The sequence below is a fragment of the Salmonella sp. 2020_1395 genome, assembly GCF_043848115.1.
Lineage (GTDB): Bacteria > Pseudomonadota > Gammaproteobacteria > Enterobacterales > Enterobacteriaceae > Salmonella > Salmonella enterica.
The window spans coordinates 1-57,671 of record NZ_JBCMFH010000010.1 but is presented as its reverse complement, the minus strand read 5'-3'; the positions used below and the strand labels follow the sequence as shown (position 1 = coordinate 57,671).

The window sequence follows — 57,671 nt, the reverse complement described above, 5'->3', positions numbered from 1 at the left end:
AAAAGCCGAGCAGTATTTACTGGAAAATGAAACGACGAAAAACTATCTCGGCATTGACGGGATTCCAGAATTTGCTCGCTGCACTCAGGAACTGCTGTTCGGCAAAGGCAGCGCGCTGATTAACGATAAGCGCGCACGCACGGCGCAAACGCCGGGCGGTACCGGCGCGTTACGCATTGCCGCCGACTTTTTGGCAAAAAATACTCCGGTAAAACGGGTGTGGGTGAGCAATCCCAGCTGGCCGAACCACAAAAGCGTGTTTAACGCTGCCGGTCTGGAAGTTCGGGAGTACGCTTACTACGATGCGGAAAATCACACGCTGGATTTTGAAGCGCTACAAGCCAGCCTGAGCGAAGCACAGGCCGGCGATGTGGTTCTGTTCCACGGTTGCTGTCATAACCCAACCGGCATTGACCCTACTCTGGAACAGTGGCAGGTTCTGGCTGAGCTTTCCGTTGAAAAAGGGTGGCTGCCGCTATTCGATTTCGCCTACCAGGGCTTTGCCCGCGGCCTGGAAGAAGATGCGGAAGGTCTGCGCGCCTTTGCCGCGCTGCATAAAGAGCTCATTGTCGCCAGCTCCTACTCCAAAAACTTCGGCTTATATAATGAGCGCGTCGGCGCCTGCACCCTCGTGGCTGCCGATGCGGAAACCGTGGATCGCGCTTTTAGCCAGATGAAATCCGCCATTCGCGCTAACTACTCCAACCCACCAGCGCACGGCGCGTCCATCGTCGCGACTATCCTGAGTAATGACGCCCTGCGCGCTATCTGGGAACAGGAACTGACGGACATGCGCCAGCGTATTCAGCGTATGCGTCAACTGTTCGTGAATACCTTGCAGGAAAAAGGCGCGAACCGTGACTTCAGCTTTATTATCAAGCAGAACGGGATGTTCTCATTCAGCGGTCTGACCAAAGATCAGGTGCTGCGTCTGCGTGAAGAGTTTGGCGTTTATGCCGTGGCTTCTGGTCGCGTGAACGTGGCGGGCATGACCCCGGATAATATGGCGCCGCTGTGCGAAGCCATTGTCGCGGTACTATAAAAAGCTGCCGACTGGCGTGACCGATAAAAAAGCCTGCACATTGCAGGCTTTTTCATTCTGCTTACCAGACCGGCATCTCATCTTGCAGGAAGGGATTATGCAGACGCTCGTATCCGAGCGTAGAGAGCGGGCCGTGGCCAGGAATAAAGGTCACATCATCGCCAAGCGGCAATAATTTACGCTTAATGGCGTCAATCAACTGGGTGTGATCGCCGCGAGGAAAATCGCTGCGCCCGACGCCACCTTTGAAAATCACATCGCCGGAGATCAGCAGTTGCGACTGTTCATCAAAGAAAACCACGTGTCCCGGCGTGTGTCCCGGACAATGTAACACCTGTAACGTCACATTCCCCACGCTGACGCGATCGCCGTCGTTCAGCCAGCGATCAGGCGTCAGCGGCTGACACTCATCCAGACCAAACATGCGGCTTTGCGCCGGCAGTCCTTGCAGCCAGAACTCATCTTCTTTTTCCGGACCGATAACAGGAACGCCGTAATGCTGCGCCAGTTCACTCGCCGCGCCGACATGATCGAGATGCCCATGCGTGAGTAAAATTTGCATCAACGTCACGCCGCTGGCGTCCACTTCCTGTTTAATTTTTTCCGCGTCGCCGCCCGGATCGACCAGCGCCGCCAGCCGGGTTTGTTCGCACCAGATTAATGAACAGTTCTGGGAGAACGCGGTGACCGGAATAATACGATAGTTCATACTGCTCCTTTGATTAAGCCTCGCTGATTACCAGTGCCGCGCCGGCCCGGTATCAATATGCACAAAGTTACTACGTGGGTAATATCCTACACCACCTGCGCGCATAGATAACGCCGCTTTGCGAATATTGCTCAGCGCCACGCCTTCAATATGAAAATCCATCGCCTGCCCTTTTGTATGGTAGCTTTTTTTCGCTACGCCGCTGCTACGGGCGCGTAATTCATTATTGGTATCAAGAGAACGGTAGCCTGAGATGAGCTGCACAGGTTTACGCGTCCCTAACAGCCCCTGAAGTCGGTAAAGTTGGTCAAACAGGCGGGGATCGATTGATCGGACTTTATTCGCGCGATAGTCACGGAAAAAATGGTTTAACTTTGCTAATTCATCCTGAATGTAGGCTCTTCCATCGAAAAACTCCGCCTTGATTGACTCTCCGGTATGGAGATTGTTTAACGTCAAAATGCGCGGGCGTGGGGTCGAGAGTGTGGCAAACGCTGGCGCGGGCAGGATGGCGGCACCGAGAGCGACACCACCAAGCGCCAGCAGCTTGCGGCGATTAGCGTCAAATTTGTCCATGATAATCAGGTCTACAGGTCAATGTTATCGTTAATACACTTCTACCTTTAAGCAGACATGATACCGGCTGGCACAGACTTCTGAACGGCCCGGTCGACTTAAAGGTTGTTGTATATGCACTTCTGGCGCACGAAAGGCACCTTAACTGCCGATAAAGCCCGCGTCAAGATGGCCCTCCCCCAGCCACAACGGGGGTCTACAGCGAAACGCCCCGTTGAAGCCAAACATTAGGACAACATATTTACCAGAACTTCTTCATTTACCTGATTAATTGTTCAACCTTTGGCACAATTTGTGCGCTGGATCGCGCTGTGAGATCGTAATTGTAAATATCTGTACGATATTGCATACGTCCATCTGCGCCGACAAACGCGGTCAGATAGTAAAGATTTACTGGAATGTTCTGCCGGATATTGACATACCGCGTGTCGCCTTGCTTCAGGGCGCCTGAGATCCGCGCATCGTTCCAGCCAGCATCCTGCAAGAGCATATTCGCCAGCTCAGAGGCCTTATTGACCCGCACGCAGCCGGAACTTAACGCCCTGGCGTCACGCTGAAAGAGAGTATGGTTAGGCGTATCGTGCAGATAGATCGCATCTGAGCTCGGCATATTAAATTTATAACGCCCCAGCGAATTGTGCGCGCCTGGCGCCTGCTGGAAACGGAACGGAAGATTCGATGGCGTAATGGTGGTCCAGTCAACCTGCCACGGATCGATCGCTTCTTTGCTGTTCCAGCCGCGCATCACGGTGTAGCCATGGCGCTCCAGATAGCCTGGGTCATTCCACACCTTCGGTAAAATGTCTTTACGCGCAAGCGTGGGCGGAACGTTCCACGGCGGGTTCACCACCACATTATTCAGCGCGCTGCTCATCATCGGCGTTTTACGATCGGGACGCCCGACGATCACCCTCGAAGCCAGCACCTGGTTGCCATTCTGATAGTAGACCAGCGAATAAGCGGGAATGTTTACCATAATACCGGTAGAGAGTTCCGCCGGCAGCAGGCGTAAACGTTGGATATTCAGTGCCAGTACGCCTGCGCGTTGCGCGGGGGTCATATTAAGCCAGTTACGCGTCGCCGGGCCAATAACGCCATCCGCCCCCAGCCCTTGCCATGCCTGAAAACGCTTTACCGCCTCGACCAGTTCACGATCGTAGGCGCGTGCCGCCGGAGCCGGCTTACTACGGCGGGCCGTTTGTTCGTCGACCGGCTGCGCCACCGATGTTTCGTCGACCACGGCGGAGGGGCTGACGACGGCGCTATCAGCAGTGTTATCGCCCGGTAAGGCTATCTTTGGACCGCCATCCAGCATCCCCGTACGCTGTAATATTTCGCGCAGCGCAGGCACATCGTTACTCCATTGCCCCGGGCGCAGCGTCGCGGTATTGGCCAACTGCGGCCACGGGCGAGAGTCCGCCACCAGCTTCAGCAACGCGTCATGCATGGGCGCATACTGTGGATGCTGCGGCGCCAGGCTGGCGACAAACATCGGCAACTGGCCCTCTTCCAGCGCGATTTGCCACTGGTTAATCACCGAGACTGGCGGCGTCGCCAATGCGTAAGGTTTGTTGCTATATAACCAGCGCTGGCCTTTGACGGGGATATTCGCAATGAAATGGAGATAGCCCATCATGGCGTCTGACAACACAACATCGCGCGCCATACCGTTTACGGCGGGATCGGTCAACAATGCCACCCAGGCGGTAAACTGCGGCTGGAATCCGGCAATCGCCACCTCCGCCAACTGTTGCTGGAAGGCTTTCACCGCATCGCGATTATCCCACATGGGCTTCATGTCGCGCGCGGCATACAGCAATGTCAGTTGGCTCATATAAACCGGCGTATAGCCGGAAGGAAGCTGCGACTGTAAATCAGCCCGGACTTTCTCGGCTGAAACGCCCTCCGGCAGCGGCTGAATCCCGGCCATAATCGCCGTCGCGGCGGATTGCTTCTGCGGCCCAGCCTGATCCGTCGCGGCAACGGCGCTATCGCCAGGTATCATTTCAGGCTCATCGGCCTGCGCATTGAACAGTGGAGCGAATGTTACGGCCAGGCATAAACTGATTGCCGACAGACAACGACCACACATCTTATTAAGCAACATCCCTTGCCCCCTGTTTTCGTTATCATACTCCGCATGACTGCGCTGCCCGCAGCGCGGGTCAACCGCAACCAATGCTTTTGTTTAGTATGACGAGTCAGCCTGCTCACTCGTCAGGCTTAACTCCAGTATATAAAGTTCGTTACGTTTTTGCCTAACCTAATGTAAAGAAGTTTAAAGAAAATGCACTACCCGGAGAGATTTTTCAGATAAAGAAAAAGGCGGCTTTCGCCGCCCCAGGCTAATGATAAAACAGAACTTGTTGTGCCGGATGGCGGCGTAACCGACTTATCCGGCCTTGCCTGATAAGCGAGGCGCCATCAGGCACGTCATCGTTTCTGCCGTGTTTAACTCGCTTCTGAAGGCGTATCTTCCGTCTGCGTACCGGGAAGCGTTTCCGGAAGCTGCGGCGCAAAGCCACGCAGCCCGACAACATGAACATGCTCAGTATTCTGAAACACTTTACGCACCAGTTTATACGTCGTGCCCTTCTCCGGACTGATGTTTTCCGGCGCAGCGATGATGAGCTGCATCTGCAAACGTTCACATAGTTCAAACAGCGTGGCGATAGAACGCGCATCCAGACGCGCCGCTTCATCGAGGAACAGCAGGCGACATGGCGAAATATCTTTCCCGCGCAGTCTGCGCGCTTCGTCTTCCCAGCTTTGCACCACCATCACCAGAATTGACATCCCGGTCCCGATAGCTTCCCCCGTTGATAGCGCGCCGGATTCCGCACGCAGCCAGCCGTCGGACCCACGGTTAACTTCAACTTCCATTTCCAGATAGTTACGGTAGTCCAGCAGCTCCTCGCCGATGGTCTGCGGCGTGCGTTGCCCCATATCGATCTGCGGATTCAGACGCTGGTACAGTTTCGCCAGCGCTTCGGAGAAGGTCAGACGATTGCTGTTAAACAGATCCTGGTGCTGCTCCTGCTGTTCTGAAAGCACATCCAGCAAGGTGGCATGCGTTTCACGCACGTTGACGTTTAACCGCACGCTATTCACCTGGCCAAACGAGACGCTTTGCAACCCCTGGTTCAGCATACGGATACGGTTCTGCTCACGCTGGATAGTCTTGCGGATAATGTTTGCCACGCTGCGGGAACTGATCGCTAGCTTTTGCTCACGCGATGTCAGCTCTTCCGTCAGACGGCTCAGCTCAATCTCCATTTGTTCAATGGCTTCAACCGGATCGTCGGTACGAATAATATCCTGACGAATACGCTCGCGCAGATGCTGGTAAACGGCCACAAAGAACTGGATTTTACGTTCCGGGCGTTTCGGATCTTCCGACAGACGCAATACGTCGCGCAGATGTTCGTTATCCGCGACGGCCAGGCGCAGCGCGCCCAACGCCTTATCCGACATGGAGCGCAGTTCATCCGCCGACAGATAAGCCAGCTCACGACGGTGCAGACGGCGTTCCACGCCATTGTCTTTCACCATCCGCATGACTGCGCACCAGCCGGCTTTCGCGGTCACAACCTGCTCGCGCATTTCATGATAATCGCGCTCCAGCTTGCGCAGTTTACGGGTCAGGTTCTCCATCTCCGCTTCGCAGAAGGTGAGCGCTTTCTCAAGCTGATTGCGACGCGAACGGTTATTGCTCAACTGGGCGTGCAGTTCATCGCGACGCTGGCGGGCACGCTCTTCCGCCCCGCTGTCGGCGCGAACGCCAATATCCTGTAATTCGCGCTGCAAATCGTTAAGCAGCTCTTTTTTCGTGTCGTAAGAGCTTTTTAGCGAGGCCAGGACCTGGCTGTACTGACTTAACTGCGCGGCATGGCTGCGCAGCGCTTCGCGGGCGCGGGTACGCTCGGCTTCCGCCTGCTCCAGCCGCTGGCGCAGCTTTTCGTTGAGATCGCTGTTGCCGCTCAGCATTTCCGCCGAGTCGGAATAGCTGAAATGCGCCCGACGTTCGACGACTTCAGCCAGCGCAAAAGCCTGCTGGCGCGCGTCGCGCTGCATTTGCTGCGACCATGCATAGTCTTCTTTTAACTGCTCAAACTGTTCCGGATCGCTTTGCAGAACGGAAACCACCGGCTCCAGTTTGGCTAACTGGTTGCCATATTGCTGCACAAATCGCGCCGCTTCCTGCGCCTCATCCAACCGTTCCTGAATTTCATCGACCCGATCGGCCAGCGTTTCATCGGCCAATAAATTCAGCCGCGGCAGCAAACGGTTAAGCGCGGAAACGCCCTCTTTCGCCTGCTCAAACTGAAGGCGCTGCTGCTGGTTGTCGTTTTCATGCGTCGCCAGCGCGCGCTCCAGCTCGACGCGACGCCCGTTCAGTCGGCGAATTTCCGCTTCCGGATCGTCCTCAAAAGCGACGGAAAGGTGGCTGCCGATAAAACGGCTGAACGCCTGGTGCAAACGCTGGGTTTTCTGCACGTCAAACGAGAGCGTGGCAAAACGCTCGGAAAGCACTTCCCGTTCCGCATGGAGACTTTCAATACGGTTCTCGCGCGCCGCACGGCCAAAAATAGGCAGCGACGGGAAACGCGAATAACGCCACTGACGGTCGGCAATTTTCACGACCACCGCCTTTTCCAGCTCGTCAACGCTGAATACGCTGTCATCAAAAGACTGCGGATCGCCTTCGATCAGGTACAGATCTTCCGGGCAGTCGGTCAGACCTTCAAGCTGTTCGGCTATTTGCGATAAATCCGGTACGACGATCGCATGGCGCGACGGGCCATACAGTGCGGAAAAGTACGGCGCATCTTCAAGGCTGACATCATCGTAGATTTCCGACAGCAGTACCCCGCCAAAACGCTCCGCCAGCGCATTCAAACGCTGGTCTTCCGCGCCGCCCGGCTGGCTTAAACGTTCGATCTCTTCATCAACCGCATTTTTACGCGCGCCCACTTCGTCGCGTTCGACAATGGCTTCGCGCTCACGCTCCAGTAGCTGTTGCAGGTATTCGGTCACTTCCTGGCTGGACGTAAACTCCTCGCCGCACTGTTCGCTAAGCTGGTTCAGGCTGTTTTGCGCCGCCAGCCAGACGGGCGCACGCCGCATCAGATGTTGAATACGCGACTGAAGCTGTTCCTGTTCCTGACGCAAGGCCATACGCTGTTCGCTGGCTGACGACACGCTATCAGACAAGGACGCGATGCGGGCTTCCAGCTCCTGATGCAGCGCTTCCAGTTCGTCAATATCAAAATTTTTGCCCTGTCGCTTACAGAACTCCGCCAGCAGACGTTCCGCCTCTTGCTGCTCGCGCAGCCGCTGTTCCAGTTCGCTCAGGCGCATCCGCAGCGGCTGTACCTGTTCCGCCAGATGACGCTGGTTCACGCCGTCCCGTAACAGCTCGCGCGCCACGTCCCAGGCTTCGCTACGCGCCAGCGGGCCGTTGATCGCCGCTACCAACTGATAAGCCTGCTCAAACTGACTGTGCGCGGTTTGCGCCACGCTCATCTTTTGTTCCAACGACAGCAGTTTTTCCGTAGCTTCCTGCTCTTTTGCCTGGAAAGTATCCAGCCATTCGGCGGCGCTTTCCGGCGTTAGATCCGGTAGATGGCAAAGTTCTTTAGCGCGGGCAAGCGCTGATATCGCCTGGTTATACTGAATCGCGCGCGTTTGCTGTACATCCAGCGCCTGCTGGTAATCCGCAAGCTGGCTTTTGAGTTCATCGACTTCCAGCTCGGCGGCTTCGGCACGCGCTTCATTTTCGTCCTGCATTTCGGCGGCTTCCGCCACCACTTCATTTTGCTCTTCGAGTCGAATCTGCAGCTCTTCAAGATCCGCTTCGTAGCGTTCAATTTTTTCCTGCTGGCGCAGCGCGGTTTGCACCAGATTCAGGTGATCGCTCGCCGCCTGGTAATCCGCTTCAAGAGAACCTTCGGCGCCGTTATGTTCGCCCAACTCACGGGCCATATCGACGTGCTTGTACTGCTCCGCCGCCAGTTGTTTGCGCGATGTGTACAGTTCGCGTCGAAACGCCAACGCCTGATCAAGGTGAACCCGACGCTCATTGGCGTGGCGCATATAATCCGCCGCCACATAATCGGTGGCTTCGCTGATCAAATGCTTAAACAGATCGCGATCGGATTGGGTAACACGAATCGCTTCCAGCGTGAGTCGGTTCTCGCGCAGCGCCGCTTCCATATCCTGGAATGCCTTGCGCACGCCGCTGTTTTCCGGCAATAAATAATCGCGCAGCGATCGGGTAATGGCGCTGGAGATCCCGCCGTACAGCGAGGCCTCTATCAAACGATAGAATTTACTACGATCGGAAGCGGAACGCAGACGACGGGCGATAATCCCTAAGTCAAACATCAGCGAATGATAATCGGTGATGGAGTTAAACTGCTTAAACTGCACGCCTTCCATCTCGTCAAGCTTGTCTTTCAGCTCAGCAAGCGACAGTACGCGCGCCTGACGTTCGTTTAATGTCTCCGTCACCAGTTGTGTCGGCTGTACCGACATCGGCAGCCCCTGGATAGCGAACGGTTTGATGTCCACTTTGCGATCGCGCCCAGCGACCTGCTGCAGACGCACGCCGACCACCACCCGCTGATGGCGGGAATTAATGGTGTCGAGCATGGAGTAACAGACGCCCGCCTTCAGCTTACCGTGCAGACCTTTATCGCGCGAACCGCTGGTGGCGCCGGCTTCCGTGGTGTTACGAAAGTGCAGTAATGTGAGATCCGGGATCAGCGCCGTGACGAACGCCGCCATCGTCGTGGATTTCCCGGCGCCGTTGCCCCCGGATAACGTCGTGACCAGTTCATCCAGGTCAAAAGTGCGAGCAAAAAAACCGTTCCAGTTAATCAGCGTTAGCGAGCGAAATTTACCGCGTTCAATCATTATTCTTCCTCTCCACTGTCCGGCTGATTCTCTTCGGTCTCATCATTAAGTTGCAGATGGTTTTCAATGGGCATCGCTTCCCCGTCGCGGATAAGACGACGTTGCGCCTCGCGAGGATCGTCGCCGGCGCGGACATCCGCGCCAAAGCGGAAGACCGATTCGGTAATGCGGAATTTGCTGCTGTCGTGGCCCATAAACCATACCATGCCCAAACGACGCAGGCGGTTCAAAGAAGAACGCACCTTTTCCTGCAGTTTCTGACGATCAACGTCAGATCCCGTCGAGCGGTTATTCACCAGCTTTAGCAGTTTGGCTTCGTCCGCAAGGGTAAGCAGCTCGTCGTACAACTCTTGCTGAGTAAAGATCCCTTCGTTGGCCAGACGCTCCGGGCTAAGATAGAGGTAGCAGAGAATTTTACCGACCATCATATCCAGTTCGGATAACACCGAGCGCGGGATAAGCGTGGTAGAACGCGGACGCAGGTAGAAGAATCCCTCCGGCGCGCGGATCAGTTCCACGTTATAACGCGCGTAAAACTCTTCCAGATATTCCTGAAAATCCATCAGAAAGGCATGATTATCCAGTTCGTCCAGCCCGATGTGGCGGCCCGAACGTAATGCGCTATCCAGCGCCGGAAATAACGGATTCGCCAGCGCCTGCGCCAGCTTAACCGGCATCACTTGTTCAATATTTGTCAATGACATGCGCCTGTACCTTGGCTCCGTAATCATTAATCGGCTGCCATTTGGCTGGCAGTCCGGTGAAATCTGCTTGCGCTACGCCAAGACGTACCGCTTGATCGATAACAATACGCGCCACGTCGAAATGACGCGCGCGCGGGTATTGCGCCAGATACTCGCGCACCACCAGCCCAAGATCCAGTGGCGTTTGTCTGGTTTTGTAGATAGCCAGCTGTTCTTCAATGATGGCCGCTAACTGCTCGCGGATCTCGTTAAACTCTTCATATTCCAGATCCGGCGGCAACTCCCCGGTGACTTCATCGTCACGCAACGCCATCTCTTCATCGCGCATATCCAGCAGACGATCGGCATTCGCGTAGGTTAGCGCCCACGGATCGTCAAAATAAGTCTGCACGGACTGGCGCAACCGCTGGGCGAAGACACGGTTTTTATCCATATCGATCGCGGTACGGATAAATTTATGCACGTGACGATCGTAGCCGATCCATAAATCAATAGACTGCTGACCCCAACTGATAATGCGGTCAAGTTTACTTTGTAAGTCAAACACCAGCCTGTCGACAAAATGCAGATCGTCGTGCGTCATCGTGGCATCCTGAATGCGCAGCAGGTTAGCCTGCAGCTTATCGCCCGCCGCCTCCAGCGTATCCTGCAACTCGCGCAGCGTACCGGACGTTTCGGAAAGCAGCAGTTCACAGCTGGAAATCGCCGCCCGCCAGTCTTTATTCAGCAGTTGTGCGATATCGTCTTTCACCTGCTGCTGCTGTTCATCCATGATGCGCTGGGTGAGATCGATACTGTCGAAAATCTCCGCCACCGAATATTTCAATGGCGCGTAAACGTTGCGATGCCAGTGGAACTCATCGCCACCCTCCGCTGCCGCATCCGCCGCGCGCTTCAATTCGCCGGCCACAATCGACAACTGCATAGAAAGACGCAGCGTAGAGAATTCGCGTTGACGAATGTAGTAATCGGTGATGCCAATCCCGAGCGGGGTTAATCGGTAAATCGCATTGCCTTCCGCCTGCTCGCTGGTAAAGCGGTTCAGCAGACGTTGACGCACCATATCGTTAATCGCGTTGTTCGCGCGCACGCCGATGGTTTCGCTGGTTTGCTCAAACGCATCACTCACATGGCGGAATGCATCCACCAGCTCGCCTTCACTCATCTCGCCGTCAAGGCGTTCGCCGTTCAACGTGGCGACCGCCAGCAGAAAGGAAAGTCTGTCTACCGGCAGCGAGATGGAAAAGTCGTTTTTTCTGGCCCAGGCAACCAGTTCGGGGACTGTCTGGGAAAATTCACTCATAGGTTATCCTTGCATCTGCGGCTAGCGCCGGGCTTTTAATCGCGGTGACATGAATGTAGCGCCCAAGGCTAATATACGGCTCCTGGCGGCAATAACGCGTTTCCAGTTCGACCAGGGTCTCATAACAGTCACGCTGCTGGTGTTTTTCACGCAGATAATCATGAAACACACGCACGCCGGTTTTACCGGTAATCTGCCAGCCAATCGCCTCCAGCCACTGGTACACCTGCGCGGGGTCGCGCGGGTAGTCAGGCGACAGCGTGCGCTTCTTGCGTTTAGGCATCCCCGCCTGCACGTAGTCAAAATTACCCGCCACCATATTGTGCATCAGCAAACCGTTAGCGTTATAGAACATCAACGACAGCGCGCCGCCAGGGCGCAATACTGACCAGAGCGTTTCTAATACGCCGACAGGATCGGCTACCCACTCCAGCACAGCATGAAACAATATCAGATCAACCGGGCTTTCCAAATGCGAAGCGACGTCCTGAGCCGGGCATTGTATAAAATGCATGTCTTTGCTCACACCTTTTGCCTCGGCCGCCTGCCGCGCGCGGGCGATCATTTCGCCAGACAGATCGCATAACGTCACCTGATGGCCGCGTTCCGCCATCTTAATCGCCGTTTGCCCTTCGCCGCCGCCGGCATCCAGTACCCGCAGTTTTCGCCCGCCAATCTCCTCCAGCACGCGCTCCAGGTCTTGCCACAGAATGGCTTGCCGCAGCTGTCCTTTGGTCGTGCCGTAAATGTTACGGGAAAACTTTTCAGCAATGTCATCAAAATTGCGATCCTGCATCGGACTCTCCACAGGCTGGCTCAGGCGTTATCTGATAAAACCGCTATTTTGTCACAGCCGCGGCGAGAATGAACCTGTCTGGTGTAATATCACCGTTAATCCTCCGCTATATGGTTAAAAAAGGAACCAAAAAGGATGCTTTTTACGCTAAAGAAAGTGATTGGCGGTATGTTATTGCCGCTTCCGCTGATGTTGCTGATCATTGGTGTCGGCCTGGCGCTGCTCTGGTTTAGCCGCTTTCAGAAGACCGGAAAAGTATTTATCAGCGTAGGTTGGCTGGCGCTATTGCTATTAAGCCTGCAACCCGTTTCCGACCATTTGCTGCGTCCGATAGAAAACCGCTACCCTACCTGGCAGGGTCCGCAAAAGGTGGAATATATTGTGGTTCTCGGCGGCGGCTATACCTGGAACCCGCAGTGGGCGCCGAGCTCTAATTTAATTAACAACAGCTTGCCGCGGCTGGCGGAAGGCATCCGGCTGTGGCGCGCGAATCCGGGAGCAAAGCTGATTTTTACCGGCGGCGTAGCAAAAACCAATACGGTAAGCACGGCGGAAGTCGGTGCGCGGGTGGCGCAGTCGCTGGGCGTACCGCGTAGCGATATTATTACGCTGGATAAGCCAAAAGATACGGAAGAAGAAGCCGTCGCCGTTAAGCAGGCCATCGGCGACGCCCCTTTCCTGTTGGTAACCTCCGCCTCGCATTTGCCGCGTGCGATGATTTTCTTTCAGCATGCCGGGCTGAATCCGCTTCCCGCGCCGGCGAATCAGTTGGCGATCGATTCGCCGCTCAATCCCTGGGAGCGGGCAATTCCGTCCCCGGTCTGGCTGATGCACAGCGATCGCGCTGGGTATGAAACCTTAGGACGACTTTGGCAATGGCTGAAAGGCATATCAGGCAAGCCAGGGGAGTAATGATTTCGCCGCCAGATCAAAATTGGTACGGTTAAAACGTCCGGTATTGACCAATTGCGCAACCTCGTCCCACAGCACATAGAGCCAACGCCGCCAGATGAATGACTCCGCCACTGGCGCGCGTTGCAGATAATGCCAAAGCAATCCCTCCGCCAATGGATTATCCATCAGGCGAAACAGTTCGAACTCTCTCGGCGCCCACAGCATCAGCCCGGGGCCGACCATCGCCAGAAGCTGATCGCTACGGGCGTCTTTAAGCATACTGCGCAGGCAGAAGTTGCCATGCACCAGTACGCAGTTGTCGTTAAACCCTTCAAATAACGAAGGAAGACATTCTCTGGTACGAAACAGAATGCGTCTGTCCTGCATCGTCAGGCCGGTATTGCTGAACTGATTTAGCGTCGTCCACAGCACCTCCACCCGCTGACGATACCAGGAAGGCCAGATATTCTCCTGAGTATGGTCTACGGCGCCAACGCAACCGCGGCTATCCTGCCGATGCCAGGCTAACAATCCTTCGACAATCTGATCTTTTAGCTGTTCCCAGCGTTCCGGAGTGCGCGCCGGCGCCTCGACCGGCACACCGCGCAGTCGTTCCAGTAGCAGCACATCCGGACCAGGATGCTCTTCATGCGTCAATACGCCATAGATTACCGGCATCCTCACCGTACCGCTACGCGCCAGCATTGAGGTTTTCCATGCCAGTTGCTGCGCAACGCCAGGAGTGGTAAAACTTCGCGCCATCAGCGGCATCGGATTTCCCTGGCTGTCATATAATGACCACAATGCGGAATCCGCTTTCTCATTCACGCACTCTATACGGCTAAGTTTTTCACCCAACAAATGACTGAGTTCGGCCCGCAACTGTTCCATTCCAGATTACCCCCATTAGTGCTACTGCTTTAATAATGAGCGTCGTATGGACAGATGTCACCCGTATCAGATCAAGGGAAGAAAAGAAAAATGAGGAAAATCGTAACGGTACGAGAAAGCCGCCACTGATGAGCAGACGTGAGTATTCATCTTTGCGCTATCATACCGCGCTGTTCATGACCGTCTAAGACGATCATGAACAGGATCATGTTAACGCATTTCAGCGCGTACGCGCTCCAGGTCGTCGGCGGTGTCTACGCCCGTGCCGGGCACCGCTTTGGCGACGGCGACATGAATTTTTTCGCCGTACCACAGCACACGGAGTTGCTCCAGCATTTCAATATGTTCCAGCGGGCTGGGTTGCCAGCTCACGTAACGGCGGATAAATCCCGCGCGATAGCCGTAAATACCCAAGTGACGCAGGCAAGTATCCCCTACCGTTTCCAGACTTTTTGCAAAGCGGTCGCGATCCCAGGGAATCGTCGCTCGGGAAAAGTAAAGCGCATAGCCTTCGGCATCCAACACGACTTTTACCGCATTCGGGTTAAACGCTTCTTCGGCGCTGTGAATCGGCACCGCCAGCGTCGCCATGCCAACCTGGCGCTGCGCCAGATTTTCCGCGACCTGGCGAATAATAACCGCCGGGATCATCGGCTCATCGCCCTGAACGTTCACAATAACGGTATCGTCGCTGAATCCGCACTTCTCTACCACTTCCGCCAACCGTTCGGTGCCGGACTGGTGATCGGCGCGCGTCATGCACACTTCGCCGCCAGCCGCTTCTACCGCACGAGCCACGTCTTCATGATCGGTCGCGACAATAATGCGTTCCGCGCCAGATTCGCGCGCCCGCTCCAGGACATGAACAATCATGGGCTTACCATTAATATCCACTAATGGTTTGCCTGGCAGTCGGGTAGATGAAAAACGGGCCGGAATGATGACGACGAAACTCATGATTTACTCTCATCAGATGTCAGGGCGCGAGCTTCATTTTCCAGCAATACAGGAATGCCGTCGCGTAACGGGAAAGCGAGATTATCCAGTTTGCAAATTAATTCTTGCTGTTCCTGGTTATACCAGAGTTTGCCGTTACATACCGGGCAGGCGATGATTTCAAGCAGACGATGATCCATAGTTCCTCCAGATGGACCGGATTGTGAATCCTTCAATATTAACATAATCGGTTATGGTGCAGGGTCTATTTCCCAGCCATGACGCATGGCGCTAAACAGGCCTGGCGGACATTGTCCCAGCGTCACGCGCGATGCCCGTTGCCAGGCAGCAAACGCGCTAATCGCCTGCCAGATTCCTTTTTGCAGATTAACGCCAGGACGAATATCGTCCTCCAGATACAGCGAGATAACCTCAAGCACCCCTGTTTTACGATGCATTTTGGCATCCATTCGCCCGACTAAACGGCCCTGGTATAATAGCGGCAGCACAAAATAACCGTACTGGCGCTTCGCCGCAGGCGTATAACATTCCAGCCGATAGTTAAATCCGAAAAGCTGCGCTGCCCGCTTGCGATCCCATACCACAGGATCGAAAGGCGACAGCACTGCGCTATGGGTCGCCTTTAAGGCGTTATTCAGCGCCGTTTCAAGCTGCGAAAGAAGATCGGCATGAAGCCACATCCGCCCCAACGTTTCCACCTCGACCGGAATAATCTGCTGCTGTTCCGCCCGGCTCTCCCGCCATCCCTTCAGGTCAGGACGTTTCAGGCGGTAGTAATCCGCCAGCCACTGTTCACGGAAAATCCCCAGACTGCGCGCGCTATTATCCAGCATCAGGCTTTCCGCCTGCGACTGTGACAGTCCATCGCGTTCATCATCCCAGTCCGGCATCACACGGGGCGTTAAATCATATACACGTTGAAAATTACGCCGCTCAACAACCATGACTTTTCCGGCGGTAAATAAACCCTCAAGGTGGCGTTTATGTGGTTTCCATTCCCACCAGCCGCTGACGCCTTTCTGCGCATGTTCAAAATCGGCAGAACGCACCGGACCGTGCTCCTGAATATGCCGCACTAGCTGTTCTATTTCTTCCGCGTGCTCATGCATCCATGCCGCGCGATATTTCCAGCCCATCTTTTCCGGCGACAGCATACGATGGCGGATAAGTTTAAAGTCGCGGCGTGGTAAGAAACAGGCCTCATGCGCCCAGTATTCCATTAACTCGCCGCGTCGCAGCGCCTCATCCAGCCAGGCCTGCGGGTACGAACCGAGACGGCTAAACAGCACCAGATAGGGGCTACGTGCGACAACATTGATGGTATCAATTTGCAGCAACGCCATGCGTGAGATGGCGGCAAGAACATCGCCAGGCAGCGCGTTACGGCGCGGCTTTTTCAATAGCCCCTGCGCAGCAAGGTGAAGACAACGGGCCTGGGAAAGAGAAAGGTACGGCAATGACATTCATGACTCCATAAATTCATCACTGCCGCTGCATTGGGGGACGCTAGCGAACCAGCGAGGTGATATGTTGAAGCAACTTATCAGGCTGCTCACCGGACAAATGCGCATCAACCGGTAAGAACCACCAGTTATCTTCGGCAAAAGCACGGCATTTCACCGCGTCTTTTTCCGTCATTACCAGGGTCTGCCCTTCACCGACCAACGCCTGAACGTCAGCAGGGGCGAGCGTTTGATGATCGGCCAGCGGGACGCACTTTTGCGGATGCGCGCCACAGGCTTCCAGCGTGGCGAAAAAGCGCGGCGGATGACCGATGCCCGCCATCGCCACAATATTGCTCAGTTGCGCCACATCGCAACGCGCTCCCGTACGTAAGTTCACCGCCAGTCCAGGCGCTAGCTGCATGGGGATTTCGCCAGCCCGGGCGACGCCGCCATTCACGATAGCGGCGTCTACGGTTTTCAGGCGACTGGCGCGCTCGCGCATAGGACCGGCAGGAAGCCACCAGCCGTTGCCAAAACGGCGCACCCCGTCAATCACCACAATTTCAATATCTCGCGCGAGTCGGTAATGCTGCAACCCATCGTCAGTGATAATAATCTGCACATTATGCGCCGCCAGAATCGCTTTCACCGCCGCGGCGCGTTCAGGCGCTACCGCGACAGGCGCGCCGGTCCGTTGATAAATCAATACCGGTTCATCTCCCGCTTCTGCGGTTGTCGTCTCCGGCGTCAGAAGTAGCGGATAAGCGGCAGCTTTCCCGCCGTAGCCGCGGGAAACGACCCCCACGCGCACGCCACGCTGTTGCAGCTTTTCCACCAGCCAAATAACTACGGGGGTTTTACCGTTACCGCCAGCCGTAAGATTCCCTACCACAACCACCGGTACTGGCGCTCGCCAGGCGCGTTTCAAACCAAGCTTATAGCTCAGACGAATCGCCCCGCTCACCAGGCCATACAGCCAGGAGAGCGGCAGCAGTAACCGCCATAGCGGGGACTCACCCGACCAGATACGCGCAATCATTGGCCAAATTGCATCTTATGTAGCTGGGCGTAAACGCCGTGTTGCGCCAGCAGCTCGCTATGAGTGCCGCGCTCAACGATAATGCCGTCTTCGACCACAACGATCTCATCCGCCTGTTCGATGGTGGAGAGACGGTGCGCAATCACCAGAGAGGTACGGTTTTTCTGCAGCTCATCCAACGCTGCCTGAATCGCACGTTCAGATTCGGTATCCAGCGCGGACGTAGCTTCATCAAGGATCAGAATCGGGCTGTCGCGCAGTAAGGCGCGGGCAATCGCGATACGCTGGCGTTGACCGCCGGAAAGCAGCACGCCGTTTTCGCCGATGATGGTATCCAGGCCATTATCCATCTTGTTGATAAAGTCCATGGCATAGGCCATGCGCGCCGCCTCTTCAATCTGCTCGCGGCTGTATTCTTCCGTCCGGGCATAAGCAATGTTATTGGCGACCGTGTCGTTAAACAGATGTACGTTTTGCGAAACCAGCGCCACCTGATTACGTAGAGAGGCCAGAGTGTATTCGCGTAGATCGTGACCATCCATCAGGATGTGTCCTTCATCAATATCGTAGAAACGGGTGATCAGACTGGCGATAGTTGATTTACCCGATCCGGAACGCCCCACCAGCGCCACGGTTTTCCCGGCAGGAATTTTCAAATTGATGTTACGCAATGCCGGCACTTCACGGCCCGGGTAAGTAAACGTCACATTGCGGAATTCGAGATCGCCGGTCGCGCGGTCAATGACACGTTTACCTTCATCTTTCTCCTGTTCGCTGTCCAGAATCGCAAACAACGTCTGACAAGCCGCCATCCCACGCTGGAACTGCGCGTTAACGTTTGTCAGCGATTTTAATGGACGCATCAGCGCGATCATGGAGGAGAACACCACGGTGATGGTCCCAGCCGTCAGGCTATCCATTACGCTTGGGAAGCTCGCAGCATAGAGGACAAACGCCAGCGCCAGCGAGGCAATGAGCTGAATGATAGGATCGGAAATTGACGAGGCAGAGACCATTTTCATGCCTTGCAGTCGCATCTTATTGCTGACTTTATCAAAGCGTTTAGTTTCGACTTCCTGACCGCCAAAAATCAGTACCTCTTTGTGTCCTTTCAGCATTTGTTCAGCGCTGGTAGTCACTTGTCCCATCGTGTTCTGCATATTTTTACTGATGCTGCGGAACCGCTTTGAGACAACGCGAATTGCAATCGACACAATCGGCGCTAAAACAACCAGGATGATCGACAGCTGCCAGCTGTAATAGAACATCATGATAAACAATCCGATGATCGATGCCCCTTCACGCACCACGGTAATCAGCGCGCCAGATGAAGAAGAGGCAACCTGTTCTGAATCGTATGTAATACGCGACAGCAGCGTACCGGTAGACTGTTTATCAAAGAAAGCGACGGGCATTCCCATCATATGGCCAAACAGGCGACGGCGCATGGTCATTACCACCTTGCCTGACACCCATGAAATACAGTAGCTGGAGATATAGCTAGTGATGCCTCGTAATATCATCAGCCCAATAACCACCAGCGGCATCCACAGCAACACTGAGCGATCCGTTTTACCGAAACCATCATCCAGTAATGGCTTGAGGAGCGATAGCATGAAGGTATCGCTGGCTGCGTTGAGAATTAACGCTATGCCCGCCACGATCAGACCTGCTTTAAAAGGCGCTATGGTTGGCCACAGTCGGCGGAAGGTCTGCCACGTAGAGAGATCTTTATCGTTATGCATTCAAAAAACCAGCATTTGTTGAAATAGCCGCATATTCTACCCGTTATCCTCGGACACGCCAAACCACTGATGATACCAGCGAGGTAAAATTTGATCCCGTAAGCCTTGTATGCGCCAGCCCTGCGGAGAAAACAGCAGCGAAATTTGCCCCTGGTGGGGTGTATCAAACCACTGATACGCCTGCTGTCGGTAGCGCTGTTTTACCTTGCGGGACGGCAGCCGCCATGCGTTATAGCGCGATGCGGACGCCAGCGCCGCTTCACCATGTACGCGCTGAATAAATGGTAGCGACGACGACGTATTACTACCATGATGCGGCACCTGGATAAACGTCGCCGCAAGATGTCGCCAGTAACGACTTAGCATTTTTTGTTCAGCGCCCGCTTCGATATCGCCCGTGAGCAGGATGCTATGTACACCGTCATCCACTTTGACCACACAAGAACGGTTATTTCCTCGATCGGCACTTTCGCGTAACGGCCAGTGCGCCTGAAACGTTAGCCCCTGCCATTGCCACTGCTCGCCGCGAAAACAGGGCAAATGTCCCTGCCAGCCTAACGGGCTGCGAATCCACATTGACGGCCAGACCTGCTGTAGCGAACGCAGCCCGCCCCGATGATCCAGATGCTCATGACTCAAAATAACGCCCTCCGGCGTCAGATTATGCCAGCGCAACCAGGGAATAATAACCTGTTGCCCGCTGTCGCCCTCCGGCCATGCCCGACCGGTATCGTAGAGTATTACTTTATCGCCCCTGACGATCGCTATCGCCAGCCCCTGACCGACATCCAGCATATGCACCTGCCATCCGCTGGCGTTTATCGGCCGCCAGAGTGGCCAGCTCATCAACAATAACCCGCATAAACAGACCGCCGGACAGGTACGCCAGACGTTTAATCGCCACGCGATAAGCGTTAGCCAGGGTAAAAGCGTCAGCCACTGCCAACGGTTATCAATATTGACCCAGCCCTGCGGTAAAGCATTCAACAGGTAAAATAGCGCGGCTAACGCGCGATCGGTCAGGTACCATACCCACTCTTCAAGAAAAAACGGCCCGGTTAAATGCAGAATCATTCCCGCCAGGATGAGTGGAACCGTCACAAATGTGACCCAGGGTACGGCAAAAAGATTCGCCAGCATTGCGGTAACGCTTATGCCATGAAAAAGCGCCACCTGGAGAGGCAAAAGCAGAAGTGTAATGCCTGCCTGTAGGTGAAGCAGGTTAAGCAACCAGCGTACGCCCCGTGGAAAATTTCCGTTTGGCGCAGGAAACCACTGATACCAGAATAACAGGCCGGCAACCGCAAATGCTGACAGCCAAAGGCTTTGTGATATAACCGCTACAGGATCGGCGAAAATAATCGCGGCCAGACAGCAGCACCAGACTTGCCAGCCGCTCCACTGTCGTCCGCTTAATTTTAATCCTCCCCAGACGCTCAGCGCCGCCACCGTGCGCAGCGCAGGCGGTTGTAAGCCGGTAAGCCAGGCATAACATATCGCGCAAAGAATGCCGCCCAGCAATGGCGTCTGCCAACGAATCCATCTGACCGGCAAAAAGAATTGTCCGCCACGGATTAATCCGGCAGCCAATAACGCGGCAAAAGCGATATGCAGGCCGGAAATCGCCATCAAATGGGCAGTCCCCGTATCGCGCATAACGGCCTTCACCTCCTGCGACACAGCTCCCCGCTCCCCCATTCCCAACGCCAGAATAACCTGCTGCCACGGATAAGGCGCAAGCGTAGCGCGAAGCGAAGCAAGATAGCGCCCTCGCAAGCTACACTCAGGGTTAATCGCTTTAGCCTGTAGAAAACGCCCGGTCAACGGTTGATGCTGCGCCAGCGCGTAACGTTGGCTATCAAAACCGCCTTCGTTAAGCTGTCCGTGTACCGCTCTGACCTTCAGCGTCATCGCCCACTGTTGCCCGGCACACACTTCCGTGGGTAAGTACTGGCCATGCAGGACAATCCCTACAGCAGGAAAGAGCGGCTTTCCGCGCAAATGGGTGATTCGCCCATAATGAGTGGTCATATGATCGGTGGCAGTAATGACGACTGTCGCCTCCTGCGTCGCGGCGGGCAGGACGTTTCCCGCCCAGATGGCCTGCCTGGCGGCAAATATCCCCCACATGAAAAAGAGCAAGGTTAATGCCGCGTAGCGCGCATAGTGATGGGGTATGAGGCACAGCAAACATGCCAGACAAAACAGCACCGCGAGAATCCACGTATCAGGTAATACTGGCAATATCATGAGCGGAAGTATGCCGCATACTACGCATACGCTGACCGTCGTTATCTTCATAGACACCTCCCTGTGCGGGAAAGTGTGCAGGTTCAGGACGCCATTGTCTGGAGGGGATTTTGTGCTATACGGCGCGGATTCCAGGTTTTTTACCTGATAAATGTAAGACGCAGCAAAAAATGCGAAACGTTTTCCAGTTTTCGGTCGAATAGCGTTTGCGCCTGACGGCGTATAAATGAAAAAAGCACCCTGACGGTGCTTTTTTCGGGTTCAAGTTTTGCGTTAAAACTTAACCGTAAATATTGGCGCGATCGCGCAGTTCTTTACCCGGTTTAAAGTGAGGAACGTATTTTCCTTCCAGTTCCACTTTATCGCCGGTCTTAGGGTTACGTCCGGTACGAGGCGCGCGGTAATGCAAAGAAAAACTGCCGAAACCGCGGATTTCAATACGCTCGCCCTGCGCAAGAGTCGAGGCCATATGCTCCAGCATCTCTTTTACCGCGTCTTCAACCGCCTTAGCGGGAATGTGAGATTGCTGGGTTGCAAGTCTTTCAATCAATTCTGACTTGGTCATGATTCCTCCGGTTCCTTAAAGGCAAATTGGCTGCAGCCGTGAGATTGATTAAGGGCGGCCGTAGCCGCCCTTAGTGCTTGATTACAGGCCGAAACCTGCAATCTGTCAAGTAATCTCGTTATACTTCGGACTAAAAGGCCCGAAGTTTCAGAGGATTACTCGCCTTTAGCTGCTTTGAATGCTTCAGCCATTGCGTTGTTAGAGAAGTTTGCATCTTCCTGTTTGTTAACAGTTGCGATGGCATCTTTCTCGTCAGCTTCGTCTTTCGCACGAACAGACAGGCTGATTGCGCGGTTTTTACGATCAACGCCGGTGAATTTAGCTTCAACGTCGTCGCCAACGCTCAGAACCAGAGTCGCATCTTCAACGCGGTCACGGGATGCTTCAGAAGCACGCAGGTAACCTTCAACGCCGTCAGCCAGTTCTACGGTTGCGCCTTTCGCGTCAACTGCAGTGACTTTACCGGTTACGATAGCGCCTTTCTTGTTCAGAGCAACCCAGTTGTTGAACGGATCTTCTGCGAGCTGTTTAACGCCCAGGGAGATACGTTCACGTTCTGCGTCAACCTGCAGAACAACTGCAGCGATTTCGTCGCCTTTTTTGTATTCACGAACTGCTTCTTCGCCTGCAACGTTCCAGGAGATGTCAGACAGGTGAACCAGGCCGTCGATGCCGCCGTCCAGGCCGATGAAGATACCGAAGTCAGTGATAGACTTGATTTTACCTTCAACGCGGTCGCCCTTGTTGTGGGTTTCTGCGAACTGCTGCCACGGGTTAGATTTGCACTGCTTCAGACCCAGGGAGATACGACGACGTTCTTCGTCGATATCCAGAACCATCACTTCCACTACGTCGCCAACGTTAACCACTTTGGACGGGTGGATGTTTTTGTTGGTCCAGTCCATTTCGGAAACGTGAACCAGGCCTTCAACGCCTTCTTCGATTTCAACGAAGCAGCCGTAGTCGGTCAGGTTGGTCACGCGACCGGTCAGTTTGGTACCTTCCGGATAACGTTTAGCGATAGCAACCCACGGATCTTCGCCCAGCTGTTTCAGGCCCAGGGATACACGGGTACGCTCGCGGTCGAATTTCAGCACTTTCACGTTGATTTCGTCGCCAACGTTCACGATTTCGCTCGGATGCTTAACGCGTTTCCAGGCCATATCAGTGATGTGCAGCAGGCCGTCAACGCCGCCCAGATCAACGAATGCACCGTAGTCAGTGAGGTTCTTAACGATACCTTTAACTTCCATGCCTTCCTGCAGGTTTTCCAGCAGCTGATCGCGTTCTGCGCTGTTTTCGGATTCGATAACGGCACGACGAGAAACCACAACGTTGTTACGTTTCTGGTCCAGCTTGATTACTTTGAATTCAAGCTCTTTGCCTTCCAGGTGCAGAGTGTCACGCACCGGACGAACGTCTACCAGAGAACCTGGCAGGAACGCGCGAATACCGTTCAGCTCAACAGTGAAGCCACCCTTAACTTTGCCGTTGATAACACCGGTAACAGTTTCAGCATCTTCGTAAGCTTTTTCCAGCGTGATCCATGCTTCGTGACGTTTAGCTTTCTCACGAGAGAGCAGAGTTTCACCGAAGCCGTCTTCTACTGCATCCAGAGCAACGTCAACTTCGTCACCAACCTGGATTTCCAGTTCGCCCTGGGCGTTTTTGAACTGCTCAGCCGGAATGGCAGACTCAGATTTCAGACCGGCGTCAACCAGTACTACGTCTTTGTCGATAGCAACAACAACACCACGAACGATGGAACCCGGGCGGGTTTCGATTTCTTTTAAGGATTCTTCAAAGAGTTGAGCAAAAGATTCAGTCATGTTTAATCTTCAGGTTTCATATTTAACGTCCACCTGGCTCCGTGCCGGATGGGGTTGTTTAACATACCCGCTGTCAATCCTTTGCAACGGGGGTACTACAAATTCGGTCGCATTTAAGCGAGAGCCAATTTTTGGCGCGCATATTGTAACGCTTTTTCAATCACTTGCTCAATGCTTAATCGGGTAGAATCCAAAACTAATGCATCAGCAGCAGGAACTAACGGCGCTACAGCGCGATTACGATCGCGATCGTCGCGTTCCTTGATCTCGGCCAAAAGGCGTTCAAAGTTAACACTAAAGCCATTCTCCTGCAACTGTAGCATACGTCGATGCGCACGTTCCTCCGAGGAGGCGTCAAGGAAAATTTTTACCGGCGCATCCGGGAAGACCACGGTCCCCATATCGCGTCCATCGGCGATTAAACCAGGCGCTTCGCGGAATGCGCGTTGGCGGCGAAGAAGCGCTTCACGCACGCGTGGGAATGCCGCCACCTGGGATGCCGCGTTCGCGACTTCCTGCGTACGGATTTCGCCGCTAACGTCCTCGCCTTCCAGGATAACTTCCAGGTTGCCGTCCGTTGAGACGAAACGCACGTCCAGATGGGACGCCAGCGGCACCAACGCATCTTCAGAGGCGAGATCGACATGGTGGTGCAATGCCGCCAGCGCCAGTACGCGGTATATCGCGCCGGAATCCAGCAGATGCCATTGCAATGCTTCCGCCATTGCTTTGCACAAGGTGCCTTTACCTGCACCGCTTGGGCCATCAATGGTTATTACCGGGGCAATTGCCGTCATCTTTATCTCCTTAAACAGGCGTACCGTTAACGTAAACGCCGCGCATTATACGCGCCAACGCTCGCGACCGTTAACGTTGCGTGCAAAAACCAGTTTTGTCTGTAATCAGATGCGGAATAATTGCGCAATTATAGCGGGCTGGCGAGAAACCAGCCCGAAAGATGACAATGATTTACTTTTTATCTTCGGCAATTCTGTCGCGCATATGCTGCGCGCGATCGGCTGAGGCCGGGTGGGAGTCCATCAATGATTTTGCATGACCTGCGTCCATTGTGGCGAATTTATCGAATGCCGTGACTAAGCCCTGGGTGTTAATCCCACGTTTTTTCAGCAGATCGTAAGAGAAGTCATCCGCATCCGACTCCTGACTGCGAGAAAACGCCGAATTGATGACGCCTTCCGCCAGATCGCCCAATTGAGACTGGGAAAGCTGCGCTGCGACGCCGCTGGTGGCGGAAATCGCATCGCGAGCCGCCAGCGTGGCATAGGCGGTCTGCATTGCCTTGCGGGAGTGCCCTAAAGAGACATGCCCCAGTTCATGGCCCAGTACGCCTTCAATTTCATTATCGGTCATCAGATCCATCAGGCCGGAGTATACGCGAACGCAACCGTTCGCCATCGCCCATGCGTTGATATCGCTGGTCATATAGACTTTATAGCTAACCGGCGTACCGTCAATGTTGTTACCCAGCGCTTTAGCGATTTTGCTCAGACGTTTGGTGTATTTGCTTTTCGAACCTGCCAGTTGATTCTCGCTGTCCATTTGTTTACAGGCATTATTAGATAATGCTTTAACATCCGCATCGGACAGTGTGGCGGCTTTGTAGGCTGACATGCCGGAGCTGGCGATTAAATTGCCATTCACGCCATTTTTACATCCTGCCAGTAGCGTAGCGGAAATCGCCACCGCCAGTAATAATGATTTATTTTTCATACTAATCTTCCGTTGATAACTATTATAAAAAACACATAAATCAATGTGTTAAATCATCAACAAATTAGCATTAGTCATAATTATAAAAATAGTGCGAATACGGACTCGGCGCGCCAGCCCGTCGACTGGCGCAACAGAAGACTTAGGCAGGCGTACTCATTCGCGCCAGTTGTTCGAAATAATCAGGGAACGTTTTTGCGGTACATTTAGGGTCCAGGATCGTGACTGGCGTATCGGACAGTGCGACCAGTGAGAAACACATCGCCATACGGTGGTCGTTGTACGTGCCAATATCCGCGTGTTGGAGCTTCGCCGGCGGCGTGATACGAATATAGTCGTGCCCTTCTTCGACTTCAGCGCCCACTTTACGTAGCTCGGTCGCCATCGCGAACAGGCGATCGGTTTCTTTCACTCGCCAGTTATAAATATTGCGCAACGTCGTGGTTCCTTTCGCAAACAGCGCCGTGGTGGCAATCGTCATCGCCGCATCCGGAATATGGTTCATATCCATATCTATGGCGTGCAATTCGCCGCGCGTGCAGGCAATAAAATCATCGCCCCAGGTAATGGTCGCGCCCATTTTCTCCAGCACATCGGCAAAACGAATATCGCCCTGCATACTTTTGCGGCCAATCCCGGTCACTTTTACCGTGCCGCCTTTTATCGCCCCAGCGGCGAGAAAATAGGACGCTGACGAGGCATCGCCCTCGACCAGATAGCGACCTGGAGAGTGATACTTTTGACCGCCCTTCACGACAAATTGTTGGTAGTGATGGTTCGCTATCTCCACGCCAAAGGTTTTCATTAAATTTAGCGTGATATCGATGTAAGGTTTTGATACCAGTTCGCCTTTAACGCGAATAATTGTGTCTTCAGGCGCCAGCGGCGCCGTCATCAGCAGAGCGGTCAGGAACTGGCTGGAAACGCTACCATCAACCTCAATGTCGCCGCCGGTAAAACCGCCGCGCAGACGCAGGGGCGGATAGTTTTCCTGCTCCAGGTAATCAATATTCGCCCCGCCCTGACGCAGCGAATCGACCAGATGGCCTATCGGACGCTCTTTCATACGCGGTTCGCCGGTTAACACTATCTCATTTTGCCCCAGACATAGCGCTGCCGCTAACGGACGCATCGCGGTTCCGGCATTACCGAGAAACAGTTCCAGAGCGCCTGGCGCATGTAATGCGCCGCCATTACCCGTGATATCACAGCGGGTGCGATCGGCAGAAAGGGTGTAATTGATCCCCAACGCGCTCAGGGCATTGAGCATATGGCGGACGTCATCGCTATCCAGCAGATTCATCAGAACGGTTTTACCACAAGCTAAAGCCGCCAGGAGCAAAGCACGGTTTGAAACACTTTTGGAGCCAGGTAAATTAATGGCGCCATCGACCCGCGCGATGGGTTGTAACGTCAGGGATTCCATGAAACTCAACTCTCAAAAAACAGAAATAAAAACCCCACAGACTGGCCGTGGGGATGAAAAAAGAAACGTATTAGCCGTGGCGACGCTCAAAATCGATCATGAAATCGGTTAGCGCTTTTACCCCTTCAATCGGCATGGCGTTATAGATAGAGGCGCGCATCCCGCCAACAACACGGTGCCCTTTTAAGGCGTGCAGACCGGCGGCGAAAGACTCTTCCAGAAAGACCTTGTCCAGCGCATTGTCCGCTAACTGGAACGGAACATTCATCCGCGAACGGTTGGCCTGTGCGACATCGTTACGGTAGAAATCGCTGTTATCAATCACACCGTACAGCAACTCCGCTTTTTGCTGATTGATTTTGTGCATCGCCGCCACGCCGCCCTGCGCTTTCAACCATTTGAACACCAGACCGGAAAGATACCAAGCGAAAGTCGGCGGCGTATTAAACATCGAGTCGTTATCATTCAGGACGGTGTAGTCGAGGATGGACGGGCAGCTCTCATGCGCCTTGCCTAACAGATCCTCCCGGACAATAACCAGCGTCAGTCCTGCCGGACCGATATTCTTCTGCGCGCCAGCATAAATTACGCCATAGCGAGAGACGTCCAGCGGCGCAGACAGGATGGTAGAAGAAAAATCCGCCGTGACGACCACTTCCGGGCCAAAATCCGGCGTTTCATCGATGGCGATGCCGTCAATGGTCTCATTCGGGCAATAGTGTAAATAAGCGGCGTTATCGGAAAGCTGCCACTCGCGCATCGGTTTTACGGCACGTTTGCCGTCAACGGTGATTTTGGCGTCGATAATCTGCGGCGCACAGTATTTTTTGGCTTCTTTGATGGCGCTCGCCGCCCAGTAACCGGCATCGACATAATCCGCCGTGGTTTTATCGCCCAGCAGATTGAGCGGCACGCCAGCAAACTGCCCGCGACCGCCGCCGTGACAAAATAAAACTTTATAGTTGGAGGGGATATTAAGGAGATCGCGAAAATCCTGCTCCGCCTCTTCAGCGACCTGGATAAACTCTTTGCCTCGATGGCTAATTTCCATTACCGACGTACCAAGACCGTGCCAGTCACGCAGTTCCTGTTGCGCCAGTTTAAGTACTTCCGCCGGTAGCATCGCCGGACCTGAACTAAAATTAAAGACCTGAGCCATTTCCCCTCACCACGCTGCATTGTTTCCTGCCTGACAGACATCAGGCAAACGTTATTCATGTGAATATCGGTTTTATCATTCAGTGACACGCGCCGCAATGGGTAAAACAATGCGAGGAGAAAATGCGGCATGCGTCACACAACAGAATCTTCCGGATTCACCGTATAAATCCGATATTTTCGCTGTTAAACAACGCGTTTAGCCCGGCTTGCCTTCGTCCATTCTGGATTTGCGCAGCGCGGACATAATTGCTTTTCCCCGACATTCATGCGTATCACTTCACTGCAACGTACGCAGGCATAGTCGCCAGCCTCCGGCGCCACGATAAAGCGTGGCGTACAGTGCTCAGGAAGAATGCTTAACCCCGGCTTAACGTCTTTATTTTCAAAGAAATAGACGCTGATTTGTCCGTTTGTCTCCAGGATGGCCAGTCTGACCTGCCCCAGTTGCTCAACGCCATTCAAGCGAAGCTCCATAAAAAATTCAAACTCCGTCATGTTCGAGCGCTGCAGTTTTTCCCACGCCAGTTCGCCGTCTTCAACAATGACCACCGACTTGCCTTCCAGCAGATCTTCCAACTTTTCACTATGCGCCATCAGCCACATGACCAGGCGATAGAGCAGCGCCAGGGTGATGAATACCACCAGAACAGGGAGCATCGGAACGTCATCATAAAACGCGACGTCGCCTGCCGCCGATCCCAATGTCAAAATGATCAGCACTTCAAAAAGCGACATTTGCCGTACGCCGCGTCGTCCTGTCACCTTTAAGAAAAGAAACACCAGAACAAAGGTGTAAAAGCTACGCAGCGCCACTTCCCCCAAAAACGCTACCGGCACGTTATCCAGCGCCATTCGTTGCAAATCAAATGCTTTCATTTTTTATGCTCTTCCTGTGAATTCCAGTGTAAAAGCATAGCCAATACTTTTATTTCCGCCGATGTCCCGGCGAGATAGCGCCCGTCACATAAAACCCGTATCATTGCGCGCTTTCCGTACGACAAAAGTGATTTTCATGACGCAAACATTTATTCCCGGCAAAGACGCCGCGCTGGAAGACTCCATCGCCCGCTTCCAGCAAAAGTTACTCGACCTCGGCTTTCACATCGAAGAGGCCTCCTGGCTGAACCCGGTGCCAAACGTCTGGTCAGTGCATATTCGCGATAAAGAGTGCGCGTTATGCTTTACCAACGGAAAAGGCGCGACCAAAAAAGCGGCGCTGGCCTCGGCGCTGGGCGAATACTTCGAGCGTCTGTCAACCAACTACTTTTTTGCTGATTTCTGGCTTGGCGAAACGATCGCCAACGGGCCATTCGTGCATTATCCGAATGAAAAGTGGTTTCCGCTGACTGAAAATGACGACGTACCGGAAGGCTTGCTTGATGCCCGTCTGCGCGCGTTTTACGATCCGGAAAATGAACTCACCGGAAGCCAGTTAATTGATCTTCAGTCCGGCAATGAAGCTCGCGGCGTCTGCGGCCTGCCATTTACCCGTCAGTCCGATAACCAGACCGTGTATATTCCGATGAATATCATCGGCAACCTGTACGTCTCTAACGGAATGTCCGCCGGCAATACGCGTAATGAAGCCCGCGTTCAGGGACTGTCGGAAGTCTTCGAGCGTTATGTGAAAAATCGCATCATTGCGGAAAGTATCAGTCTGCCGGAGATTCCCGCAGAGGTGATGGCGCGTTATCCGGCGGTAATGGAGTCAATCGCCACGCTGGAAGCCGAGGGTTTCCCGATTTTCGCCTATGACGGCTCACTGGGCGGTAAGTATCCGGTTATCTGCGTCGTGCTGTTCAACCCGGCTAACGGTACCTGCTTTGCTTCTTTTGGCGCGCATCCTGACTTTGGCGTTGCGCTGGAACGTACAGTGACCGAGCTACTCCAGGGACGCGGACTGAAAGATCTTGATGTCTTCACGCCACCAACGTTCGATGATGAAGAAGTCGCGGAGCACACTAATCTGGAGACCCACTTCATCGACTCCAGCGGCCTGATTTCCTGGGATCTGTTCAAACAGGACGCCGATTACCCGTTCACGGACTGGAGTTTTTCCGGCACTACCGAAGAAGAATTCGCCACGCTGATGGCCATCTTTGCTGCTGAAGATAAAGAAGTTTACATTGCCGATTACGAGCATCTCGGCGTATACGCCTGTCGTATTATCGTACCGGGAATGTCTGATATTTATCCTGCCGAAGATCTGTGGCTGGCCAACAACAATATGGGTAGCCATCTTCGTGAGACCCTGCTTTCGCTGCCCGGTAGCGCCTGGAATAAAGAAGACTATCTCAATCTGATTGAACAATTGGATGAAGAAGGTTTTGACGATTTCACCCGCGTGCGTGAACTGTTGGGTCTGGCGACCGGAGCGGACAATGGTTGGTATACACTGCGCGTCGGCGAATTAAAAGCAATGTTAGCGTTAGCGGGCGGCGATTTGGAGCAGGCGCTAATCTGGACAGAATGGACGATGGAGTTCAATTCGTCGGTCTTTAGTCCGGCACGCGCAAACTATTACCGTTGCCTGCAAACGCTGCTGCTCCTGTCGCAAGAAGATGCGCGTCAGCCGCTGCAATATCTCAATGCTTTTATAAAAATGTATGGCGCGGAGGCTGTAGAAGCCGCCAGCGCTGCGCTTAGTGGTGAAGCGGCTTTTTATGGACTACCGGCTGTCGACCACGATCTACAAGCGTTTCCGGCGCATCAGTCCTTGTTAAAAGCGTATGATAAATTACAGCGCGCGAAAGCGGCATACTGGTCAAAATAAGGCCATATGAGTGACTTAGGGTAGGTTTACCCTCTCGGCTGCGTTATATTACGGGGCGCCTTTGCGGCCCCGTTTTATTTATTTTCACTAAACGGCGAAAAATGTAATAACAAGGTTAAATATTGGTTGTTGACATTAAATTAATTGACATAGTGATGTTACTTTATTTGTTGATTACTCCATATTAATTAACCGTGCAGCAGGAGGAGCCAGGAAAAAATTCAACTCTATTTATAATTTTTAAAATTTATTTTTATTAGGATAATCAAAAAGTTACACCGTAATTGCATAAAAGCCATGCGACTTACGGGCCTATAAGCCAGGCGAGATATGATCTATATCAAATTCTCATCTATAATGCTTTGTTAGTATCTCGTCGCCGACTTAATAAAGAGAGAGTTAGTGTGAAAGCTGACAACCCTTTTGACCTTTTACTCCCTGCAGCAATGGCCAAAGTGGCTGAAGAAGCAGGCGTCTATAAAGCAACGAAACATCCGCTTAAGACTTTCTATCTGGCGATTACCGCCGGCGTATTCATTTCAATTGCCTTTGTTTTTTATATTACTGCGACAACCGGTACTGGCGCGATGCCTTATGGCATGGCGAAACTTATCGGGGGTATCTGTTTCTCTTTGGGACTGATTCTCTGTGTTATTTGCGGCGCTGATCTTTTCACCTCTACTGTTCTGATCGTTGTAGCTAAAGCTAGCGGTCGCATCACCTGGGGGCAACTGGCTAAAAACTGGTTAAACGTCTATTTTGGTAACCTGATTGGCGCTCTGCTTTTCGTGTTACTGATGTGGCTTTCCGGCGAGTATATGACTGCCAACGGTCAATGGGGACTTAACGTCCTGCAAACCGCCGACCACAAAATGCACCACACTTTTATTGAAGCTGTCTGCCTCGGTATTCTGGCGAACCTGATGGTTTGTCTGGCCGTGTGGATGAGCTACTCAGGTCGTAGCCTGATGGACAAAGCGTTCATCATGGTACTGCCCGTCGCCATGTTTGTCGCCAGCGGTTTTGAGCACAGTATCGCAAACATGTTTATGATTCCTATGGGTATTGTAATACGCGATTTCGCTACACCGGAGTTTTGGACCGCGGTTGGTTCGTCTCCGGAAAGTTTTTCTCACCTGACCGTGATGAGCTTCATCACTGATAACCTGATTCCGGTCACGATCGGTAATATTATCGGCGGCGGTTTGTTGGTCGGGTTGACATACTGGGTCATTTACCTGCGTGGTAACGAGCATCATTAATCTGTTGATGCCCATTACACGCAGTAAATAAAAAATCCACTTAAGAAGGTAGGTGTTACATGTCCGAGCTTAATGAAAAGTTAGCCACAGCCTGGGAAGGTTTTACCAAAGGTGACTGGCAGAATGAAGTAAACGTCCGTGACTTCATTCAGAAAAACTACACTCCGTATGAGGGTGACGAGTCCTTCCTGGCTGGCGCTACTGACGCGACCACCAAGCTGTGGGACAGCGTAATGGAAGGCGTTAAACAGGAAAACCGCACTCACGCGCCTGTTGACTTTGACACCTCCGTTGCTTCCACCATCACTTCTCACGACGCTGGCTACATCAACAAAGCGCTTGAGAAAATTGTTGGTCTGCAGACTGAAGCTCCGCTGAAGCGTGCGATTATCCCGTTCGGCGGCATCAAAATGGTTGAAGGTTCCTGCAAAGCGTACAATCGCGAGCTGGACCCAATGATCAAAAAAATCTTCACCGAATACCGTAAGACCCACAACCAGGGCGTGTTCGACGTTTATACTCCGGACATCCTGCGTTGCCGTAAATCCGGCGTTCTGACCGGTCTGCCGGATGCGTATGGCCGTGGCCGTATCATCGGTGACTACCGTCGCGTAGCGCTGTACGGTATCGACTACCTGATGAAAGACAAATTCGCACAGTTTACGTCTCTGCAATCCGATCTGGAAAACGGCGTAAATCTGGAAGCGACTATCCGTCTGCGTGAAGAAATCGCTGAACAGCACCGCGCTCTGGGTCAGATCAAAGAAATGGCGGCTAAATACGGCTGCGATATCTCTGGCCCGGCGACTAACGCTCAGGAAGCAATCCAGTGGACTTACTTCGGTTACCTGGCTGCGGTTAAATCTCAGAACGGCGCAGCAATGTCCTTCGGTCGTGTATCCACCTTCCTGGATGCGTACATCGAACGTGACCTGAAAGCAGGCAAAATCACCGAGCAAGACGCACAGGAAATGATTGACCACCTGGTCATGAAACTGCGTATGGTTCGCTTCCTGCGTACTCCGGAATATGATGAACTGTTCTCCGGCGACCCGATTTGGGCAACCGAATCTATCGGTGGTATGGGCGTTGATGGCCGTACTTTGGTCACCAAAAACAGCTTCCGCTTCCTGAACACCCTGTACACCATGGGGCCGTCTCCGGAGCCGAACATCACCGTTCTGTGGTCTGAAAAACTGCCGCTGAACTTCAAGAAATTCGCCGCTAAAGTCTCCATCGACACCTCTTCTCTGCAGTACGAGAACGATGACCTGATGCGTCCGGACTTCAACAACGATGACTACGCTATCGCATGCTGCGTAAGCCCGATGATCGTTGGTAAACAAATGCAGTTCTTCGGTGCGCGTGCAAACCTGGCGAAAACCATGCTGTACGCAATCAACGGCGGCGTTGATGAAAAACTGAAAATGCAGGTTGGTCCGAAATCCGAACCGATCAAAGGCGATGTTCTGAACTTCGACGAAGTGATGGATCGCATGGATCACTTCATGGACTGGCTGGCTAAACAGTATGTCACCGCGCTGAACGTTATCCACTACATGCACGACAAGTACAGCTACGAAGCCTCTCTGATGGCGTTGCACGACCGTGACGTTATCCGCACCATGGCGTGTGGTATCGCAGGTCTGTCCGTTGCGGCTGACTCCCTGTCTGCCATCAAATATGCGAAAGTTAAACCGATTCGTGACGAAGATGGTCTGGCTATCGACTTCGAAATCGAAGGCGAATACCCGCAGTTTGGTAACAACGACGCTCGTGTAGATGACATGGCGGTTGACCTGGTAGAACGTTTCATGAAGAAAATTCAGAAACTGACCACCTACCGTGGCGCTATCCCGACGCAGTCTGTTCTGACCATCACTTCTAACGTTGTGTATGGTAAGAAAACCGGTAATACCCCGGATGGTCGTCGTGCTGGCGCGCCGTTCGGACCAGGTGCTAACCCGATGCACGGTCGTGACCAGAAAGGCGCTGTCGCTTCTCTGACCTCCGTTGCTAAACTGCCGTTTGCTTACGCGAAAGATGGTATTTCTTATACCTTCTCTATCGTTCCGAACGCACTGGGTAAAGACGACGAAGTTCGTAAGACTAACCTGGCAGGTCTGATGGATGGTTACTTCCACCACGAAGCGTCCATCGAAGGCGGTCAGCACCTGAACGTCAACGTCATGAACCGTGAAATGTTGCTGGACGCGATGGAACATCCGGAAAAATATCCGCAGCTGACCATCCGTGTATCTGGTTACGCAGTACGTTTTAACTCCCTGACGAAAGAACAGCAGCAGGACGTTATTACTCGTACCTTCACGCAGACCATGTAATGGGTTTGACTGAAATTACGCCATAAAAAGCGTACAAAAAAAGGCTCCATGTCAGTGGGGCCTTTTTAATTTTTATAAAAGCATATTGCGACAACAAGAACCTTCACTTATAAATAAAGTGTTATTATGTGATCTATATATTCTTCTCAGAATAGAATCAATTTCTCTTTTATTATTTTGATACTCCTCATAATCCTTATTTAATACATCAGAAAACAGCATGGTGTTAGCTTCTTTAAAATCACATGACAATGACGGTATATATCCATGTAGCAGATAGATAAGTGTTGGATGAACCATATCAAACAGGACTTCTTCCTCTAATTCCCAGTAACCTATTTTACAAAATTGGGTATGAATACCAAAAGACCCCATTTGAAGACAGCGTAGTTTATCCATCTCATCCTCAGTAAGCGTACCATTCCATTCAACACATGCCCTTTTTCGATCTTCTCCAGATCGCATAAGCTTATAAACTTCATCCTTAATGTCATCATCCTCATTAACTTTCTGCCTAAGGTCAAAAGCAAAGTTTTCTAATAATTCTGGATAGCAAGCAATTTTTTCTCCATACTTAATACATACTTTAAAAAACAACTCTTCTTCATCTTCTTCCATCACTTTAAAAATACAGTTTTCTGAAATGTTGAGGATACGATGCAAATTACATTTATCAATAACCTTGCCATCAATCTCAAATAAAACTTGTGTCTGATTCATATCAAAACGCATAACAAAGCGGTCTTGTTGAGATGGATTAGCATATTGTTTTAATTGTGCAAAGGCATATATCTTCTCCATGCCGACTGTATCAACATTAAGTTCAGCTTGATTTTCACGTTCACATCCATGGATGAGTGTATATAATACCTCCAGCACCTCTCTTTTTTTGTGTGTTCTGAAATATTCCTTAAATCTATCCCATACCCCCATATATAGCGCTTCTTCTTTATCAGGACTCATCAAACGGGCTAGCCGTGAAGTATTAATTTCATAGTGATGACGATTACCAAAACTTAACGTAACTGGCATAATAACTCCCTTGATTATTTACCGCGAAAGCAAAATCCAATCCGTTGCTCTCATTTTTTGATTAAAGCCACACTCTATTTAAGAGATTGAATCAGTCCGGCTTTAGAAATGGCATCAGATTTTCACCTGATAACACGTTGAATGCGACGCCAGGCGCTGGACAGGCATAACGTTCTTTGGACGCATCTGAATTATGTTGAGAATTATTTTCGTTCTGACCACACAAAAACGGCGCCAACCATTTGAAAAAAGAGGCGGAGTATAAACAGCAAAATCAGGGCGCTATGAATGATACACTTGCAGTATGTATTGCGGTTCGGGCGTTAAACAGAGGTACCGGACTGATGAATGAGCCAGAATTTCTGGCGGTGCGAGTTATGCAGCATAGATTTGCCGTATATTTTATACTGAATAGAGGTAAAATAGCTCCATTGCAGCACATTCTGGAACAGCCACACATTCTGTAGTCCAAAATTTACGCTCGCAGTACCGCTTTTTTACAGGATGCAACCCCCTTACCAGGGTGCTCAACATGCCCGGAATGTGTCCATAAACCCCATGTTATTTAGAGCTAGCCGAAGCGATATGAGTAACTTAACCGATTGTATTACAAATGAAAGTGTTGCAGTAACTGCTGATAAAAAGCCGGTTATTGGTCGCATTCACTCCTTTGAATCCTGTGGCACCGTTGATGGCCCAGGCATCCGCTTTATTACCTTTTTCCAGGGCTGCCTGATGCGCTGCCTGTATTGCCATAACCGCGACACATGGGATACGCATGGCGGTAAAGAAATCACCGTTGAAGACTTAATGAAAGAGGTGGTGACCTATCGGCATTTTATGAATGCTTCTGGTGGCGGCGTGACGGCATCCGGCGGCGAGGCCATTTTGCAGGCAGAATTTGTACGCGACTGGTTTCGCGCCTGTAAAAAAGAAGGTATCCACACCTGTCTCGACACCAACGGCTTTGTGCGCCGTTATGACCCGGTGATTGATGAACTGCTGGACGTTACCGATCTGGTGATGCTCGATCTCAAGCAGATGAATGATGAGATCCACCAGAATCTGGTCGGTGTCTCTAATCACCGGACGCTGGAATTCGCGCAGTATTTATCAAAGAAAAATGTGAAGGTCTGGATCCGTTACGTTGTCGTTCCCGGCTGGTCTGACGACGATGATTCCGCGCATCGCCTGGGCGAGTTTACCCGCGATATGGGTAATGTCGAAAAAATCGAACTGCTGCCCTATCATGAGCTGGGCAAACATAAATGGGTGGCAATGGGCGAAGAATATAAACTGGATGGCGTGAAGCCGCCTAAAAAAGAGACCATGGAGCGTGTAAAGGGTATTCTTGAGCAGTATGGTCATAAAGTGATGTATTAATCGCCTGCTATCTTACCCGCTTTTAAACGGCTACCCATGACGGTAGCCGTTTTGCTGTCTGGATAACGCTCTTACCGCTAAAATACCCGACCCCGCCGTCAGACAGGCCTGGTTAACAATATTGCACTTACCAGGTATTAAATGTAGAGACATTGAGTCGCTTATCTGCTGCTGGGTTGAAGGTCTGACAACTATTGCTGCCCCGGCGCCTGTTAATACCGTGGTCTCCGCCTGGAACCCAGGCACCTGTAACCTTAAAAGGCGCTCGCCTGACAGGAGCGCCGTGGAAAAGAGCGTCGTTATGTGTTTCTACGCGCCAGCAGTGGGAAAATTAATCCCAACCCAACCAGGACAAAAGGCGTCACGATGTTCAACGTCAGCTGGAATGTCCACTCCGGCGTGAACGCCTCCATTTTGGGGAAAATACCGGTAAGGCAGGCAAACGCGGTGAAGGCGAAACACCATATCCCCACAGTTAACGCCAACGCCCGGTTGCGAATAAACACATATTCGGGTTTGTACTTTTGTGCCAGTCGAATGACGGCAATAAAGGCGACAAATACCCACAGATAGCGCAGCGGCATAACGACTGAATTGAGATTAAGCAGCCATTTGTACAGGTTGTTCATATCGCCGATGCCAAGCGTTGGCAACATAATCAAGATAGCGACCAACACTAATGTCAGCAAGTAACCGTTAACTGGTGTACCTGAAGCGTTAGTACGACATAAGCGCTGCGGGATATATTTACTGTCTGCATCACCCAGTAAGACTTTCAGTGGCGCATCAATAGAAAACACCAGCGCGGCGATTTGCCCCAGAGTATTGGCAATGGCATAAATCACCATTAATGAATTACCCATATGGTAATACTCACCCAATTTCTGGAATGCATAATATTGCCCATTGGTCATTAAATCGTCAGGTATATGCCGCGAATCAAACATCATTCCCATCGCCAACGAACCGAGGATAGCGCAGACCGCAACCATGACGGCTAAAAAGAGCATCCCCTTCGGAAATTCTTTTCCTGGATTCCGCGTCTGGTTGACATAAGGCGAGATCTTCTCTGCCCCACCAACCGCAAAGACCAACATAGAGATGGTGGTGATATAGGTAAAATCGATATGAGGAATAAATGACTGCCAGGTGATGTTAGTGGTCGCAATTTCAACGTTTGTAATTGCTGGCGCGGTCACTGCCATCACAACATATAAAATTGACATGATAAACATGGCAATCCCGGCCACAGACCCAACAACCTTTAGCGATTTCATCCCCCTGGAAGCAACCCACATAAAGAAAACAAACAATGCCAGCGTCAGCCCCTGCAAGGCAACGACGGTATATTCTTTTATCAACGAGCCGTCGCCTTTTAAAGCCCATCCCAATGCAATGAGTATCGCCTGCGGCTTTTGCGCCAGGTAGGGAATATGCACGACCCAATAGGTCCATGCCGCAAGGTAAGCCAACCCCGGCCCCATCGTATGCTTAATCCAGGTACTGACGCCCCCTTTTCCCTCTTTGAAGGTTGAGCCCAGTTGCCCCACGATTAAGGCATAAGGAATGAAATAGAGCGCAAAAATAAACACCCAGGAGAAGACAACCACTAACCCCTGGTTAGCATAGTTATTGACAACATTGCCGAATCCCCAAACGGTAATAAACGACATCAGGGCGATGTTGTACCATCGCAACTGTTTTTCCTGCACATTCGGCATAACGCGATCCTTCGTGAACACAATGCTATTACTATAAATGAAGCGGGGGATTATGCGCGGTAAAGACGAAGAGAGAAAATAGAGGAGCGCAAAATTATAACCTTCGGCACATTTTATTTTTCAGCAAAGCAAGAAAATTATGCAGGTCAATTATTTTACGTAAAACATAAACAAATAGTATGCAAGACTCACGTCCTGCATACGATTCAGAGAACAGTCAGATGTGGGCGACAGGATTAGGCGTCTGGCCGGCGTTACGTAACAGCATCAGCAGATAAATAAACGATACGCTGGCGATCATAATAAACAGCAGATTATCTGAATAATTCTGCATTAACATCGCAGCAAAAGACGGCCCCAACAGGCTCCCTACCGTATAACTTAACAACAGCGCCTGGTTCATTGCCACAAGCTGGTGATGTTCGACTTTTTCACAGGCCCAGGCCATTGCGACGGGATAAAGCGTAAAACCCGCCGCCCCCAGAATAAACAGAGCTGGCGCCATCGCCGCCTGGGTTAACATGGCAATACTACCGAGTATGACAACGAATACCTGTACGCGTAATACCAGCAAGCGACCAAATTTGTCCGCCAGACGTCCCATTGGCCATTGCCCCAAAATGCCGGCGCTCACCAGCACCGCCATCCAGAAACCGATGCTGGCGTTAGCCATCCCCTGATGCTTCAGATATAACGGCATCAGGCCATATAATGAACCAAGAACAATGCCGGAAATAATACAACCATTCACGCCAAGACGCGCCTGGCGTAGCTTCAGCATGGCGCTAATAGAAGAGGAATGACGTGTCTGCGTTTGCTGATTCACAATTCGGGTAAAGAGTAGCGGCAGAATTCCCGCCAGAATCATTCCGGTCACCCAGGGAAGGACGTGCAGCAATTCACCAGATACTTTACTGACCAATAATTGTCCAAGAAAGGTCCCCATGTAATAGACCATCATATAGGCAGCAAGCAGGCGCCCGCGATTATGCGAGGTTCCGCTGCACATCAACGCGCTTTCGACAACAACCCAAATCATGGCGCAGCCGATACCGGCAATAAAACGCCAGCTCATCCAGCTCCAGAATCCCACCATCACGCCCAACCCGACACAACCCGCGGCGAAGATCAGCGAGGCAAGATAATAGCTACGGTTAAACCCAATGCGTTTAATTAAATACCCGGTAAATAACGTCCCGACCAGATTGCCGGTAAAATAAGACGAGCTGACCATCCCCACCTGCCAGGTCGGAAGGTTTGCCTGAGCAAGCCACAGCGGCACAAGCGTATTCAGTACCGCAATGGCCAGGGTCAACAAAAGTAGCCCGCACAGCAAAAGCATGACGGGACGGGTATAGGTGGACATGAATAAAAACCGTGAGGAAGTTCAAATTTCATGCGCATCATGCCATCGCCAAAAACATTGTCAATCGGCTCCGCATGGGCGATCCGCAAGTTTTGAGACTATCGATTTGATTTACTTATTCTGCACGTGAATATATTAAAAGGCTAAAAATTCATCCCCTTGTTTTTATTGATCTAACCCGCAAAATCGGCGTTTTGTTCAGTCGAAAAATTTCATGGTTCCTTTAGCTTCGTTTTCTTCTCTATGGATTTATATGCACCTTCTCCGCCCCGGTTATATCCCTTAAATTGATGGCGGCTAAAGGCGTATTCGGCCTGCACGTTCTGCAGGCCGAATACGCGTCAACGCGTTAGCTGGCTACCGCCATGCCCACGGTCATATGCAGCCCATAGAATACGCCGCGGCCAATCAATTCCCCCGCCAGCATCAGAATGAAGGCGACAGAGAGCAACGGTACCGCAGGTTGATACCCTTTTAACTGTGGCACAATCCAGCAGCACAACGCCGCCGCAAGCAGCACCATACGCCAGGCCATCAGCGAGCCATAATCCGGCACCAGAGCAGACGCCTGCTGAATGGAACTGTGAATCGTCGCCAGTTCCGCGCCCTGCATGGCCGCCATAATGGCGATAACCACCAGCGCCAGCACCGACACCGCAGGCAACAAACGCATCGCCCAACCGTTCACGCCCGCGATGCGCAGCAGCAGATAACCCAGTAGCGGGCCACCCATAAAGAGCGTCAGGAAGAAGCCCAGCGGCGTCCAGATGCTATACCAGGTCGGTACTGTATCGATGCTGTTATAGACGCGTACCATCATCCAGACGAAGACGACGCCCAGTACCATCGTGATAATCAGCCAGAGTGTGCGCAGTACCGGCGGCAGCTTTTTCAGTACCGCCAGCAGCCAGCCAATCCCGCCGACCGCAAAAAACACCGAGCCGCTGGCAATTTCATTGCTCAGTGCGGAAGCACCCACGCGGTTAAGCGAGTTAAACGCGCGCATCGGCGAGCCCAGATGCAGCATCGAGGCGATAAAGCCAATCCCCATCAGCACCCACAGACCAAACATACAGGCGATCACCCGCTGCTGCGTTTCCGCGCGCAGGTCGCCCTTCATCAGCGCCAAAGCCAGAACAATAAAACCACCGGCCACGCACTGACCAAAGACCGTGAAGATCATCAACGGCCATTCATGCCATCCACTTCCCATCTTATACCTCCTTCGGATTGGCCAGATAACCGGTGGTGTCCCCGGTCGGGCGGCTGTTGGCGTTGGGTTTAATCACAATATTCGGCTTCGTGAAATGCGCGCGCGGCAGCGGCGCGACGGCAGCCAGCTCTCCGTGTTTTTTACGCAGTTCGTCTATCGGGCCAAAATCCAGCGCCCGCAGCGGGCAGGATTCGACGCAAATCGGTTTCTTGCCTTCCGCCACCCGGTCATAACAGCCGTCGCACTTGGTCATATGACCTTTGGCCGCGTTGTACTGCGGCGCGCCGTACGGGCAGGCCATGTGGCAGTAGCGGCAGCCGATACAGACCTCTTCGTTCACCACCACAAAACCGTCATCGCGCTTGTGCATCGCGCCGCTCGGACAGACTTTGGTACAGGCCGGGTCTTCGCAGTGGTTACAGGAGATGGAGAGATAGTAGGCAAAGACGTTCTGGTGCCAGACGCCGTTATCTTCCTGCCAGTCGCCACCCGCATACTCATAAATGCGGCGGAAGCTGACATCCGGGGTCAAATCTTTGTAGTCCTTGCAGGCCAGTTCGCAGGTTTTGCAACCGGTGCAACGGCTGGAATCAATAAAAAATCCATACTGGGTTGTCATCGGTTACTCCTTACGCCTTTTCAACCTGAACGAGGTTCGTATGTGACGGGTTCCCCTTCGCCAGCGGAGAAGGACGTTGGGTCGTCAGTACGTTAATACATCCGCCCTGATCCACGCGTTTTGCATCCGGGTCATACCATGCGCCTTCTCCCAGGGCGACCACACCCGGCATCATGCGCGGCGTCACTTTAGCCTCGATATGTACTTCGCCGCGATCGTTGAAGATGCGGACTTTATCGCCATTGTTGATACCGCGTTTCTGCGCATCCATTGGGTTAATCCACATTTCCTGGCGACAGGCGGCTTTCAGTACGTCTACGTTGCCATAAGTGGAATGCACACGCGCTTTATAGTGGAAACCCGTCAACTGCAGCGGGAATTTATCCGTTAGCGGATCGTTATAGTTTTCAAAACCTGGCGTGTAGATCGGTAATGGATCGATCACGTCGCCTTCCGGCAGCTCCCAGGTGGCGGCGATATCCGCCAACGCCTGTGAATAGATTTCAATCTTGCCCGATGGCGTTGTAAGTGGATTCGCTTGCGGATCTTCGCGGAAGTCTTTATAGGCGACATGGTGGCCTTCGGGGTCACGCTGTTTGAAGATGCCTTGCTTACGGAACTCCTCAAAGGTGGGCAGATTCGGAATGGATTTACGCGACTGTTCGTACAGATGACGCATCCACTCTTCTTGCGTCCGTCCTTCGGTAAACTGTTGTTCCACGCCAAGACGTTTCGCCAGTTCGCTGGTCATCTCATAAATCGTCTTACACTCGAAGCGCGGTTTAATCGCCTGGTCAGTGAAGATAACGTAAGACATGTTCCCGCAGGAGGCATCCAGCGCAAAGTCCATCTGCTCAGAAGCAGTGCAATCAGGCAACAGAATATCGGCGTATTTTGCCGACGAGGTCATATGACAGTCGATAACGACGATCATTTCGCATTTCTTGTCATCCTGCAGGATTTCGTGGGTGCGGTTAATCTCAGAGTGCTGGTTAATCAAACAGTTGCCAGCATAGTTCCAGATCATTTTGATCGGCACGTCCAGCTTATCTTTACCCCGCACGCCATCACGCAGCGCCGTCATTTCCGGGCCGCGTTCAATGGCATCGGTCCACATAAACATGGAGATGCTGGTTTCAACCGGGTTTTCTAACGTGGGCATACGTTCAAATGGCAGGGCATAAGACCCTTCGCGCGCGCCGCTGTTACCGCCGTTAATCCCAACATTACCCGTCAGGATCGCCAGCATCGAGATGGCGCGCGTGGCGATTTCTCCATTAGCATGACGCTGTGGCCCCCACCCCTGGCAAATATAGGCGGGTTTAGCGCTGCCGATTTCTCGCGCCAGCTTAATAATGCGATCCGCCGGAATACCGGTAATTTGCGCCGCCCACTCCGGCGTCTTCGCAATACCGTCTTTACCCTGGCCCAGAATATAGGCTTTGTAGTGACCGTTTTTCGGCGCGCTGGCAGGCAAGGTTTTTTCGTCATAACCGACGCAATATTTATCCAGGAACGGCTGATCGACCATGTTCTCGGTGATTAAGACATATGCCAGACCATTGACCAGCGCCGCATCGGTACCTGGACGAATCGGAATCCACTCATCTTCGCGACCAGCGCCAGTGTCGGTATAACGAGGGTCGATAATGATCATCCGCGCGTTTGATTTCTGCCGCGCCTGTTCAAGGTAATAGGTTACACCGCCCCCGCTCATGCGGGTTTCGCCAGGGTTATTACCAAACAACACCACCAGCTTACTGTTTTCAATGTCGGATGGACTATTGCCATCCGCCCAGCCGCCATAGGTGTAGTTCAGACCCGCTGCGATTTGCGCGGAAGAGTAATCACCGTAGTGGTTCAGATAACCGCCACAGCAGTTCATCAGACGAGCGACCAGCGTTTTTCCCGGCGGCCATGAACGTGTCAAAGTGCCGCCCAGCGTACCCGTGCCATAGTTCAGATAAATGGACTCGTTGCCATACTCTTTGATAAGACGCTGCATATTGGTAGCAATGATATCGTAGGCTTCGTCCCAGCTAATACGCTCAAATTTACCTTCGCCGCGCGCGCCGACGCGCTTCATCGGATACTTGAGCCGATCCGGGTTATAGACGCGACGACGCATAGAACGACCGCGCAGGCAGGCGCGAACCTGGTGCAGGCCATCGTAATCATCGTTTCCGGTATTATCCGTTTCTACATATTTGATTTCGCCATCCACAACATGCATACGTAGCGGACAACGGCTGCCACAGTTTACCGTACAGGCGCTCCAGACGACTTTCTCGCCGGTTTTCGCCGGGCTTATCGCCTCTGCGGCGTTAGCGATGCGGGTAAATGGCAGGGTAAATGCGCTACTGGCCATCGCCAGGCCGCCTATCGCGGTGGTTTTGACTAAACCACGACGGCTCACCTCGGCTGCCAGCACGGCATCAGGGATCTTAGTTTTCATAAGGGCTCACTCTGCTGCTCACAATAAAAAAACAATAAAACGATGTATAGAATTTTATATAGCGATAACATCGCTATATAGTCTGATATATATCGAAAAAGTAGAAAAATAGTGTTAAAAACTGACCTTCATTCGAAATCAGTATTACCCCTAATAGGGTAGGGATTATTGTCCGGTATCAAACTGGCATAAAAAAAGCGCCCGAAGGCGCTTTTTAGAAGAGGAGAAAGCGAGGATTAGCCGATATATTCCAGTCCGTTCATGTACGGACGTAATACTTCCGGCACTTCAATGCGGCCATCAGCCTGCTGATAGTTTTCCATCACGGCCACCAGGGTACGACCTACCGCCAGACCAGAACCATTCAGGGTATGGACCAGACGGGTCTTTTTGTCGGACTTGCTGCGACAGCGTGCCTGCATACGACGCGCCTGGAAGTCCCAGACGTTAGAGCAGGAAGAGATCTCGCGGTAGGTATTCTGCGCCGGAACCCAGACTTCGAGGTCATAGGTTTTGCAGGCGCCGAAGCCCATATCGCCAGTGCACAGAATGATTTTACGGTACGGCAGTCCCAGTAGCTGGAGCACTTTTTCCGCGTGGCCGGTCATCTCTTCCAACGCAGCCATAGAATCTTCCGGGCGAACGATCTGCACCATTTCCACTTTGTCAAACTGATGCATACGAATCAGGCCACGGGTATCACGACCATAAGAACCTGCTTCAGAACGGAAACAAGGCGTATGCGCCGTCATTTTAATCGGCAGCTGATCTTCGTCGATGATTTCATCGCGTACCAGATTGGTCAGCGGAACCTCCGCCGTCGGGATCAAAGCATAGTTGCTGCTGTCTGCTTCTTCTTCCAGCGGACGGGTATGGAACAAGTCGCCTGCGAATTTCGGCAGTTGACCGGTGCCATACAGCGTGTCGTGGTTAACCAGATACGGCACGTAGTTTTCGCTATAGCCGTGCTGTTCCGTATGCAGATCCAACATGAACTGCGACAATGCGCGATGCATACGCGCAATCTGTCCTTTCATCACCACAAAACGGGAGCCGGTCAGCTTAACCGCGGCGGCAAAGTCGAGGCCGGAGTGCATTTCCCCTAAGGTGACGTGATCGCGGATTTCAAAATCAAACTCACGCGGGGTACCCCAGCGGCTGACTTCAACGTTGTCGTTTTCATCTTTACCTACCGGCACTTCATCCGCAGGCAGGTTTGGGATGGTCAGCGCGATATCGCGGATCTCCGCCAGCAAGGTATCCAGCTCGGCTTTCGCCGCATCCAGCTCTTCGCCCAGTTTATTCACTTCCAGGCGTAAAGGCTCGATATCTTCCCCGCGCGCTTTCGCCTGGCCGATGGATTTCGATCGAGAATTACGCTCCGCCTGCAGGTTTTCCGTGTTGACCTGCAAAACTTTACGACGCTCTTCAAGAGCGCGCAGCTTATCTACATCCAGCTTAAAGCCCCGGCGTGCCAGTTTTTCAGCGACTGCGTCTGGCTCATTACGCAGCAGATTGGGATCGAGCATGCTTATCCTGTGCTTATCGAATAATAAAAGGAAACGCGATCAATTGATGATCGCCTCTGATTGTATTGATGAACGTAAACCCCGTTTACGTAATAGCGACGTTTTCGCCTTACCTGACCGACGACAGCAACAACGCATCCATTGCGCTATACCCGCGGACCTCATAAGCAACGTGCTATCAGGCATAACGAGGTTCATCATCAACGCCATGATACCTGGAGCATCATATTTAGAGATAACCTTACCGCAACGTTTACACTAGCGGTAGCGTTTTGTGGGGCTATTTTGATCCTGTTCAGCCAGCCAGGCGAGCTTTTCGCCAATCTTGCCTTCCAGACCACGATTTGTCGGATGATAATAGCGCGTTTGCGCGATTTCCGGCGGGAAGTACACTTCACCCGCAGCATAGGCATTGGGCTCATCGTGGGCATAGCGGTACTCCTGACCATACCCCATCTCTTTCATCAGTTTGGTTGGCGCATTACGCAGATGGACAGGAACGTCATAATCAGGACGCTCGCGCGCGTCGGCCAACGCAGCCTTAAAGGCGGTATAGACGGCGTTGCTCTTCGGCGCGCAGGCGAGATAAACGATAGCCTGCGCGATCGCCCTTTCGCCTTCAGCCGGGCCAACGCGGGTGAAACAATCCCATGCGGCAATGGCGACCTGCATCGCGCGCGGATCGGCATTACCCACATCTTCCGAGGCAATCGCCAGGCAGCGACGCGCCACGTACAGCGGATCGCCTCCCGCGGTAATGATACGGGCATACCAATAGAGGGCGGCATCCGGCGCGCTGCCGCGCACTGATTTATGTAAGGCGGAAATAAGATCGTAGAAGCGATCGCCTTTGTTATCAAAACGCGCGCTGCGCTCGCCGGCGATCTCGGCCAACAAGGCGGGCAATAAAACGCGTTTGCCGCTGTCATCCGCCTCCGCCATATCAGCCATCATTTCCAGCGTATTTAAGGCGCGCCGCGCGTCGCCATTGACCAGCTCAGCAATCGCTCGCCGTGTCTCATCCGGTAACACGATATCCTGATCGCCGTAACCACGCGTTTTGTCCTGCATCGCCTGGTCCAGTACTTGCTCAATATCGTCAGTGGTCAACGATTTCAGCAGATAGACCCGCGCTCGCGACAATAGCGCCGAGTTCAGCTCAAAAGAGGGATTTTCCGTGGTCGCGCCGATAAAGGTGATAGTGCCATCTTCGATATGCGGTAAAAAGGCGTCCTGCTGGCTTTTGTTAAAGCGATGCACTTCATCGACAAACAGGATGGTACGGCGACCGGCATTACGATTCTGGCGGGCGCGCTCGATAGCTTCGCGAATCTCTTTTACCCCAGAAGTGACGGCGGAAATACGCTCGACATCGGCGCTGGCGTAGCGGGCGATCACTTCAGCGAGCGTGGTTTTCCCCGTCCCTGGCGGCCCCCATAAAATCATGGAGTGCAGGTGCCCGGCCTCAATAGCGCGAGGCAACGGTTTACCTGCGGCCAGCAAATGCTGCTGGCCGATATACTGCGCTAAATTTTCCGGCCGCATTCGCGCGGCCAGCGGTTGAAACGTATTATCAGAAAAATCGAGCGACAGATTGCTCACTCATCGCCTCTACTTACGTTGGTCGTCTATCGTTACCCCTTGCGGCGGAGTAAACGTAAATTTTGACGGATCAACAGCGCCGTTTTGCTGGGATTTTAGCTGATAGGCGCTACGCTGATCGTCTTGTTCTACGGCGCTAAACTGGTGGATAGTCCCGTCGCGTCCCACATTGATGGTGAACTGTTTCAGATTGCCGTTGCTGGCTTTCGGCGTCAGCACAAAATTATCGCCATCCTGCTTAATATTATACTGCTGCCAGTCGCTGGCCTGGTTGCGGGCAATCAGCATAAACGGTGTATTTCCGGTGGCATCTTTCAACCACGTGGCGGTAGCCTGTTCTACAAACGGGTTATAGAACCATAACGTTTTGCCGTCAGAAACCAGAATACTCTCGTCAGGTTGCGTCATATGCCAGTTGAATAGATTTGGCCGCTTAACCCATAAATCACCCTGTCCCTCCTGCACCGCAGCACCGCTGCCATCGGTGACTTTTTGAGTAAAGGTGGCATGAAAGCTGCTCACTTTATCCAGACGGCTTTTCAGAGAGCTGGCGGCGTCAGCCCATACGCTGCTGGCTACAACGCTTGAAAGTAATGCACAGGCGATTGCCATTTTTTTCATCATTATTCCTCAGGTTTCGACACTCCCGACCAGGAGCTCCTTTTGCTTTCTATTCCAGGCCAAAAATCAGCATGAGGAAAGAAGAAAATACTGAATTTTGTTGCCGGATGGCAGCCTGCACAGCGCCATCCGGCTTACAGGTTTACTCAAAAGGCGGCGGAGCCAGCACTTCACGATTACCGTTATGCCCCTGAGCGCTGACAATACCCTGCGCTTCCATCTGTTCGATAATACGCGCCGCACGGTTATAGCCGATGCGGAACTGACGCTGAACGCCGGAAATGGACGCTTTACGCTTCTGGGTGACGAAATTAACGGCCTGATCAAATAGCGCATCTAATTCTTCGCCGCCGTCAAAACCGCCACCGCCACCTTCGCTTTCGCTGTCGGAGGTAATGCCATCCACATATTGCGGACGACCGCGCGCTTTCCAGTCCTGCACCACCGCATGGACTTCCTGGTCACGCACAAACGCCCCATGGACACGTACCGGCATGGTGGAGTTTGGTCCGGAATAGAGCATGTCCCCCATTCCCAATAGCGACTCAGCGCCACCCTGATCAAGAATGGTGCGGGAGTCGATCTTGCTGGATACGGTAAAAGCGATACGGGTTGGAATGTTGGCTTTAATTAAACCAGTAATCACATCGACCGACGGACGCTGCGTCGCCAGTACCAGGTGAATCCCCGCAGCGCGCGCTTTCTGCGCCAGACGCGCGATCAGCTCTTCAACTTTTTTACCGACGGTCATCATCAGGTCGGCAAATTCATCAACCAGTACCACGATATACGGCAGTTTTTCCAGAACCGGATGCTGAACATCCATACTGTCGCCCGGCTTCCAGTACGGGTCCGGAATCGGACGCCCCATGCGGGCCGCTTCGGCGATTTTCTCGTTATACCCAGCCAGATTACGCACGCCGAGCGCGGACATCAGCTTATAGCGACGCTCCATCTCATTGACGCTCCAGCGTAACGCGTTAGCCGCGTCTTTCATGTCGGTAACAACTTCCGTCAGCAGATGCGGTATACCTTCATAGACCGAGAGTTCTAACATTTTCGGGTCGATCATGATAAAGCGAACGTCTTCCGGCTGCGCTTTATACAGCATACTGAGGATCATGGCGTTAACCCCGACCGACTTACCGGAACCGGTCGTACCGGCCACCAGCAGGTGAGGCATTTTCGCCAGATCCGCCACTACCGGATCGCCCGCGATATCCTTACCTAACACCACGGTAAGCGGCGACGGATTCTCGCGGAATTTGGCGTTATCCAACACTTCGCGCAGATAAACGGTTTGCCGTTTCTTGTTCGGCAATTCCAACCCTACGTAAGGTTTGCCTGGAATGACTTCCACAACGCGTACGGCTACCGTTGACAATGAGCGCGCCAGATCCCGGGAAAGGTTGGAGATACGCGCTGCTTTAACGCCCGGGGCCAGATTCAGTTCAAAACGAGTAATGACCGGGCCTGGCGAATAGTTCACCACATCAGCTTTAATGCGGAAATCCGCCAGACGCGCTTCAACCAGACGCGCCATTTGTTCCAGCGCAAAGGTATCTACCGGTTCAACTTCGCTCGGCGGCGGCGTCAGAAGATCTAACGAAGGCAGCGGCGTCGTCGGACGCTGTAATGGACGACTGTCGCCGTTACGCATCAACAGCGGGTGGATCAGGCTGTCTTGCGGCGCTGTCGGCTGTTGCGGCTGCTGATACTGCGGTTGCGGCGCTACCGGCTGTTGCGGCTGCTGATACTGCGGCTGCGGTGCTACCGGCTGCTGCGGCTGCTGATACTGCGGCTGCGGTGCTACCGGCTGTTGCGGCTGCTGATACTGCGGCTGCGGCGCTACCGGCTGTTGCGGCTGCTGATACTGCGGCTGTGGCGCTGTCGGTTGCTGCGGCTGCTGATACTGCGGCTGCGGCGCTACCGGCTGTTGCGGCTGCTGATACTGTGGCTGCGGCGCTACCGGCTGCTGCGGCTGCTGGTACTGTGGCTGAGGCTGCGGCGCTACCGGTTGCTGAACAGGCGTTGACTCGGGCATGACACCCGGCGTGAACAGCGGTTCGTGCGGACCTTCATCAACCAATACTTTCATTGGCGAGAAATCCAGATCGTCCAGTGAGAACGGCTGCGCGCCAGCGGGTTGCTCGCCGGAATAGCGCTGCTGTTGCGAAGCGGCAAACTGGCGGGCTAATTCAGCTTCCGCAGCGGTATCGTCATCTTCTGCCTGTTGCGTATCATGCTGATACGTCTCACCATAACGATGCTGCTGCGACTGCGCAAACTGACGGGCTAACTCGTCCTGATGCATTGCATCTATTTCTTCATCGGTTAGCTGCGCGCCCGTCTCGTACTGATTGCGCTCCGCCTCGCGGGCTTTTTCTTCAGCAATCCTCTGTGACGGCAGCTTAATACCGTACGACGCCAGTTCCCGTCGGGTCGGCACGCGAACGCGGTTCGGACGCGGCAGTTGCGGACCAATTCCCTCTTTCACCTGCGGACGCGGCGCGCCGCCGGTAGCCAGACTAAAGGCAGGCGCAGCGGCCGCGGCGCCTGCTGCCAGGGTGCCACTCTTAATACCTGCGTCAAGCGACGCGGCGGCGGCTACCGCTTCCACTGGCGGTATAGATGGCGCGACAGATACCGTAGGTTTGACCGGCACGTTATCTTTTACCGGCTCCGGAATCGGTTGATACCATGCCGCCAGTTGTTCGCGCTCACGGGCGCGTTTCTCTTCCACCTCTTCAAAATAGTAAAGCGGAGGACGGGCGGGTCTGGTCTCTTCTGTGTCAGGTTCAGGCTCGGTGGTAACCGGCTGTTCGATAACCGGCGGCGGCATGTGAGAAGGTTCAGCCGCTATCGGCTCCGGCTGATAAACCGGCGTCGGCTGATGGGTCGGCTCCGGCTGCCAGTGTTGTTCGGCATCCGGCGCCTGCCATTGCGGCTGTGTTTCCTGCGGCGCAAGAGAGTCATATTCTGCTGCGGTCGCTGGCGTCGCGGCGTATTGCGGCGCGGAAGCGACAGGCACAGGTTGCTGCCACGGCGCACTTTGCGCCTCCTGCGGTTGAGCATATTGCGGATGCGGCTGATACCCCTCCGGCGCAGGCGCGATAACCGGTTCGCCGGTTTGCGGCCCCGGTACGGGCTGCCACTCCACGGTCGGTTGCGCGACAACCGGCTCAGCCCCCGGCATGGGCGGCGTTTGCATTATGGGATCGGCGGACGCTGCCCACGTCTGGGTGACGGCAGTTGCAGCCGCAGCGGCGGCGACCGGTTCAGTGACAGAATGGCCGTTTAACAGCGGATCATATTCATCATATTCCGGCTGCGTCGCACGGTTGCCCGAAAACAGAACGTCGTCGGGATCGGCAGCGACGCCGCGCGCGCTATACTGAATGTCCTCGTCATCATCCATCCGTTTGCCGGAAAAGAGCGCGGCATCGGTCTGACGGCCCCGTGGATTGCTGAATTTTTCAGCCAGTCGCTTACGACGCGCCAACGCGCCGCGCAAAATACGCGCCCGGCGAGATTCACGCTGCACGCCGTCGGTTTCTTCATCGTATTCGTCATCATACTCTTCGTCGTCAACCCACGTATCATCACGCCGGGTACGGTTGCTGGCGAAGGTCAGTATATTAAGCAGCCAGCCGCCTAATTTTTCGGCGATACTGACCCAGGACCAGCCGGTAAAGAGCGTCAGCCCGGCAGCCCAAATACAGAGAAGCATTATCGTTCCGCCGCTACTATGCAACAACGGCTGCAGCGTGGTGCTTAACAGGCTGCCAATTACGCCGCCGGAGGCGAAATACCAGATATCGTCGGCATTAATGGCCGCCAGACCGCAGGAAGTGAGAATCAGCGCCAGCACGCCGATAAGGCGTAGCGACACAGCAAAATAGTCGATGTAATCATCCGTAGACTGATGACGCCACGCAAACCAACACCCGCCGACAATAATGACAGGGATAGTGTAGGCCATTACGCCAAAAATAAAGAACAGTGTATCGGCCAGCCACGCGCCCGGCGCGCCGCCTAAATTATGGATGGGTTCATGCCAGGCGGTTTGCGACCAACTGGGGTCCGAAGGGTTAAAGCTCAACAAGGCCGCCATCAACCAGACGGCAAAAAGGGCAATAAGTATCAACAACGCTTCCAGAAGTCGGCGCCCGCTGCTTAACTTCGTCAATGTGACGTCTTTGTCTTCAGTATATTCCTGGCTCAAAAAAGGCTCTCCAGGTTCCAGGCTTTTCCCGCCCGATGCTAAAACGGACAACAGCACCGGGTTGCCCCGGCACTGTTGCTGTATGGATTAACAGGAGTGTAATCAAACTACGGCGATTTTGCACCTGTTCCGTGTTAGCGTGTCTTAATAACCAGACGATTACTCTGTTTTACCTCTTCCATCACTACGTAAGTTCGGGTGTCGTTCACACCTGGCAAGCGCAGCAACGTCTCTCCCAATAGTTTTCGATACGCTGACATATCCGGTACACGGGTTTTCAACAGGTAGTCGAAATCGCCGGAAACCAAATGACACTCCTGAATCTCTTCAAGCTTTTGCACGGCGGCATTAAACTGTTCAAACACATCCGGCGCGCCGCGATTTAAGGTAATCTCAACGAATACCAGAAGTGACGCATCCAGATAATGCGGGTTCAACAGCGCCGTATAGCCCTGGATAAACCCCTGTCGCTCCAGCCGACGCACACGCTCAAGGCAAGGTGTCGGCGAAAGCCCTACTCGTTTAGAAAGCTCGACGTTGGAAATACGCCCATCCTTTTGCAGTTCATTAAGAATGTTACGATCGATACGGTCGAGATCTTTGCCAGGGCGCTTCTTGCTATCTACCATTATTATTGTCTCTCTGTATTCCTTCCCTACTCCTGCCTGACTCTACTCACATCACTGTTCAGAGTCGCTGCCCATCACAATAGACCGAAACCCAGAGGGATTAACGGCGCGCAATGCCTGGTCTATGGTGAGAAGACCGTTGCCTCACGGCAGCTATCGACATCACGAATGGCGTCTGTCCACGCCATGCGTAGATTTCACTAGCCCGGTAAACATGGTATTTACATGCATGATTATGCAGCACATACATAACACAGTTTTTTTCTTCCTCGAATGTTTTCGCAAAACAGCAGGTGATTGTCAAAGCAAAACATCGATTTTTAGTACAACATGCCAGTTATTCATTAGAGAGGGCGGTAAACTGTCATTTCGTCACCTTATAAGTTACCGATTTTAATTAAAGTTTGTGATGATAACGTCGCTGTCGCGGTCGTTCATCGGTTCATGCTATTACACATATTGTTAACAAAATCGTTATGCTCTTTTTTTACGTCTGTAAATTCCCTACAATTCTGCTCATTGTCTGCCAACAACTATGGGGATCTCATGGGCACGACCAAACACAGTAAGCTGCTTATTCTGGGCTCAGGACCGGCGGGATATACCGCGGCGGTGTATGCCGCGCGCGCAAATTTACAGCCGGTACTTATTACCGGTATGGAAAAAGGCGGTCAACTGACTACCACGACGGAAGTGGAAAACTGGCCCGGCGATCCAAACGATTTGACCGGCCCGCTGCTAATGGAACGCATGCATGAACATGCGGCAAAATTTGAAACCGAGATAATTTTTGATCACATCAACAACGTGGATCTGCAAAATCGTCCGTTCCGTCTGACAGGTGACAGCGCAGAGTACACTTGTGATGCGTTGATCATTGCGACCGGCGCTTCCGCGCGCTATCTGGGGCTGCCATCGGAAGAAGCCTTTAAAGGGCGCGGCGTTTCCGCCTGCGCAACCTGCGACGGTTTCTTCTACCGCAATCAGAAAGTGGCGGTGATCGGCGGCGGCAACACCGCGGTTGAAGAAGCGCTTTATCTGTCCAACATCGCTTCGGAAGTGCACCTTATCCATCGCCGTGACGGTTTCCGCGCTGAAAAAATCCTCATTAAGCGCCTGATGGATAAAGTCGAAAATGGCAATATCATTCTGCACACCAACCGGACGCTGGAAGAAGTGACCGGCGATCAGATGGGCGTCACCGGTCTGCGTCTTCGCGACACGCAGCAGAGCGATAATATCGAGACGCTGGACATCGCCGGACTTTTCGTAGCCATCGGTCATAGCCCAAACACGGCGCTCTTCGAAGGCCAGCTTGAGCTGGAAAATGGTTATATCAAAGTTCAGTCCGGTACCCATGGCAACGCCACACAAACCAGCATCCCTGGCGTATTCGCGGCGGGTGACGTTATGGATCATATTTACCGTCAGGCGATCACCTCTGCAGGTACGGGCTGTATGGCGGCGCTGGATGCTGAACGCTATCTCGATGGTCTGGCCGACGCGAGTAAATAGTTTTTACAAATCAGTAACAAAAGTAAAAAAGGCGACTATAAGTCGCCTTTATTTTTGCGTCGTTGTAACATTGCCCTGCCTGAAATTCCAATAACTCACCTGCTAAGCGTGCAATGAATAAAACCCGTCAAAAAGAGCTGACCCGCTGGTTAAAACAGCAAAGCGTAATCTCCCAACGGTGGTTGAATATTTCCCGCCTGTTGGGGTTCATGAGTGGCGTATTAATTGTCGCTCAGGCCTGGATCATGGCGCGTATCCTGCAACATATGATCATGGAGAACATTCCACGGGAAGCGCTGTTGCTCCCTTTTATCCTGCTGATACTGGTCTTTGTCCTCCGCGCCTGGGTGGTGTGGTTGCGCGAGCGCGTCGGTTTTCATGCCGGACAACATATTCGCTTTGAGATCCGCCGTCAGGTGTTGGATCGTCTGCAGCAAGCCGGCCCAGCCTGGATTCAGGGCAAGCCCGCCGGTAGCTGGGCGACGCTGGTGTTGGAGCAGATTGACGATATGCATGACTATTATGCGCGCTATCTGCCGCAAATGGCGCTTGCCGTTTGCGTACCGCTCTTAATCGTGGCGGCGATTTTCCCGTCAAATTGGGCGGCGGCGCTGATTCTGCTGGGCACTGCCCCGCTCATTCCCCTATTTATGGCGATGGTGGGAATGGGCGCGGCTGACGCCAACCGCCGCAATTTCCTGGCGCTTGCCCGGCTAAGCGGCCATTTTCTTGACCGTCTGCGCGGGATGGAAACGCTGCGAATTTTCGGTCGTGGAGAAGCGGAAACCGAGAGCATTCGCGCAGCATCGCAGGATTTTCGTCAGCGCACGATGGAAGTACTGCGCCTCGCATTTTTATCTTCCGGCGTGCTGGAATTTTTCACCTCGCTTTCTATTGCGCTGGTCGCCGTTTATTTTGGCTTCTCTTACCTGGGCGAGCTGAACTTTGGTCATTACGGTACCGGTGTGACGCTCGCCGCCGGGTTCCTCGCCTTGATCCTCGCGCCGGAGTTTTTCCAGCCATTACGCGACCTCGGCACGTTTTATCATGCTAAGGCGCAGGCGATTGGCGCGGCGGATAGTCTGAAGACGTTTCTGGAAACGCCCCTCGCCCACCCGGCGCGCGGCGAAGTTGAGCTGGCGGAAAACGAGCCTGTAACCATTGACGCAGTCAATCTTATTATCACCTCGCCAGAAGGCAAAACGCTTGCCGGGCCGCTGAATTTCTCATTAGCGGCAGGAGAACGCGCCGTCCTGGTAGGACGCAGCGGTTCCGGTAAAAGCACTCTGTTGAATGTATTATCCGGTTTTCTCTCCTATCAGGGATCTTTGCGTATTAACGGTGTCGAGCTTCGCGATCTCTCGCCGGAATCCTGGCGCCAGCATCTCTCCTGGGTTGGGCAAAACCCGCAATTACCTGCGGCGACGCTACGCGAAAATGTATTACTGGCGCGCCCGGAGGCCAGCGAGCAGGAACTTTATGCCGCGCTTGACGCCGCATGGGTAAGCGAGTTTTTACCGCTGCTGCCGCAAGGAGTAGACACCCCGCTCGGCAATCATGCCAGCAGACTTTCCGTCGGCCAGGCACAGCGTGTAGCGGTCGCCCGTGCGCTACTTAATCCCTGTCAACTGCTACTGCTGGATGAACCGGCGGCAAGCCTGGACGCTCACAGCGAGCAACGCGTCATGCAGGCGTTAAAAGCGGCGTCAAAACGCCAGACCACATTAATGGTGACGCATCAGTTGGAAGATCTCGCCGACTGGGACGCTATCTGGGTTATGCAAGATGGCGCGATTGTCGAACAAGGCAGTTATGCCGAACTCAGCGCCGCCAACGGCGCTTTTGCGACGTTATTGGCTCATCGTCAGGAGGATATTTAAATGCGCGCGCTACTCCCTTATCTGACGCTTTATAAACGCCATAAATGGATGCTAACGCTGGGAATTGCGCTGGCAATCCTGACCCTGCTTGCCAGTATCGGGCTGCTGACGCTTTCCGGCTGGTTCCTGTCCGCGTCCGCTATCGCAGGCTTCGCGGGAATTTACAGTTTTAACTATATGCTCCCGGCGGCCGGCGTGCGCGGCGCGGCCATTACCCGTACCGCCGGTCGTTATTTTGAACGTCTGGTAAGTCATGACGCCACGTTCCGCGTGCTGCAACATCTGCGTATTTATACCTTCAGCAAACTTTTACCGCTCTCCCCCGCGGGTCTGGCGCGATATCAGCAAGGTGAACTGCTGAACCGCATCGTTGCCGACGTCGACACGCTGGACCATCTCTATTTGCGCGTCATCTCCCCGCTGGTCGGCGCTTTTGTAGTGATTATGATTGTCACCCTGGGGCTTAGCGTTCTCGACGTGACGCTGGCGATCACGCTGGGCGGCATTATGCTGTTGACGCTGTTTATTATGCCGCCGGTGTTTTATCGCGCCGGCAAAAATACCGGCCAAAATCTGACACATCTACGAGGTCAGTATCGCCAGCAGCTCACGTCATGGTTACAGGGCCAGGCGGAACTCACCATTTTTGGCGCCAGCAAACGCTATCGGGCGCAAATGGAAGCCACCGAATTACAATGGCATGAGGCCCAACGCCGACAGTCTGAACTGACCGCCTTATCGCAGGCGTTAATGCTGCTGATTGGCGCGCTGGCGGTGATGTTAATGTTGTGGATGGCCTCCGGCGGCGTTGGCGGCAATACGCAGCCCGGCGCGCTCATCGCGCTGTTTGTCTTCTGCGCGCTGGCGGCTTTCGAGGCGCTTGCGCCCGTTACCGGCGCATTCCAGCATCTGGGGCAGGTTATCGCCTCTGCGCTTCGTATCACTGAATTAACGGAGCAAAAACCGGAGGTGACCTTTCCACAGGCAGAAACTCCCGCGCCGGAAAAGGTCACACTCACCCTGCGGGACGTTTCGTTTCGTTATCCCGACCAGCCGATTAATGCGCTCAATGCCCTCTCATTACAGGCTAATCCTGGCGAGCATGTCGCTATTCTGGGGCGTACCGGCTGCGGAAAATCAACGCTGTTGCAGCTACTCACCCGCGCCTGGGACCCGCAACAAGGCGAAATTCTGCTCAACGATCTTCCGCTATCCTCGCTGAGCGAATCCGCCTTACGCCGGACTATCAGCGTGGTGCCGCAGCGTGTCCACCTGTTCAGCGCCACGCTGCGTGATAATTTATTACTGGCGGCGCCCAATGCCAGCGACGAAGCCCTTTCCGACATGCTGCGTCGCGTCGGCCTCGAAAATCTGCTCGAAGATAGTGGGCTTAATAGCTGGCTCGGCGAAGGCGGTCGCCTGCTATCCGGCGGCGAACTTCGTCGTCTGGCCATCGCCCGCGCGCTGTTGCATGATGCTCCGTTAATGCTGTTGGATGAGCCCACTGAGGGGCTGGATGCGAC

Annotated in this window: 41 protein-coding genes and 1 pseudogene (1 of these 42 running past the window's edge); 10 read left to right on the top strand and 32 right to left on the bottom strand. The window is 53.2% G+C overall.

Annotated elements, in window-relative coordinates:
• On the top strand, positions 1–1,042 hold the 3' portion of the coding sequence (aspC, locus tag ACH0WD_RS16700; RefSeq protein WP_000462653.1) for an aspartate transaminase. The gene continues 149 nt to the left of window position 1, outside the view; only the last 1,042 of its 1,191 coding nucleotides appear in the window; the start codon falls outside the window, past its left edge; the stop codon is at positions 1,040–1,042.
• Between the two features lie 61 nt (positions 1,043–1,103).
• Here the strand turns inward: aspC and ACH0WD_RS16695 are convergent, their stop codons facing one another.
• The 7 genes from ACH0WD_RS16695 to cmoM form a co-directional block, all read right to left on the bottom strand.
• Positions 1,104–1,751, bottom strand: coding sequence for an MBL fold metallo-hydrolase (locus ACH0WD_RS16695; RefSeq protein ID WP_001109471.1), 648 nt, complete (start codon positions 1,749–1,751; stop codon positions 1,104–1,106).
• Positions 1,752–1,778: 27 nt separating this feature from the next.
• A complete protein-coding gene (locus ACH0WD_RS16690) occupies positions 1,779–2,327 on the bottom strand; it encodes a YcbK family protein (RefSeq protein WP_000357052.1) in 549 nt (182 codons plus the stop codon).
• Positions 2,328–2,586: 259 nt separating this feature from the next.
• A complete protein-coding gene (gene ldtD / locus ACH0WD_RS16685) occupies positions 2,587–4,434 on the bottom strand; it encodes a L,D-transpeptidase (protein WP_000925879.1) in 1,848 nt (615 codons plus the stop codon).
• A gap of 344 nt (positions 4,435–4,778) precedes the next feature.
• Complete coding sequence (mukB, locus tag ACH0WD_RS16680; protein WP_000572743.1) at positions 4,779–9,245, bottom strand: chromosome partition protein MukB; 4,467 nt, start codon at positions 9,243–9,245, stop codon at positions 4,779–4,781.
• Positions 9,245–9,949 carry a chromosome partition protein MukE gene (gene mukE, locus ACH0WD_RS16675; protein ID WP_000060024.1) on the bottom strand — a complete coding sequence of 235 codons (705 nt, stop codon included), beginning with the start codon at positions 9,947–9,949 and terminating at the stop codon, positions 9,245–9,247. The genes mukB and mukE overlap by 1 nt, the downstream gene beginning before the upstream one ends.
• Positions 9,930–11,252 carry a chromosome partition protein MukF gene (gene mukF / locus ACH0WD_RS16670; protein WP_001288828.1) on the bottom strand — a complete coding sequence of 441 codons (1,323 nt, stop codon included), beginning with the start codon at positions 11,250–11,252 and terminating at the stop codon, positions 9,930–9,932. Before mukF ends, mukE begins: the two co-directional genes overlap by 20 nt.
• A complete protein-coding gene (gene cmoM, locus ACH0WD_RS16665) occupies positions 11,245–12,048 on the bottom strand; it encodes a tRNA uridine 5-oxyacetic acid(34) methyltransferase CmoM (protein WP_001154032.1) in 804 nt (267 codons plus the stop codon). The genes mukF and cmoM overlap by 8 nt, the downstream gene beginning before the upstream one ends.
• A 135-nt stretch (positions 12,049–12,183) precedes the next feature.
• On the opposite strand from cmoM, the gene elyC reads away from it, so the two are divergent.
• Entirely contained in the window at positions 12,184–12,960 is a 777-nt protein-coding gene (gene elyC / locus ACH0WD_RS16660) for an envelope biogenesis factor ElyC (RefSeq protein WP_000899551.1), read from the top strand.
• Here elyC and ACH0WD_RS16655 read toward each other — a convergent pair.
• The 14 genes from ACH0WD_RS16655 to ACH0WD_RS16590 all read right to left on the bottom strand — a co-directional run bounded on the left by ACH0WD_RS16655 (position 12,940) and on the right by ACH0WD_RS16590 (position 28,857).
• The gene (locus ACH0WD_RS16655; RefSeq protein WP_000436894.1) at positions 12,940–13,833 is read right to left on the bottom strand and encodes a YcbJ family phosphotransferase; all 894 of its coding nucleotides are present in this window, start codon (positions 13,831–13,833) and stop codon (positions 12,940–12,942) included. The two genes, elyC and ACH0WD_RS16655, sit on opposite strands and share 21 nt — an antisense overlap.
• A 210-nt stretch (positions 13,834–14,043) precedes the next feature.
• Positions 14,044–14,790: a 3-deoxy-manno-octulosonate cytidylyltransferase gene (gene kdsB / locus ACH0WD_RS16650; RefSeq protein ID WP_000011576.1), complete on the bottom strand. Its 747-nt coding sequence runs from the start codon at positions 14,788–14,790 to the stop codon at positions 14,044–14,046.
• Positions 14,787–14,969, bottom strand: a complete 183-nt coding sequence (gene ycaR / locus ACH0WD_RS16645) for a protein YcaR (RefSeq protein ID WP_000350061.1) — start codon at positions 14,967–14,969, stop codon at positions 14,787–14,789. The genes kdsB and ycaR overlap by 4 nt, the downstream gene beginning before the upstream one ends.
• A 51-nt stretch (positions 14,970–15,020) precedes the next feature.
• Positions 15,021–16,253 (bottom strand): winged helix-turn-helix domain-containing protein, encoded by a 1,233-nt coding sequence (locus ACH0WD_RS16640; RefSeq protein ID WP_000056914.1) that lies wholly within the window; start codon positions 16,251–16,253, stop codon positions 15,021–15,023.
• Between the two features lie 43 nt (positions 16,254–16,296).
• Positions 16,297–17,274, bottom strand: coding sequence for a tetraacyldisaccharide 4'-kinase (lpxK, locus tag ACH0WD_RS16635; RefSeq protein ID WP_000561696.1), 978 nt, complete (start codon positions 17,272–17,274; stop codon positions 16,297–16,299).
• Entirely contained in the window at positions 17,271–19,019 is a 1,749-nt protein-coding gene (gene msbA, locus ACH0WD_RS16630) for a lipid A ABC transporter ATP-binding protein/permease MsbA (protein ID WP_000551246.1), read from the bottom strand. Before msbA ends, lpxK begins: the two co-directional genes overlap by 4 nt.
• 36 nt (positions 19,020–19,055) lie before the next feature.
• Positions 19,056–21,320, bottom strand: coding sequence for a ComEC family protein (locus tag ACH0WD_RS16625; RefSeq protein WP_000705787.1), 2,265 nt, complete (start codon positions 21,318–21,320; stop codon positions 19,056–19,058).
• 229 nt (positions 21,321–21,549) lie between these two features.
• Positions 21,550–21,834 carry an integration host factor subunit beta gene (gene ihfB / locus ACH0WD_RS16620; RefSeq protein WP_000167332.1) on the bottom strand — a complete coding sequence of 95 codons (285 nt, stop codon included), beginning with the start codon at positions 21,832–21,834 and terminating at the stop codon, positions 21,550–21,552.
• A 155-nt stretch (positions 21,835–21,989) separates the two neighbouring features.
• Entirely contained in the window at positions 21,990–23,663 is a 1,674-nt protein-coding gene (gene rpsA, locus ACH0WD_RS16615; RefSeq protein ID WP_000140324.1) for a 30S ribosomal protein S1, read from the bottom strand.
• A 113-nt stretch (positions 23,664–23,776) separates the two neighbouring features.
• Entirely contained in the window at positions 23,777–24,460 is a 684-nt protein-coding gene (gene cmk, locus ACH0WD_RS16610; RefSeq protein ID WP_000125007.1) for a (d)CMP kinase, read from the bottom strand.
• A 172-nt stretch (positions 24,461–24,632) separates the two neighbouring features.
• Positions 24,633–25,394: a M48 family metallopeptidase gene (locus tag ACH0WD_RS16605; RefSeq protein WP_000792301.1), complete on the bottom strand. Its 762-nt coding sequence runs from the start codon at positions 25,392–25,394 to the stop codon at positions 24,633–24,635.
• 142 nt (positions 25,395–25,536) lie between these two features.
• On the bottom strand, positions 25,537–26,820 hold the full coding sequence (gene aroA / locus ACH0WD_RS16600) for a 3-phosphoshikimate 1-carboxyvinyltransferase (RefSeq protein ID WP_000445179.1): 1,284 nt from the start codon (positions 26,818–26,820) through the stop codon (positions 25,537–25,539).
• 70 nt (positions 26,821–26,890) lie between these two features.
• Entirely contained in the window at positions 26,891–27,979 is a 1,089-nt protein-coding gene (gene serC / locus ACH0WD_RS16595; RefSeq protein WP_000079590.1) for a 3-phosphoserine/phosphohydroxythreonine transaminase, read from the bottom strand.
• A 185-nt stretch (positions 27,980–28,164) separates the two neighbouring features.
• Positions 28,165–28,857 carry a DUF421 domain-containing protein gene (locus ACH0WD_RS16590; RefSeq protein ID WP_000642868.1) on the bottom strand — a complete coding sequence of 231 codons (693 nt, stop codon included), beginning with the start codon at positions 28,855–28,857 and terminating at the stop codon, positions 28,165–28,167.
• 136 nt (positions 28,858–28,993) lie between these two features.
• Here ACH0WD_RS16590 and ycaO point away from each other — a divergent pair, with 136 nt between their 5' ends.
• The 3 genes from ycaO (at position 28,994) to pflB (ending at position 34,358) form a co-directional block, all read left to right on the top strand.
• On the top strand, positions 28,994–30,754 hold the full coding sequence (ycaO, locus tag ACH0WD_RS16585; protein WP_001747674.1) for a 30S ribosomal protein S12 methylthiotransferase accessory factor YcaO: 1,761 nt from the start codon (positions 28,994–28,996) through the stop codon (positions 30,752–30,754).
• Between the two features lie 404 nt (positions 30,755–31,158).
• Positions 31,159–32,016, top strand: a complete 858-nt coding sequence (gene focA, locus ACH0WD_RS16580; RefSeq protein WP_000642539.1) for a formate transporter FocA — start codon at positions 31,159–31,161, stop codon at positions 32,014–32,016.
• 59 nt (positions 32,017–32,075) lie between these two features.
• Positions 32,076–34,358, top strand: coding sequence for a formate C-acetyltransferase (gene pflB / locus ACH0WD_RS16575; RefSeq protein WP_001292799.1), 2,283 nt, complete (start codon positions 32,076–32,078; stop codon positions 34,356–34,358).
• A gap of 72 nt (positions 34,359–34,430) precedes the next feature.
• On the opposite strand, the gene sopD2 is transcribed toward pflB, so the two are convergent.
• Positions 34,431–35,390, bottom strand: a complete 960-nt coding sequence (gene sopD2 / locus ACH0WD_RS16570; protein ID WP_001145551.1) for a type III secretion system effector SopD2 — start codon at positions 35,388–35,390, stop codon at positions 34,431–34,433.
• Between the two features lie 136 nt (positions 35,391–35,526).
• Between sopD2 and ACH0WD_RS16565 the strand changes: the two are divergent.
• A pseudogene (locus tag ACH0WD_RS16565) lies at positions 35,527–35,857 on the top strand (cytoplasmic protein); the annotation flags it as partial.
• 118 nt (positions 35,858–35,975) lie between these two features.
• Positions 35,976–36,773, top strand: a complete 798-nt coding sequence (gene pflA / locus ACH0WD_RS16560; RefSeq protein ID WP_000067928.1) for a pyruvate formate lyase 1-activating protein — start codon at positions 35,976–35,978, stop codon at positions 36,771–36,773.
• A gap of 299 nt (positions 36,774–37,072) precedes the next feature.
• Here pflA and ACH0WD_RS16555 read toward each other — a convergent pair whose 3' ends face one another.
• The 10 genes from ACH0WD_RS16555 to lrp all read right to left on the bottom strand — a co-directional run bounded on the left by ACH0WD_RS16555 (position 37,073) and on the right by lrp (position 52,753).
• Positions 37,073–38,494, bottom strand: coding sequence for an APC family permease (locus tag ACH0WD_RS16555; protein WP_001134264.1), 1,422 nt, complete (start codon positions 38,492–38,494; stop codon positions 37,073–37,075).
• Between the two features lie 217 nt (positions 38,495–38,711).
• A complete protein-coding gene (locus tag ACH0WD_RS16550) occupies positions 38,712–39,860 on the bottom strand; it encodes an MFS transporter (protein ID WP_000109274.1) in 1,149 nt (382 codons plus the stop codon).
• A 349-nt stretch (positions 39,861–40,209) separates the two neighbouring features.
• Positions 40,210–41,073, bottom strand: coding sequence for a dimethyl sulfoxide reductase anchor subunit family protein (locus ACH0WD_RS16545; RefSeq protein ID WP_000534685.1), 864 nt, complete (start codon positions 41,071–41,073; stop codon positions 40,210–40,212).
• Position 41,074: 1 nt separating this feature from the next.
• Positions 41,075–41,692, bottom strand: a complete 618-nt coding sequence (gene dmsB, locus ACH0WD_RS16540; protein WP_000213069.1) for a dimethylsulfoxide reductase iron-sulfur subunit DmsB — start codon at positions 41,690–41,692, stop codon at positions 41,075–41,077.
• A 10-nt stretch (positions 41,693–41,702) separates the two neighbouring features.
• Positions 41,703–44,147, bottom strand: coding sequence for a dimethylsulfoxide reductase subunit A (dmsA, locus tag ACH0WD_RS16535; protein WP_000850250.1), 2,445 nt, complete (start codon positions 44,145–44,147; stop codon positions 41,703–41,705).
• A gap of 236 nt (positions 44,148–44,383) precedes the next feature.
• A complete protein-coding gene (gene serS, locus ACH0WD_RS16530; RefSeq protein WP_000886697.1) occupies positions 44,384–45,676 on the bottom strand; it encodes a serine--tRNA ligase in 1,293 nt (430 codons plus the stop codon).
• 258 nt (positions 45,677–45,934) lie between these two features.
• Positions 45,935–47,278 (bottom strand): replication-associated recombination protein RarA, encoded by a 1,344-nt coding sequence (rarA, locus tag ACH0WD_RS16525; RefSeq protein ID WP_000067784.1) that lies wholly within the window; start codon positions 47,276–47,278, stop codon positions 45,935–45,937.
• Between the two features lie 9 nt (positions 47,279–47,287).
• On the bottom strand, positions 47,288–47,899 hold the full coding sequence (lolA, locus tag ACH0WD_RS16520; protein ID WP_001519746.1) for an outer membrane lipoprotein chaperone LolA: 612 nt from the start codon (positions 47,897–47,899) through the stop codon (positions 47,288–47,290).
• A 142-nt stretch (positions 47,900–48,041) separates the two neighbouring features.
• Entirely contained in the window at positions 48,042–52,124 is a 4,083-nt protein-coding gene (gene ftsK, locus ACH0WD_RS16515) for a DNA translocase FtsK (protein ID WP_001747984.1), read from the bottom strand.
• Between the two features lie 134 nt (positions 52,125–52,258).
• Positions 52,259–52,753 carry a leucine-responsive transcriptional regulator Lrp gene (lrp, locus tag ACH0WD_RS16510; RefSeq protein ID WP_000228469.1) on the bottom strand — a complete coding sequence of 165 codons (495 nt, stop codon included), beginning with the start codon at positions 52,751–52,753 and terminating at the stop codon, positions 52,259–52,261.
• Between the two features lie 546 nt (positions 52,754–53,299).
• On the opposite strand from lrp, the gene trxB reads away from it, so the two are divergent.
• The 3 genes from trxB to cydC form a co-directional block, all read left to right on the top strand.
• Complete coding sequence (trxB, locus tag ACH0WD_RS16505) at positions 53,300–54,268, top strand: thioredoxin-disulfide reductase (RefSeq protein WP_000537407.1); 969 nt, start codon at positions 53,300–53,302, stop codon at positions 54,266–54,268.
• A 113-nt stretch (positions 54,269–54,381) separates the two neighbouring features.
• Positions 54,382–56,148: a cysteine/glutathione ABC transporter permease/ATP-binding protein CydD gene (gene cydD / locus ACH0WD_RS16500; protein WP_001044535.1), complete on the top strand. Its 1,767-nt coding sequence runs from the start codon at positions 54,382–54,384 to the stop codon at positions 56,146–56,148.
• A partial coding sequence (gene cydC / locus ACH0WD_RS16495) for a cysteine/glutathione ABC transporter ATP-binding protein/permease CydC (RefSeq protein WP_395202022.1) occupies positions 56,149–57,671 on the top strand: 1,523 nt, incomplete at its 3' end.

What these genes read in the sequence shown, in the direction of transcription:
- ACH0WD_RS16695 (WP_001109471.1), bottom strand. Translation starts at nt 1,751, where the DNA reads ATGAACTATCGTATTATTCCGGTCACCGCGTTCTCCCAGAACTGTTCA.
- ACH0WD_RS16690 (WP_000357052.1), bottom strand. Translation starts at nt 2,327, where the DNA reads ATGGACAAATTTGACGCTAATCGCCGCAAGCTGCTGGCGCTTGGTGGT.
- ldtD (WP_000925879.1), bottom strand. Translation starts at nt 4,434, where the DNA reads ATGTTGCTTAATAAGATGTGTGGTCGTTGTCTGTCGGCAATCAGTTTA.
- mukB (WP_000572743.1), bottom strand. Translation starts at nt 9,245, where the DNA reads ATGATTGAACGCGGTAAATTTCGCTCGCTAACGCTGATTAACTGGAAC.
- mukE (WP_000060024.1), bottom strand. Translation starts at nt 9,949, where the DNA reads ATGTCATTGACAAATATTGAACAAGTGATGCCGGTTAAGCTGGCGCAG.
- mukF (WP_001288828.1), bottom strand. Translation starts at nt 11,252, where the DNA reads ATGAGTGAATTTTCCCAGACAGTCCCCGAACTGGTTGCCTGGGCCAGA.
- cmoM (WP_001154032.1), bottom strand. Translation starts at nt 12,048, where the DNA reads ATGCAGGATCGCAATTTTGATGACATTGCTGAAAAGTTTTCCCGTAAC.
- elyC (WP_000899551.1), top strand. Translation starts at nt 12,184, where the DNA reads ATGCTTTTTACGCTAAAGAAAGTGATTGGCGGTATGTTATTGCCGCTT.
- ACH0WD_RS16655 (WP_000436894.1), bottom strand. Translation starts at nt 13,833, where the DNA reads ATGGAACAGTTGCGGGCCGAACTCAGTCATTTGTTGGGTGAAAAACTT.
- kdsB (WP_000011576.1), bottom strand. Translation starts at nt 14,790, where the DNA reads ATGAGTTTCGTCGTCATCATTCCGGCCCGTTTTTCATCTACCCGACTG.
- ycaR (WP_000350061.1), bottom strand. Translation starts at nt 14,969, where the DNA reads ATGGATCATCGTCTGCTTGAAATCATCGCCTGCCCGGTATGTAACGGC.
- ACH0WD_RS16640 (WP_000056914.1), bottom strand. Translation starts at nt 16,253, where the DNA reads ATGTCATTGCCGTACCTTTCTCTTTCCCAGGCCCGTTGTCTTCACCTT.
- lpxK (WP_000561696.1), bottom strand. Translation starts at nt 17,274, where the DNA reads ATGATTGCGCGTATCTGGTCGGGTGAGTCCCCGCTATGGCGGTTACTG.
- msbA (WP_000551246.1), bottom strand. Translation starts at nt 19,019, where the DNA reads ATGCATAACGATAAAGATCTCTCTACGTGGCAGACCTTCCGCCGACTG.
- ACH0WD_RS16625 (WP_000705787.1), bottom strand. Translation starts at nt 21,320, where the DNA reads ATGAAGATAACGACGGTCAGCGTATGCGTAGTATGCGGCATACTTCCG.
- ihfB (WP_000167332.1), bottom strand. Translation starts at nt 21,834, where the DNA reads ATGACCAAGTCAGAATTGATTGAAAGACTTGCAACCCAGCAATCTCAC.
- rpsA (WP_000140324.1), bottom strand. Translation starts at nt 23,663, where the DNA reads ATGACTGAATCTTTTGCTCAACTCTTTGAAGAATCCTTAAAAGAAATC.
- cmk (WP_000125007.1), bottom strand. Translation starts at nt 24,460, where the DNA reads ATGACGGCAATTGCCCCGGTAATAACCATTGATGGCCCAAGCGGTGCA.
- ACH0WD_RS16605 (WP_000792301.1), bottom strand. Translation starts at nt 25,394, where the DNA reads ATGAAAAATAAATCATTATTACTGGCGGTGGCGATTTCCGCTACGCTA.
- aroA (WP_000445179.1), bottom strand. Translation starts at nt 26,820, where the DNA reads ATGGAATCCCTGACGTTACAACCCATCGCGCGGGTCGATGGCGCCATT.
- serC (WP_000079590.1), bottom strand. Translation starts at nt 27,979, where the DNA reads ATGGCTCAGGTCTTTAATTTTAGTTCAGGTCCGGCGATGCTACCGGCG.
- ACH0WD_RS16590 (WP_000642868.1), bottom strand. Translation starts at nt 28,857, where the DNA reads ATGAAAGCATTTGATTTGCAACGAATGGCGCTGGATAACGTGCCGGTA.
- ycaO (WP_001747674.1), top strand. Translation starts at nt 28,994, where the DNA reads ATGACGCAAACATTTATTCCCGGCAAAGACGCCGCGCTGGAAGACTCC.
- pflB (WP_001292799.1), top strand. Translation starts at nt 32,076, where the DNA reads ATGTCCGAGCTTAATGAAAAGTTAGCCACAGCCTGGGAAGGTTTTACC.
- sopD2 (WP_001145551.1), bottom strand. Translation starts at nt 35,390, where the DNA reads ATGCCAGTTACGTTAAGTTTTGGTAATCGTCATCACTATGAAATTAAT.
- pflA (WP_000067928.1), top strand. Translation starts at nt 35,976, where the DNA reads ATGAGTAACTTAACCGATTGTATTACAAATGAAAGTGTTGCAGTAACT.
- ACH0WD_RS16555 (WP_001134264.1), bottom strand. Translation starts at nt 38,494, where the DNA reads ATGCCGAATGTGCAGGAAAAACAGTTGCGATGGTACAACATCGCCCTG.
- ACH0WD_RS16550 (WP_000109274.1), bottom strand. Translation starts at nt 39,860, where the DNA reads ATGTCCACCTATACCCGTCCCGTCATGCTTTTGCTGTGCGGGCTACTT.
- ACH0WD_RS16545 (WP_000534685.1), bottom strand. Translation starts at nt 41,073, where the DNA reads ATGGGAAGTGGATGGCATGAATGGCCGTTGATGATCTTCACGGTCTTT.
- dmsB (WP_000213069.1), bottom strand. Translation starts at nt 41,692, where the DNA reads ATGACAACCCAGTATGGATTTTTTATTGATTCCAGCCGTTGCACCGGT.
- dmsA (WP_000850250.1), bottom strand. Translation starts at nt 44,147, where the DNA reads ATGAAAACTAAGATCCCTGATGCCGTGCTGGCAGCCGAGGTGAGCCGT.
- serS (WP_000886697.1), bottom strand. Translation starts at nt 45,676, where the DNA reads ATGCTCGATCCCAATCTGCTGCGTAATGAGCCAGACGCAGTCGCTGAA.
- lolA (WP_001519746.1), bottom strand. Translation starts at nt 47,899, where the DNA reads ATGAAAAAAATGGCAATCGCCTGTGCATTACTTTCAAGCGTTGTAGCC.
- lrp (WP_000228469.1), bottom strand. Translation starts at nt 52,753, where the DNA reads ATGGTAGATAGCAAGAAGCGCCCTGGCAAAGATCTCGACCGTATCGAT.
- trxB (WP_000537407.1), top strand. Translation starts at nt 53,300, where the DNA reads ATGGGCACGACCAAACACAGTAAGCTGCTTATTCTGGGCTCAGGACCG.
- cydD (WP_001044535.1), top strand. Translation starts at nt 54,382, where the DNA reads ATGAATAAAACCCGTCAAAAAGAGCTGACCCGCTGGTTAAAACAGCAA.